At 69.2% G+C, this 56214-nt stretch carries 56 protein-coding genes, 1 tRNA gene and 1 pseudogene; 29 read left to right on the top strand and 29 right to left on the bottom strand.

Translation table 11 applies throughout. The features are described 5' to 3' along the window. Positions 1 to 184 precede the first annotated feature (184 nt). Positions 185 to 1630: an amino acid permease gene (locus tag WU80_RS06565; RefSeq protein WP_055400487.1), complete on the top strand. Its 1446-nt coding sequence runs from the start codon at positions 185 to 187 to the stop codon at positions 1628 to 1630. Here WU80_RS06565 and WU80_RS06560 read toward each other — a convergent pair. Further along, positions 1627 to 2175 carry an NTP transferase domain-containing protein gene (locus WU80_RS06560; RefSeq protein ID WP_055400489.1) on the bottom strand — a complete coding sequence of 183 codons (549 nt, stop codon included), beginning with the start codon at positions 2173 to 2175 and terminating at the stop codon, positions 1627 to 1629. The genes WU80_RS06565 and WU80_RS06560 overlap by 4 nt on opposite strands. Before the next feature lie 52 nt (positions 2176 to 2227). Between WU80_RS06560 and WU80_RS06555 the strand changes: the two genes are divergently transcribed. The 4 genes from WU80_RS06555 (at position 2228) to WU80_RS06540 (ending at position 6618) form a co-directional block, all read left to right on the top strand. Beyond that, entirely contained in the window at positions 2228 to 4570 is a 2343-nt protein-coding gene (locus WU80_RS06555; protein ID WP_055400491.1) for a xanthine dehydrogenase family protein molybdopterin-binding subunit, read from the top strand. Then, positions 4567 to 5448 (top strand): xanthine dehydrogenase family protein subunit M, encoded by an 882-nt coding sequence (locus WU80_RS06550; RefSeq protein WP_055400494.1) that lies wholly within the window; start codon positions 4567 to 4569, stop codon positions 5446 to 5448. Before WU80_RS06555 ends, WU80_RS06550 begins: the two co-directional genes overlap by 4 nt. Then, the gene (locus WU80_RS06545; protein WP_055400496.1) at positions 5441 to 5926 is read left to right on the top strand and encodes a (2Fe-2S)-binding protein; all 486 of its coding nucleotides are present in this window, start codon (positions 5441 to 5443) and stop codon (positions 5924 to 5926) included. The genes WU80_RS06550 and WU80_RS06545 overlap by 8 nt, the downstream gene beginning before the upstream one ends. 179 nt (positions 5927 to 6105) lie before the next feature. After that, the gene (locus WU80_RS06540; RefSeq protein ID WP_369808499.1) at positions 6106 to 6618 is read left to right on the top strand and encodes a hypothetical protein; all 513 of its coding nucleotides are present in this window, start codon (positions 6106 to 6108) and stop codon (positions 6616 to 6618) included. A gap of 19 nt (positions 6619 to 6637) precedes the next feature. On the opposite strand, the gene WU80_RS06535 is transcribed toward WU80_RS06540, so the two are convergent. Together WU80_RS06535 and WU80_RS06530 are read right to left on the bottom strand one after the other, a co-directional pair. Beyond that, positions 6638 to 7462, bottom strand: coding sequence for a nickel-binding protein (locus WU80_RS06535; RefSeq protein WP_197281116.1), 825 nt, complete (start codon positions 7460 to 7462; stop codon positions 6638 to 6640). A 76-nt stretch (positions 7463 to 7538) separates the two neighbouring features. Then, a complete protein-coding gene (locus WU80_RS06530; RefSeq protein ID WP_055400501.1) occupies positions 7539 to 8069 on the bottom strand; it encodes a DUF488 family protein in 531 nt (176 codons plus the stop codon). A gap of 24 nt (positions 8070 to 8093) precedes the next feature. Between WU80_RS06530 and WU80_RS26630 the strand changes: the two are divergent. From WU80_RS26630 to WU80_RS06500, 7 genes and pseudogenes are all read left to right on the top strand, one after another. Continuing rightward, positions 8094 to 8819: pseudogene (locus tag WU80_RS26630) on the top strand (BadF/BadG/BcrA/BcrD ATPase family protein); the annotation flags it as partial. A gap of 84 nt (positions 8820 to 8903) precedes the next feature. Next, positions 8904 to 9812: an N-acetylmuramic acid 6-phosphate etherase gene (locus tag WU80_RS26625; RefSeq protein ID WP_055400577.1), complete on the top strand. Its 909-nt coding sequence runs from the start codon at positions 8904 to 8906 to the stop codon at positions 9810 to 9812. A gap of 59 nt (positions 9813 to 9871) precedes the next feature. Further along, complete coding sequence (locus tag WU80_RS06520; protein ID WP_055400503.1) at positions 9872 to 10387, top strand: hypothetical protein; 516 nt, start codon at positions 9872 to 9874, stop codon at positions 10385 to 10387. A 48-nt stretch (positions 10388 to 10435) separates the two neighbouring features. Continuing rightward, positions 10436 to 12145, top strand: coding sequence for an Hsp70 family protein (locus WU80_RS06515; protein WP_055400505.1), 1710 nt, complete (start codon positions 10436 to 10438; stop codon positions 12143 to 12145). A 138-nt stretch (positions 12146 to 12283) separates the two neighbouring features. After that, positions 12284 to 15154, top strand: a complete 2871-nt coding sequence (locus WU80_RS06510; RefSeq protein WP_197281118.1) for a heterodisulfide reductase-related iron-sulfur binding cluster — start codon at positions 12284 to 12286, stop codon at positions 15152 to 15154. 32 nt (positions 15155 to 15186) lie between these two features. Beyond that, the gene (locus WU80_RS06505) at positions 15187 to 16476 is read left to right on the top strand and encodes a pyridoxal phosphate-dependent aminotransferase (RefSeq protein ID WP_055400509.1); all 1290 of its coding nucleotides are present in this window, start codon (positions 15187 to 15189) and stop codon (positions 16474 to 16476) included. A 35-nt stretch (positions 16477 to 16511) separates the two neighbouring features. Further along, positions 16512 to 17780 carry a YibE/F family protein gene (locus WU80_RS06500; RefSeq protein ID WP_055400579.1) on the top strand — a complete coding sequence of 423 codons (1269 nt, stop codon included), beginning with the start codon at positions 16512 to 16514 and terminating at the stop codon, positions 17778 to 17780. On the opposite strand, the gene rfbA is transcribed toward WU80_RS06500, so the two are convergent. From rfbA to WU80_RS06460, 8 genes are all read right to left on the bottom strand, one after another. Continuing rightward, positions 17722 to 18597: a glucose-1-phosphate thymidylyltransferase RfbA gene (rfbA, locus tag WU80_RS06495; protein WP_055400511.1), complete on the bottom strand. Its 876-nt coding sequence runs from the start codon at positions 18595 to 18597 to the stop codon at positions 17722 to 17724. The two genes, WU80_RS06500 and rfbA, sit on opposite strands and share 59 nt — an antisense overlap. Before the next feature lie 22 nt (positions 18598 to 18619). Continuing rightward, on the bottom strand, positions 18620 to 18988 hold the full coding sequence (locus WU80_RS06490; RefSeq protein WP_055400513.1) for a nuclear transport factor 2 family protein: 369 nt from the start codon (positions 18986 to 18988) through the stop codon (positions 18620 to 18622). 36 nt (positions 18989 to 19024) lie between these two features. After that, positions 19025 to 19780, bottom strand: coding sequence for a maleylpyruvate isomerase family mycothiol-dependent enzyme (locus WU80_RS06485; RefSeq protein ID WP_055400515.1), 756 nt, complete (start codon positions 19778 to 19780; stop codon positions 19025 to 19027). A gap of 97 nt (positions 19781 to 19877) precedes the next feature. Continuing rightward, entirely contained in the window at positions 19878 to 21203 is a 1326-nt protein-coding gene (locus tag WU80_RS06480; protein ID WP_055400517.1) for a UDP-glucose/GDP-mannose dehydrogenase family protein, read from the bottom strand. Positions 21204 to 21304: 101 nt separating this feature from the next. Continuing rightward, on the bottom strand, positions 21305 to 22735 hold the full coding sequence (locus WU80_RS06475) for a hypothetical protein (RefSeq protein ID WP_197281122.1): 1431 nt from the start codon (positions 22733 to 22735) through the stop codon (positions 21305 to 21307). A 219-nt stretch (positions 22736 to 22954) separates the two neighbouring features. Next, entirely contained in the window at positions 22955 to 24991 is a 2037-nt protein-coding gene (locus WU80_RS06470) for a hypothetical protein (protein ID WP_055400522.1), read from the bottom strand. A gap of 108 nt (positions 24992 to 25099) precedes the next feature. Beyond that, entirely contained in the window at positions 25100 to 25672 is a 573-nt protein-coding gene (dcd, locus tag WU80_RS06465) for a dCTP deaminase (RefSeq protein ID WP_055400524.1), read from the bottom strand. Between the two features lie 23 nt (positions 25673 to 25695). Next, positions 25696 to 26352, bottom strand: coding sequence for a hypothetical protein (locus tag WU80_RS06460; protein ID WP_082459743.1), 657 nt, complete (start codon positions 26350 to 26352; stop codon positions 25696 to 25698). A gap of 184 nt (positions 26353 to 26536) precedes the next feature. On the opposite strand from WU80_RS06460, the gene WU80_RS06455 reads away from it, so the two are divergent. Both WU80_RS06455 and WU80_RS06450 read left to right on the top strand, forming a co-directional pair. After that, a tRNA-Gly gene (locus tag WU80_RS06455) sits at positions 26537 to 26610 on the top strand. A gap of 177 nt (positions 26611 to 26787) precedes the next feature. Beyond that, positions 26788 to 27570 carry a hypothetical protein gene (locus WU80_RS06450; protein WP_156349441.1) on the top strand — a complete coding sequence of 261 codons (783 nt, stop codon included), beginning with the start codon at positions 26788 to 26790 and terminating at the stop codon, positions 27568 to 27570. Here WU80_RS06450 and WU80_RS06445 read toward each other — a convergent pair. The 6 genes from WU80_RS06445 to WU80_RS25275 all read right to left on the bottom strand — a co-directional run bounded on the left by WU80_RS06445 (position 27567) and on the right by WU80_RS25275 (position 31442). Continuing rightward, entirely contained in the window at positions 27567 to 28412 is an 846-nt protein-coding gene (locus tag WU80_RS06445; RefSeq protein WP_082459744.1) for a DNA adenine methylase, read from the bottom strand. The genes WU80_RS06450 and WU80_RS06445 overlap by 4 nt on opposite strands. Positions 28413 to 28590: 178 nt before the next feature. Continuing rightward, positions 28591 to 29040 carry a hypothetical protein gene (locus tag WU80_RS06440; protein ID WP_055400529.1) on the bottom strand — a complete coding sequence of 150 codons (450 nt, stop codon included), beginning with the start codon at positions 29038 to 29040 and terminating at the stop codon, positions 28591 to 28593. An 11-nt stretch (positions 29041 to 29051) separates the two neighbouring features. Next, the gene (locus tag WU80_RS26620; protein WP_082459747.1) at positions 29052 to 29951 is read right to left on the bottom strand and encodes a tyrosine-type recombinase/integrase; all 900 of its coding nucleotides are present in this window, start codon (positions 29949 to 29951) and stop codon (positions 29052 to 29054) included. Between the two features lie 14 nt (positions 29952 to 29965). Next, positions 29966 to 30514 carry a hypothetical protein gene (locus tag WU80_RS26615; RefSeq protein ID WP_082459745.1) on the bottom strand — a complete coding sequence of 183 codons (549 nt, stop codon included), beginning with the start codon at positions 30512 to 30514 and terminating at the stop codon, positions 29966 to 29968. Positions 30515 to 30517: 3 nt separating this feature from the next. Further along, a complete protein-coding gene (locus tag WU80_RS26540) occupies positions 30518 to 30646 on the bottom strand; it encodes a hypothetical protein (RefSeq protein WP_255353597.1) in 129 nt (42 codons plus the stop codon). A 550-nt stretch (positions 30647 to 31196) separates the two neighbouring features. Continuing rightward, on the bottom strand, positions 31197 to 31442 hold the full coding sequence (locus WU80_RS25275) for a hypothetical protein (protein WP_082459746.1): 246 nt from the start codon (positions 31440 to 31442) through the stop codon (positions 31197 to 31199). Between the two features lie 161 nt (positions 31443 to 31603). Between WU80_RS25275 and WU80_RS06430 the strand changes: the two genes are divergently transcribed. After that, positions 31604 to 32770: a hypothetical protein gene (locus WU80_RS06430; protein ID WP_055400531.1), complete on the top strand. Its 1167-nt coding sequence runs from the start codon at positions 31604 to 31606 to the stop codon at positions 32768 to 32770. A gap of 310 nt (positions 32771 to 33080) precedes the next feature. Further along, a complete protein-coding gene (locus WU80_RS26325) occupies positions 33081 to 33233 on the top strand; it encodes a hypothetical protein (protein ID WP_156371779.1) in 153 nt (50 codons plus the stop codon). A gap of 33 nt (positions 33234 to 33266) precedes the next feature. On the opposite strand, the gene WU80_RS06425 is transcribed toward WU80_RS26325, so the two are convergent. Continuing rightward, positions 33267 to 33911, bottom strand: a complete 645-nt coding sequence (locus WU80_RS06425; RefSeq protein ID WP_055400533.1) for a hypothetical protein — start codon at positions 33909 to 33911, stop codon at positions 33267 to 33269. A 616-nt stretch (positions 33912 to 34527) separates the two neighbouring features. On the opposite strand from WU80_RS06425, the gene WU80_RS06420 reads away from it, so the two are divergent. Both WU80_RS06420 and WU80_RS06415 read left to right on the top strand, forming a co-directional pair. Further along, on the top strand, positions 34528 to 35364 hold the full coding sequence (locus WU80_RS06420) for a carotenoid biosynthesis protein (RefSeq protein ID WP_055400535.1): 837 nt from the start codon (positions 34528 to 34530) through the stop codon (positions 35362 to 35364). A gap of 212 nt (positions 35365 to 35576) precedes the next feature. After that, positions 35577 to 36914 carry a lipase family protein gene (locus tag WU80_RS06415; protein WP_055400537.1) on the top strand — a complete coding sequence of 446 codons (1338 nt, stop codon included), beginning with the start codon at positions 35577 to 35579 and terminating at the stop codon, positions 36912 to 36914. Between the two features lie 4 nt (positions 36915 to 36918). Here the strand turns inward: WU80_RS06415 and mtnA are convergent, their stop codons facing one another. Next, the gene (gene mtnA, locus WU80_RS06410; RefSeq protein ID WP_055400539.1) at positions 36919 to 37884 is read right to left on the bottom strand and encodes an S-methyl-5-thioribose-1-phosphate isomerase; all 966 of its coding nucleotides are present in this window, start codon (positions 37882 to 37884) and stop codon (positions 36919 to 36921) included. 21 nt (positions 37885 to 37905) lie between these two features. Then, on the bottom strand, positions 37906 to 38511 hold the full coding sequence (locus WU80_RS06405) for a cutinase family protein (protein WP_055400541.1): 606 nt from the start codon (positions 38509 to 38511) through the stop codon (positions 37906 to 37908). Positions 38512 to 38653: 142 nt separating this feature from the next. Here WU80_RS06405 and WU80_RS06400 point away from each other — a divergent pair, with 142 nt between their 5' ends. Both WU80_RS06400 and WU80_RS06395 read left to right on the top strand, forming a co-directional pair. Further along, entirely contained in the window at positions 38654 to 40057 is a 1404-nt protein-coding gene (locus WU80_RS06400; RefSeq protein WP_231633760.1) for an MFS transporter, read from the top strand. Between the two features lie 20 nt (positions 40058 to 40077). After that, positions 40078 to 41538 carry an MFS transporter gene (locus WU80_RS06395; protein WP_231633759.1) on the top strand — a complete coding sequence of 487 codons (1461 nt, stop codon included), beginning with the start codon at positions 40078 to 40080 and terminating at the stop codon, positions 41536 to 41538. Here WU80_RS06395 and WU80_RS06390 read toward each other — a convergent pair. Continuing rightward, complete coding sequence (locus WU80_RS06390) at positions 41525 to 41755, bottom strand: DUF4926 domain-containing protein (RefSeq protein ID WP_055400545.1); 231 nt, start codon at positions 41753 to 41755, stop codon at positions 41525 to 41527. The two genes, WU80_RS06395 and WU80_RS06390, sit on opposite strands and share 14 nt — an antisense overlap. A gap of 175 nt (positions 41756 to 41930) precedes the next feature. Between WU80_RS06390 and WU80_RS06385 the strand changes: the two genes are divergently transcribed. After that, positions 41931 to 42752, top strand: a complete 822-nt coding sequence (locus WU80_RS06385; RefSeq protein ID WP_055400547.1) for a L,D-transpeptidase — start codon at positions 41931 to 41933, stop codon at positions 42750 to 42752. A gap of 88 nt (positions 42753 to 42840) precedes the next feature. Here WU80_RS06385 and WU80_RS06380 read toward each other — a convergent pair whose 3' ends face one another. Then, entirely contained in the window at positions 42841 to 43383 is a 543-nt protein-coding gene (locus tag WU80_RS06380; RefSeq protein WP_055400549.1) for a hypothetical protein, read from the bottom strand. A 280-nt stretch (positions 43384 to 43663) separates the two neighbouring features. Between WU80_RS06380 and WU80_RS06375 the strand changes: the two genes are divergently transcribed. The 4 genes from WU80_RS06375 to WU80_RS06360 all read left to right on the top strand — a co-directional run bounded on the left by WU80_RS06375 (position 43664) and on the right by WU80_RS06360 (position 47268). Further along, a complete protein-coding gene (locus WU80_RS06375) occupies positions 43664 to 43996 on the top strand; it encodes a DUF732 domain-containing protein (RefSeq protein ID WP_055400551.1) in 333 nt (110 codons plus the stop codon). Between the two features lie 148 nt (positions 43997 to 44144). Beyond that, positions 44145 to 44459 carry a DUF732 domain-containing protein gene (locus WU80_RS06370; RefSeq protein WP_197281124.1) on the top strand — a complete coding sequence of 105 codons (315 nt, stop codon included), beginning with the start codon at positions 44145 to 44147 and terminating at the stop codon, positions 44457 to 44459. Positions 44460 to 44479: 20 nt separating this feature from the next. Continuing rightward, positions 44480 to 45880: a mannitol dehydrogenase family protein gene (locus WU80_RS06365; protein WP_055400555.1), complete on the top strand. Its 1401-nt coding sequence runs from the start codon at positions 44480 to 44482 to the stop codon at positions 45878 to 45880. Continuing rightward, entirely contained in the window at positions 45877 to 47268 is a 1392-nt protein-coding gene (locus WU80_RS06360) for an FGGY family carbohydrate kinase (RefSeq protein ID WP_055400557.1), read from the top strand. The genes WU80_RS06365 and WU80_RS06360 overlap by 4 nt, the downstream gene beginning before the upstream one ends. On the opposite strand, the gene WU80_RS06355 is transcribed toward WU80_RS06360, so the two are convergent. After that, positions 47265 to 48755 (bottom strand): bifunctional phosphatase PAP2/diacylglycerol kinase family protein, encoded by a 1491-nt coding sequence (locus tag WU80_RS06355; RefSeq protein ID WP_055400559.1) that lies wholly within the window; start codon positions 48753 to 48755, stop codon positions 47265 to 47267. The two genes, WU80_RS06360 and WU80_RS06355, sit on opposite strands and share 4 nt — an antisense overlap. A 28-nt stretch (positions 48756 to 48783) precedes the next feature. Between WU80_RS06355 and WU80_RS06350 the strand changes: the two genes are divergently transcribed. Then, positions 48784 to 49530, top strand: coding sequence for a hypothetical protein (locus WU80_RS06350; RefSeq protein ID WP_055400587.1), 747 nt, complete (start codon positions 48784 to 48786; stop codon positions 49528 to 49530). Here the strand turns inward: WU80_RS06350 and WU80_RS06345 are convergent. The 3 genes from WU80_RS06345 to WU80_RS06335 form a co-directional block, all read right to left on the bottom strand. Continuing rightward, positions 49509 to 50180 carry a GAP family protein gene (locus WU80_RS06345; protein ID WP_055400590.1) on the bottom strand — a complete coding sequence of 224 codons (672 nt, stop codon included), beginning with the start codon at positions 50178 to 50180 and terminating at the stop codon, positions 49509 to 49511. The genes WU80_RS06350 and WU80_RS06345 overlap by 22 nt on opposite strands. A 10-nt stretch (positions 50181 to 50190) precedes the next feature. Then, on the bottom strand, positions 50191 to 50862 hold the full coding sequence (locus tag WU80_RS06340) for a GAP family protein (protein ID WP_055400561.1): 672 nt from the start codon (positions 50860 to 50862) through the stop codon (positions 50191 to 50193). Positions 50863 to 50933: 71 nt separating this feature from the next. Next, positions 50934 to 51239 carry a hypothetical protein gene (locus WU80_RS06335; RefSeq protein WP_055400563.1) on the bottom strand — a complete coding sequence of 102 codons (306 nt, stop codon included), beginning with the start codon at positions 51237 to 51239 and terminating at the stop codon, positions 50934 to 50936. A 106-nt stretch (positions 51240 to 51345) separates the two neighbouring features. Here WU80_RS06335 and WU80_RS06330 point away from each other — a divergent pair, with 106 nt between their 5' ends. Together WU80_RS06330 and WU80_RS06325 are read left to right on the top strand one after the other, a co-directional pair. Next, positions 51346 to 51573, top strand: a complete 228-nt coding sequence (locus tag WU80_RS06330) for a hypothetical protein (RefSeq protein ID WP_055400565.1) — start codon at positions 51346 to 51348, stop codon at positions 51571 to 51573. Positions 51574 to 51625: 52 nt separating this feature from the next. After that, positions 51626 to 53134, top strand: a complete 1509-nt coding sequence (locus WU80_RS06325; RefSeq protein ID WP_055400567.1) for a glycosyltransferase family 39 protein — start codon at positions 51626 to 51628, stop codon at positions 53132 to 53134. On the opposite strand, the gene WU80_RS06320 is transcribed toward WU80_RS06325, so the two are convergent. Next, a complete protein-coding gene (locus WU80_RS06320) occupies positions 53135 to 53959 on the bottom strand; it encodes a family 16 glycosylhydrolase (RefSeq protein WP_055400569.1) in 825 nt (274 codons plus the stop codon). A gap of 153 nt (positions 53960 to 54112) precedes the next feature. Next, positions 54113 to 55165 (bottom strand): NADP-dependent oxidoreductase, encoded by a 1053-nt coding sequence (locus tag WU80_RS06315; protein WP_055400571.1) that lies wholly within the window; start codon positions 55163 to 55165, stop codon positions 54113 to 54115. 20 nt (positions 55166 to 55185) lie between these two features. Between WU80_RS06315 and WU80_RS06310 the strand changes: the two genes are divergently transcribed. Then, on the top strand, positions 55186 to 55902 hold the full coding sequence (locus tag WU80_RS06310; protein WP_055400573.1) for a DUF3060 domain-containing protein: 717 nt from the start codon (positions 55186 to 55188) through the stop codon (positions 55900 to 55902). A 5-nt stretch (positions 55903 to 55907) separates the two neighbouring features. On the opposite strand, the gene WU80_RS06305 is transcribed toward WU80_RS06310, so the two are convergent. Beyond that, the coding region (locus WU80_RS06305; protein ID WP_055400575.1) for a hypothetical protein at positions 55908 to 56214 on the bottom strand (307 nt) is incomplete at its 5' end.

Genomic DNA, 56214 nt, shown 5'->3' with positions numbered 1-56214 from the left:
TCAACCCAGCATTGAGTCTGGTTCGCTCAACTTGTCGATCATGCTAACGGCGGGCGCGTCCGTCTTGTTCCCGGGGCCCCAAACCGATGTGCACCGACGGCTTCCGCCGTGCACACTCGGCGAGCGCCGCGCCGCATCGGTGAGTTAGCCTGAGCCTTTCCCCGAGCCGACACGGCAGGACTCAATGTCACACGACAGCGCCGACCAGCGGCTCACCCGCGAGGACGACGGCTATCAGAAGGCCCTCAACAACCGCCAGCTGCAGATGATCGGCCTGGGTGGGGCCATCGGGACCGGGCTTTTTCTCGGCGCCGGCGGCCGGCTGGCCTCGGCGGGGCCGGGGCTGTTCCTGGTCTACGCGCTGTGCGGCGTGTTCGTCTTCCTGATCCTGCGAGCGCTCGGCGAACTCGTGCTGCACCGCCCGTCATCGGGCTCCTTCGTGTCGTATGCCCGCGAATTCTTCGGCGAGAAGTTCGCCTTCGTCGCGGGCTGGATGTACTGCCTGAACTGGGCGATGACCGGCATCGTGGACACCACCGCGATCGCGCACTACTGCCACTACTGGCGGACGCTGGCCACCATCCCGCAGTGGACGCTGGCGCTGATCGCGCTGCTGGTGGTGCTGTCGATGAACCTCATCTCGGTCAAACTCTTCGGTGAGCTGGAGTTCTGGGCCTCGCTGATCAAGGTGCTGGCGCTGGTGACGTTCCTGGTGGTCGGCACGGTCTTTCTGGTCGGGCGCTTCAAGGTCGACGGCCACGACACCGGCGTATCGCTGTGGGACACCCACGGCGGCCTGCTGCCGAGCGGGCTGGTGCCCCTGGTCCTGGTCACCTCGGGCGTGGTGTTCGCCTACGCGGCGGTCGAGCTGGTCGGCATCGCGGCCGGGGAAACCGCGGATCCGCACCGGATCATGCCGCGCGCGATCAACTCGGTGGTGCTGCGCATCGCCGTCTTCTACATCGGCTCGACCGTGCTGCTGGCTTTGTTGCTGCCGCACACCGCCTACGAGAAACACGTCAGCCCGTTCGTGACGTTTTTTTCCAAGGCCGGCTTCGGCGGCGCGGGCACGATCATGAACCTGGTGGTGCTCACCGCCGCGCTGTCCAGCCTCAACGCCGGCCTGTATTCCACCGGCCGGATCCTGCGCTCCATGGCGATCAACGGCAGCGGCCCGAAGTTCACCGCGCCGATGTCGAAGAACGGCGTGCCCTACGGCGGGATCCTGCTCACCGCCGCCGTCGGCCTGCTGGGCATCGTGCTCAACGCCGTCAAGCCGAGCCAGGCGTTCGAGATCGTGCTGCACATCGCCGCGGTGGGGGTCGTGGTGGCCTGGGGGACGATCGTGGCGTGCCAGCTGCGGTTCTACTACCTGGCCCGCCGGGGCGCGGTGGAACGCCCGGGGTTCCGGATGCCGCTGGCGCCCTATAGCGGGTACCTGACGCTGGTCTTCCTGGCCGGCGTGCTGGTGGAGATGATGTTGGACAAGGTGCAGGGCCCGTGGATGATCGGCGCGGTCATCGTCGGTGTCCCCGCGTTCGTCGTCGGCTGGTTCGTGGTGCGCCATCGCGTGCGGGACCTCGCCAACAGACCCGACGGCCCGGCCGCCGATCCCCCGCTGGCCGCCTAGGGCTCGTCGACGTCGCGACCGCCGGCCAGATCCGCGCAGTCGACGGCCTCGACGTCGTGCCGGGTGCGCAGGTAGGCGCCGGCGCCGTGATCGCCGGAGATCCCCGCGAGCACCTCGGGCCAGTGCCGGCGCGCGATCACCACGGGGTGCCCCGGGCGGCTGTTGAAGTGGGCGCGCGCGAGGCCGCTGGGGGACGCGAGCGCGCGGTCGACGACCCGCGCCACCACCGCGGGACCGATGTCGGGCGTGTCGACGACGTGCAGCACCGCGTAGTCCGCGCGCATGCGGTCGGCCTGCCGTAGGCCCGTGCGCACCGATGCGCTCAGCCCGTCGCGCCAATGCGCCGCGGTGACCGCGATGACCCCGGGCGGGACGGCGACCTGGGCGGCGCCCAGCACCACGACCACGTCGGCACAGCCCCCGCCCCGCAGCGCGTCGACCGCGATGTCGAGCCAGCCGTCGACCAGCACCTTCGGCTTTCCGTAGCGGCGCCCGGCGCCGGCGGCGAGCAGCACGCCGACGGCTATCGACTGCGATAACGGCACTCTCCTATGATGGCATCGTGGTTCTCGTCAGGCGACAACCGGATGGAGCGCGATGACCGAACACGCGCAGGGGGCGACGACCACCGCCCCGGCCCCTCGTTACGCCGGCACCCGCGTTCAGCGGGTGGAGGACGGCCGGCTGCTGACCGGCCGCGGCAGCTTCGTCGACGACATCTCGCGGCCCGGCATGTTGCACGCCTGCTTCGTGCGCAGCCCGTTTGCCCGGGCGCGCATCAACGGCATCGACGCCTCGGCCGCGCTGGCGCTGCCCGGCGTGCGCGCGGTGTTCACCGCCGCCGACCTCAACCCGGAGGTGCGGGAGGCCTGGCACGCCGTCGCCGGCAAGGACGTCCCCGACACCCCGCGGCCGCCGCTGGCCGAGGGCGAGGCCAAGTTCGTCGGTGACCCGGTCGCGCTCGTCGTCGCCGAGAGCCGGTATGTCGCCGAGGACGCGCTGGAGCTCATCGACGTGGACTACGAGCCGCTGCCCGCGGTCACCGACTTCACCCGCGCGCAGACCTCCGAGGTGCTGGTCCACGACGCCTACCCGAACAACGTCGCGGGCGGCATGGGCGGGGCCCCACCGGACGAGGAGCTTTTCGCCAACGCGCCGTGCGTCGTCGCGGAGAACATCTACCAACAGATCTACGCCCCGGTGCCGATCGAGACCCGCGGCTTGGTCGTCGAATGGACCGCCGCCACCGGGGAATTCACGATGTGGGCGTCCACCCAGACCCCGCACGAGCTGCGGGCGTTCTGCGCCCGGCTGTTGGGCATTGCGGCGCAACGGGTTCGGGTGATCATGCGCGACACCGGCGGCGGCTTCGGCCAGAAGGTCGTCCCGATGCGCGAGGACATGTGCATCATGCTGGCCGCCCGCAAGGTGCCGGCGGCGCTGAAGTGGATCGAGGACCGGCGCGAGAACCTGATGTCGGCCGGGCAGGCGCGGCACGTCGACGGCACGGCGCGAATGGCTTTCGACGACGAGGGCAACATCGCGGCCGCCGACATCGACTTCGTCCAGGACATCGGCGCCTACCCGACGCCCTACCCGGTGCTGACGACGGCCGCCATCGGGATGTTCTTCCCGGGCCCCTACCGGGTGCCGAAGGCCAGCTTCAACTACAAGACCGTCTTCTCCAACACCAGCGGGCTGGCCGCCTACCGCGGCCCCTGGCAATACGAAACGCTGGCCCGCGAGATCCTGCTCGACGTCGCCGCCCGCAAGATGAACCTCGACCCCGTCGAGTTGCGCCGCCGCAACCTGTTGCGCCGCGACGAGATGCCGTACGTCAACCCCAACGGCATGCCGTACGACCACGTCGCCCCGATCGACACCTTCGAGCAGGCGGTGAAAATCCTTGACCACGAAGGCTTTCGGAAAGAGCAGGCCGAGGCGCTGGCGCAGGGCCGCTACCTGGGCCTGGGGTTCTCGGCCTACGTCGAGCCGACGGGCGCGGCGACGGGCCACCTGGCCACCGAAGGCGCCACCATCCGCATGGAGCCGACCGGGAAGATCAACGTCTACGTCAACGGCGGCTCCAGCGGTAACAGCATCGAGACCACGGTCGTGCAGCTGACCGCCGACGCGCTGGGGGCCGACATCGACGACGTGGCCACCATCCAGGGCGACACCGCGATCACCCCGTACGGCGCCGGGACCCAGGGCAGCCGCAGCGCGCCGATGACCGCGGGGGCGGTCAACGAGGCGGGGGCCATCCTGCGCGCGAAGATCGTGGCGCTGGCCGCGCACCACCTCAAGGTCGCCGAATCCGAAGTGGACCTGGCGTTTTCGGTGGCCAGCGTGCGCGGCGACCCGGACCGGTCGGTGTCGTTCGGCGAGCTGGCCTACGTGGCGTACTACTCGCCGCAGCAGCTGCCGCCGGGCATGTCGGCCAACCTGGAGGCGACCGCCCGGTTCAATTCCCCCAATCCCATCCACTGGTCCAACGCGACGCACGCCTGCACCTGCGAGGTGGACGTGGCGACCGGCAAGGTGACGCTGCTGCGCTACATCGTCAGCGAGGACGTCGGGCCCATGATCAACCCGGCGGTCGTGGAGGGGCAGATCGCCGGCGGCACGGTGCAGGGCATCGGCGGGGCGCTGATGGAGGACATGGTCTACGACGACGACGGCAACCCGCTCGCAACGACTTTCGTCGACTACCTGCTGCCGACCGCCACCGAGGTGCCGCCGATCGAATTCGGCCATGTCGAGATCCCCGGACCGGGCCCCGGCGGCTACAAGGGCGCCGGGGAGGGCGGGGCCATCGGCTCGACGCCGGCCGTCATCAACGCCGTCAACGACGCGCTCGCGCCGCTGGGCGTGACGGTCACCCGGCTGCCTGCCAGCCCGGCGTCGATCGCCGCCCTACTGGAAGCGGTGCAACGGTGAAGCCGGCCGCGTTCGAATACCACCGCCCCGACACCATCGAGGACGCCGTCGGCCTGCTGGCCGAATTGGGCGACGACGCAAAGATTTTGGCGGGCGGACAGAGCCTGGTGCCGATGCTGGCGATGCGGCTGGCATACTTCGACCACCTCATCGACATCTCCCGGCTGGCCGAGCTGCAGGGCATCGAGCGCAGGGGTGAAGAACTGTGGATCGGCGCGGGCACCACCGAGACCACCGTGGGCGCCGATGCGCAAGTGCGTCAAGACGTTCCGCTGCTGACCCGGGCGACGCCGTTCGTCGGGCACTTCCAGATCCGCAACCGCGGCACGCTCGGCGGGTCGATCGCCCACGCCGACGCCGCCGGTGAATACCCGGCGGTCGCGCTGACCCTGGATGCGGTGATGGAGGTCGCCTCGCCAGGCGGGCGGCGCGAGATCGCGGCCGCGGACTTCTTCGCCGGCGTATGGGAAACCACAATGAATGCCGACGAGATGCTGACAGGCGTGCGGTTCCCCGTGTGGACCGGCAGATGCGGGTTCGCCATCGAGGAATTCGCGCGCCGGCACGGCGATTTCGCGATCGCGGGCGCCCTGGTCGCCGCCCAGCTCGACGACGACGACCGGGTGTCACGCTGCGGGATCGGGCTGCTGGGCCTGGGATCCACGGTCCGGCGCGCGACCGCGGCCGAGGTCGCGGCCGTGGGCAGGCCGGCCGACGAGCTGGTCGACGACGAGATCGGCCAAGCCGCGATGAGCGGGCTCGACGACATCCCCAACGACCTGCAAGGGTCGGCGTCGTACCGGTCGAAGGTGGGCGCCACCATGGCCACACGCGCCTGGACACGCGCGATAGCCGAAGCGAGGGCAAGCGATGCCTGAACACCCAATCCAGTTGTCGGTCAACGGAACCGAGATCACCGCCGCGGTCGAGCCGCGGATGACGCTGGCCGACTTCCTGCGCGAGCGGTGCGGGCTGACCGGCACCCACCTGGGCTGCGAGCACGGGGCCTGCGGGGCGTGCACCGTGCTACTGGACGGCGCGGCCGTGCGCTCGTGCCTGATGTTCGCGGTGCAGGCCGACGGGACCGAGGTGACCACGGTCGAGGGCGTCGCGGCGCCGGACGGCACCTTGTCACCCGTGCAGTCGGCACTGCGGGAGTGCCACGGCCTGCAATGCGGCTTCTGCACGCCCGGTTTTGTCATGTCGCTGACCGCGCTCCTGCGCGACAATCCCGATCCCAGCGAGCATGAGATCCGCGAGGGGCTGTCCGGAAACTTCTGCCGGTGCACCGGTTACCAGGGCATCGTCGCCGCCGCCCGCCGGGCCGCCGAGACGCAAACGATCACGCGGCGGTAAAGCTTCACCATCGGGGTCGCATCGATAGGTGCGCGGTTGCACGGGATTTCGTCACGTCGCGCGTAATCTGGTTTCGCAATATTGCTGATAATCGGGAGTGGCGCGTGCGTTTCTCGCAAAGGGCACGGTGGAGTCTTGCCGGTGGGTCCCTGTTGGTCGCGCCGGTGCTGGTCAGTCCCATGCTGATCGACGCGTGTTCCTCCACGATCGCCGGCAGGCCGGTCGCAGCGCCGGGCGCCGGGCCGGTCGAACCGACCTACCCCACGCCACGGCCCACCGCGGCGCCGCCGACCGCGAGCCCGGCCCCCGGCCTCCCGACCACGCCGGCCAACCCGACCACACCGGCCGGCGCCATCCCGCTTCCGCCCGATCAGAACGGCTACGTGTTCATCGAAACCAAGTCGGGCACCACACGCTGCCAGATCAACAAGGAGACCGTCGGCTGCGAGGCGCCGTTCACCAACTCCCCCCTGCAGGACGGCGAGCACGCCAACGGCGTCAGCGTGAACTCCGCCGGCAAGGTGCAGTGGGTGCTGGGGAACCTGGGCGCCATCCCGACCGTCCAGATCGACTACAAGACCTACAACGCCGCGGGCTGGACCATCAGCGCCACCACCGACGGCACCCGGTTCACCAACGACCACACCGGCCACGGCATGTTCGTCAGCGTCGACAAGGTCAACACGTTCTGAATCCGCCGCTGCGGCGTTCCTAATTCGTCCACGCCACCGCGTGTGTCCGGACGGGCTGTTCGAATCCTTTGAGACTGACTTCGCCGAGATTTTGGAACGGGAGCATTTTGCCTTCGCAGAGTTCAGCGACGACATTGGAAACCAGGATTTCTTCGGGGCGCGCGTGGGCGCACAACCGGGCGGCGAGCTGAACGGTGCAACCAAACAGGTCATCATGATGTTCGACCGGTTCTCCGGCCGCAATGCCGACTCGCAATTGGAAAGCGTTCGCCTCGTTGTCTTCGCCATTCTTCTTGACCTGCTGTTGTATCCGAGTCGCGCATTTGACCGCAGCGACGGCGGATACGAATGACGCCATGATGCCGTCGCCCAAATGCTTGATTTCACGGCCGCCCATTTCGTCGAGCCCCCGCCGGACGATGGAATCGTGCACATCCAGCACCTTCATAGCGGCTTCGTCGCCCATTCTCCGCGTGAGTGACGTAGATCCGACAATGTCGGTAAACAGGATTGTTCGAATCGCGGGGTCTCGTGTACCCGCGCCGGCGCCCTGCAGCATGACGGCGCCGCTCGAATCCACTTCGCTGCCGCCCATGAACAGATCCGCAACGCCCGGCTCGACTTGGATGATTTTTTGCGCTGCCAGGCCATGCGCTTCACGATGGACCGCTTCCGCGGCTTCCGCGCTGGGTCCGTGACAAAGGCAAAAGACTTTCCCGGCTTTTTCGTTAACCCAGTACTTGTGATAGCTGACGCCGTACTTCTCCTGGACGACAAGGTCCTGAGCATGGGCCTTGGCCAATTCTTCCCGCGTGATGCCGCCCGCAAGTTCGTGAATGTCCATGTAGTACGGCATAAACAATCTTACGACGCTCTCGCCCCGCTGACCCATCCGCAGAGGCAACGCAGATGGGCGACGCTCAGCCGTCCCAGACCAGATGGCCGTCGGGGCGGCGGCGAGCACCGTCGGCGGGGCGGTGTGGGCGCAGGCGACCGTCCGGCATCAGGTGCCGCACCGGCACTGCGCGACCGAGTTCTGCCACGTCGGCGATCAACCGCCGGTGGCAGCGCCACCAGACGCTCTCGCTGCACATCACCGCGGTGGTGTGCCGGGCGGCGTCGGCCAGGACCTCGTCAAGCGCCGCGTCGAACTCCGGCGTGCGGGTGTACGCGGCGTACGCCCGGAATGCGGCCACCGTCCACCAGGTGTCCGGCTCCGGTTCTCCGGCCGCGACGTGGCGCCGCCCGCCCAGGCGGGGCTCCCACCGGTAGTCGATGCCGCGTTCGGGCAGCCAGCTTTCCAGGGCCTCCCGCCGCACGTCCGGATTCGTCCGACTGGCCGGATATCGCCGCACATCCACCACCAGCGCAACGCCGGCGCCGGTTAGCAACTCCGCCAGCCGCTCGCGGTCGGCCGTCCCGTGCCCCACGGTCAGCAACGCCCGCCCCACCAGACCAGTTTGCGCTCGGCAAGGATGGGTCCGGTGATCCTCGCCGTCGACTTGGGTAAAACCTCGTGCCGGGCTTCCCTCGGCCACCGGAGGGCCGAGGGGCCGGGCGCGCCGGGTCTCGCGGCGCCCGGCGGCGTGCGGGCGGCCCACGCGGCGATCCTGCGCGTGGCGCGCGAGCTTGGCCCGGCTGACGAGGTGATCGTGGGTGCCGCCGGGGCGCTGGCGGCGCCGGACGCGGCGCGCGCGCTGGGCGAGGCGCTGCTGGCCTCGCTGCGGCCGGAGCGCGTCGCGGTGACCAGCGACGCCGTGATCGCGCATGCGGGCGCACTGGCCGGCGAGCCGGGCGTCGTGCTGGTCGCGGGCACCGGCGTCGCCGCACTCGCGATCGACGCGGACGGCGCGCTGCGGACCGCCGACGGCTGGGGCCCCTGGCTGGGCGACGAGGGCGGCGGAGCGTGGATCGGCGCCGCCGGGTTGCGCGCGGCGCTGCGCGCCCACGACGGCCGCGGCGCCTCCACCGCGCTGCTCGACGCCGCCCGCGCCCGCTTCGGTCCGCCGGAGGGCTGGCCCGCGCAGTTCACCAGCGCCGCCGCGCTCGCCTCCTTCGCAGCCGACGTCCTCGCCGCCCACGGCGACGCCGCCGCGCGGGGGATCGTCGGCGCGGCGGCCGAGGCGCTAGCGACGACCGCTCGCGCGGCCGGGGCTGGCCCCGTCGCGATGGTCGGCGGCCTGGCCGGGTTCGAGACCCTGACCGAGCGGCTCGACCTCGTCCCGGCCGCCGGTGACCCGCTCGACGGGGCGCTGCGACTGTCGGCGATCCACGAGCCGCACCTGATCCGGTTACGGGCCGCACCGAAAACCGTTGCCGCGCAAGGACTCGACGCGCTCGCCACCGAAGCAGAGCGACCAGGCCTCGACGATCTCGACGCGCGCCCCGTCGCGGAGGTCGTCGCGCTGCTGGTGGCCGCCGAAGGCGAGGCGCACGCCGCGGTGGCGGCGGCGGTCCCGCGGATCGCCGCGGCGGCCGAGGCGATCGCCACGCGACTCGAACGCGGCGGCCGCCTGATCTACGCCGGCGCCGGGACGCCCGGGCGCCTCGGCGTGCTCGACGCGGCCGAGTGCGCGCCCACCTTCGGCACCGACCTCGTGCGCGGCGTGATCGCCGGCGGGCCGGCGGCCCTCACCGAGGCGATCGAGGGCGCGGAAGACGCCTTCACCCCCGCCGATCTCGCCGACCTGACGGCCGCCGACGCGCTCGTCGGGATCACCGCGTCGGGCCGCACGCCGTACGTGCTCGGGGCGCTCGCGCACGCGCGCGCCGCGGGCGCGCTGACGGTCGCGGTCGTCAACAACCCCGGCGGCGAGGCGTCGGCCGACGTGGTGATCGAACTGTTGACCGGCCCCGAGGTGTTGGCCGGCTCGACGCGGCTGACCGCGGGAACGGCTCAGAAGGTCACGCTCAACGCGCTCTCGACCAGCGTGATGATCGCGCTCGGCAAGGCCTACGGACCGCGGATGGTCGACGTGCGCCCGATCAGCGCGAAGCTGCGCCGCCGCGCGGTGCGCATCGTCCGCGACGCGGCCGGCGTCGACGAAGACAGCGCGGCCGAAGCGCTCGACGCCGCGGGAGGTCACGCCAAGACGGCGATCGTCGCGTTGCTCGCGGGCGTCGACGCGGCCGAGGCCGCCGCCCGGCTCGACCGGGCGCGGGGACGTGTGCGGGCCGCGCTCCAAGGCAACTGAGGCGCCGACGCGCGAGCAGCCTGAGGGGGTCCGCAGGTGGTGTCAGTACCATCGGTGCCGTGGCACGCAAAGGCCCACCCGACGACTTCCACGAACAAGCGACCCAGCATGCCGGCTACGGCATGGCTGAGCAGCCGACTTCCGGCGAACCCCCGGCCAACCCGCCCGACGGGTTCGAGCAACCGGAGGCTTTCGACGACGCCGAACCCACTCCGTGGTACCGCCGGCCACCGCTGCTCATCGCCTGGCTGGTGTTCGTCGCGATCCTGCTCGGCCTGATCGTCTACGGCATCAGCGAGCTGCTGAGCGGGGGTCAGGGCACCAGCCCCACCCCGAGCACCAGCCGCAGCAGCACGACGACCACCACCACCACCACGACCACGCCGACCACGACCGCCACGACGACCCCCAGCACCAGCAGCGCGGTCGAGGCGCCGGCGCAGCAGCCGACGCAACCGCCGGCGCAGCAACCCACGCAGGAGCCGACGCACCGGCATCATCTGCCCCCGCTGCCGCCGTCGATCACGATTCCGGGGGTGCCGACGGTCATCACGGTCCCGCCCGGCCTGCGCTGACCCCGCTATGTTGGGGAACACCGGGCGATCGGAAATGGGGTGCGGGGCATGAGCGAGTCGCTCGGGCTGTCGATCGGGGCGGCCAACCTGGTGGCGGCCCGCGCGGGGAACGCCCCGGTGGTGCGCAGCGCCGTGCTGACGCTTTTCGAGCACCGGCCGACCGAAGTCGGCCTGCCGGAAGAAAACCCGAACCTGACCGGAACCGGCATGGTGCTGCGCGGATTCGTCGAGCGCGTCGGGGACCGATCCCCCCTGGTGGCGCCCGACGGGACGAAGTACCTGGGCGAGGTGCTGACGGTCGAGGCGATCGAGGCCATGGCCCGCACCGCCGGCTACGGCACGCCGATCACCATCGCCGTCCCCGCGTATTGGTCCGACGCCCAGTTCACCGCGCTGCGCGAGGAGTTCTTCGCCCAGCCGGACCTGGCCCGCGGCGGGGTGGCCCCGGTGTTGGTGCCCGACGCCACCGCCGCGCTCGCTTCGTTGCGGGGCAGACCGGGATTCCCGACGGCCGGCGTCGTCGCCGTGTGCGATTTCGGCGCCAGCGGCACCAGCATCAGCCTGATGGACGCGGGCTCGAATTTCGCCCGCGTCGGCCCCACGGTGCGCTACACCGATTTCTCCGGGGACGCGATCGATCGGCTCGTTCTCGGCGGCCTGCAGGCTTCCGACGCCACCATGGCCGACCTGGGCAGCACCATGCGGATGGGGTCGCAGACGCGACTGCTCGGTGAGTGCCGGCGTGCCAAGGAGCAACTGTCGACGGCCGCGACGGCCGGCGTCGGCAGTGCGCAGCTGTCCCGCGCCGAACTGGAGCAACTGATCTCCGAGCCGCTGGACAGGTTCCTGGGCGCCCTCGACGAAGCGTTGCGCCGCAACGGGATTCCGCGGCCCCGGCTGGCCGCCGTGGCCAGCGTCGGCGGCGGGGCGAGCATCCCGCTGATCACCGCGCGGCTGTCGGAGCGCTTCGCGGTGCCGGTCCACACCGCACCGCACCCCGCGGTCAGCGCCGCCGTCGGGGCGGCGGCGCTCGGTGAGCAGCAGGGGCCGGCGGGCGCCCCGACCGCCGCGGGGGCCGTGGTGGAATCGCCGACGGAGATGGTCGGCACCGGCGGCATCGACATGACCCAGGCCGCGTGGGCCGCCCGGGCCACCGACGTCGACGGCGCCCTGGCCTGGTCCCAGGACGCCGACGGCGCGGACGAGCCGGTGCCCTACACCGGGCGCGACGCGACCGGCGAATACACCAATGCCGCAAGGGAGTTCGACGGTCCCGCCGGCGACCGCTACCCCGCCGAGCCGGGCGGCCTGCCGTGGTACAAGCGCACGGCGCTGGTGTTGACCGTCGCCGGCGCCGCGGCGGCGGTGCTGGTGGCCGTCCTGTTGGCGATCAACCTCGGGCTCACGAAGTACAGCCCGGCCAAGACCACCCCGCCGGGCGCACCGGCGCCCCCGCAAACGTCGCAAACCGTGACCATCACCGAGCCGAACGGCAGCACCACCGAGACGGTGCTCCCGCCGCCCCCGCCGCCGCCGCCGTCGTCGTCCGAGCCGCCGCCCGCCACCACGTCGACCACCACGACGACGACCCAGGCGCCGACCACCACCACCACGCAGGCGCCGACCACCACCACCGCCGCGCCGACCACCACGACCGCGGCGCCCACCACCACGCAGGCGCCGACCACCACCGCCGCGCCCCCGACGACGACCCGCTTCCGGCCGCTGCCGCCGATCTTCCAGCCGCCCCAGCCCTGACGGGGTGGCGCCGGTCACGGCGGGGCCGAGTTAGGGCAGCCTTTCTCGCGGCGAAAGCTGCGGAGATGCAACTATGAGCAGGGCTGAGCAGGCAAACAAAACGCAGGCTGAATCACTAATGCATTGGGGAGACCTTCTGTGACAACGCAGATGCTCATCAGACTGGTCGTGGGCATGGGCATGACGCTGGTCGTGGCCGCGCTCGCCGCACGGCGGGTCCTGTGGCTGTTCAAGCTGGTTACGTCCGGCAAGCCGGCTCCCGGCCACACCGACGACCCCGGCAGGCGAGTCTGGACGGAGATCGCCGAGGTCTTCGGGCAGCGCCGGCTGCTCAAATGGTCGATCCCCGGCCTGGCCCACTTCTTCACCATGTGGGGCTTCTTCATCCTGCTGACCGTCTACATCGAGGCCTACGGCCTGCTGTTCCAGGACAACTTCCACATCCCGATCATCGGGCGCTGGGACGCGCTGGGTTTCCTGCAGGACTTCTTCGCCACCGCCGTCTTCCTCGGCATCACCACCTTCGCCATCATCCGGCTGCTGCGCAGCCCGAAGGAGATCGGCCGCTCGTCGCGGTTCTACGGCTCCCACACCGGCGGCGCCTGGCTGGTGCTGTTCATGATCTTCAACGTCATCTGGACCTACGTGCTGGTCCGCGGGTCGGCGGTGAACAACGGCACCCTGCCCTATGGCAAGGGCGCCTTCCTGTCGCAACTGTTCGGCGCGATCCTGCGCCCGCTGGGTCAGCCCGCCAACGAGATCATCGAGACGACCGCGCTGCTGCTGCACATCGCGGTGATGCTGGCGTTCCTGATCATCGTGCTGCACTCCAAGCACCTGCACATCTTCACGGCGCCCATCAACGTCATCTTCAAGCGGCTGCCCGACGCGCTGGGCCCGCTGCTGCCGATCGAGGCCGACGGCAAGCCGATCGACTTCGAAAACCCGCCGGATGACGCCGAATTCGGCCGCGGCAAGGTCGAGGACTTCAGCTGGAAGGCGATGCTGGACTTCGCCACCTGCACCGAGTGCGGGCGCTGCCAGTCGCAGTGTCCGGCCTGGAACACCGGCAAGCCCCTGTCGCCCAAGCTCGTCATCATGGACCTGCGCGACCACTGGATGGCCAAGGCGCCCTACATCCTCGGTGACAAGGAGTCGCCCGCCGAGAACACCCCGGAGGGTGGGCTCGGCGAGGAGCTGGCGGGCGAGAAGCACGCCGAGGCGCACCACGTCCCCGAGTCCGGCTTCGGTCGCGTGATGGGCTCCGGCCCGGAGCAGGCCACCCGCCCGCTGGTCGGCACCGAGGAGCAGGGGGGCGTCATCGACCCCGACGTGCTGTGGTCCTGCGTGACCTGCGGCGCGTGCGTCGAGCAGTGCCCGGTGGACATCGAGCACGTCGACCACATCGTCGACATGCGCCGCTACCAGGTGATGATGGAGTCGGAGTTCCCGTCCGAGCTGTCGGTGCTGTTCAAGAACCTGGAGACCAAGGCCAACCCGTGGGGGCAGAACGCCTCCGACCGGACCAACTGGATCGACGAGGTGGACTTCGACGTCCCCGTCTACGGCGAGGACGTCGACAGCTTCGACGGCTTCGAGTACCTGTTCTGGGTGGGCTGCGCCGGCGCCTACGACGACAAGGCGAAGAAGACCACCAAGGCCGTCGCCGAGCTGCTGGCCATCGCCGGCGTGAAGTACCTGGTGCTGGGCACCGGCGAGACCTGCAACGGCGACTCCGCGCGCCGCTCCGGCAACGAGTTCCTCTTCCAGCAGCTGGCCCAGCAGGCCGTCGAGACGCTGGACGGGGTGTTCGAGGGCGTGGAGACCGTCGACCGCAAGATCGTCGTCACCTGCCCGCACTGCTTCAACACCCTGGGCCGCGAATACCGGCAGCTGGGCGCGAACTACTCCGTGCTGCACCACACCCAGCTGCTCAACCGGCTGATCCGGGACAACAAGCTGGTCCCGGTGTCCCCGGTCTCGCAGGACATCACCTACCACGACCCGTGCTACCTGGGCCGGCACAACAAGGTGTACGAGGCGCCGCGTGAGCTGATCGGCGCCGCCGGAGCCACGCTCACCGAGATGCCGCGGCACGCCGAGCGCAGCTTCTGCTGCGGCGCGGGCGGCGCGCGGATGTGGATGGAAGAGCACATCGGCAAGCGCATCAACCACGAGCGCGTGGACGAGGCGCTGGCCACCGGCGCGTCGACGATCGCCACCGGCTGCCCGTTCTGCCGGGTAATGGTCACCGACGGCGTGAACGACCGCTCCGAAGAGGCCGGCCGGACCGGGGTCGAGGTGCTCGACGTCGCCCAGGTGCTGCTCGGGTCGCTCGAGTACGACAAGGCGACGCTGCCGGAGAAGGGCACCGCCGCCAAGGAAGCCGAAAAGCGCGCGGCCGCGGCGCCCAAGGCGACCGCGACCGTGGAGGCACCGGCGAAGGAAGCCGAGGAAGCGCCCGCCGAGGCGGCCCCGAAGTCCGAGGCGGCGGCAGCGCCGGCCGCGCCCGTCAAGGGGCTCGGCATCGCCGGCGGCGCCAAGAGGCCGGGCGCCAAGAAGGCCGCACCCGCCCAGGCCGAGGCCAAGGCGGAGGCGCCCGCGGGGGCGTCCGCGCCGGCCGCGCCCGTCAAGGGGTTGGGCATCGCCGGCGGCGCCAAGCGCCCCGGCGCGAAGAAGGCCGCACCGGCCGCCGAGACACCCAAGGCCGAGGCTCCGCAGGCCGAGGAAGCCAAGGCCGAAAAGGCGCCCGCGGCGCCGGTCAAGGGCCTGGGCATCGCCGCCGGCGCCAAGCGCCCCGGCGCCAAGAAGGCCGCACCGGCCGCCGAGGCACCCAAGGCCGAAGCACCCAAAGCCGAGGCACCCAAGGCCGAGGCTCCCAAGGCCGAGCCCGAGGAGGCACCCAAGGCCGAGCCGGCACAGCAGACCGACGGTGACGACGCGCCGTCGGGCCCGCCGGTGAAGGGGCTGGGTATCGCCCGGGGTGCGCGGCCGCCCGGCAAGCGCTGACCTGGGATTTTGCCGCTTGACCGCAAATTTCGGTGGACAGTGGTGGCACCATTAAAGACGTGACCACCCACCAGCTGCCCCTGCACGCCTCCGCTCATCACCGGCAGCGGGTCTTCGCGCAGTCGTCCAAGCTGCAGGACGTCCTGTACGAGATCCGCGGCCCGGTGCACGCGCAGGCCGCGCGGCTGGAGGCCGAAGGCCACCGCATCCTCAAGCTCAACATCGGCAACCCGGCGCCGTTCGGCTTCGAGGCGCCCGACGTGATCATGCGGGACATGATCCAGGCGCTGCCCTACGCGCAGGGCTACTCCGATTCGCAGGGCATCCTGCCGGCGCGCCGCGCGGTGGTCACCCGCTACGAATTGGTCGAGGACTTCCCCCGGTTCGACGTCGACGACGTGTACCTCGGCAACGGGTGCTCCGAGCTGATCACGATGACGCTGCAGGCCCTGCTCGACAACGGCGACGAGGTGTTGATCCCGTCGCCCGACTACCCGCTGTGGACGGCGTCGACGTCGCTGGCCGGCGGCACGCCCGTGCACTACCTGTGCGACGAGACGCAGGCGTGGCAGCCCGACATCGCCGACCTGGAATCCAAGATCACCGACCGCACCAAGGCGCTGGTCATCATCAACCCCAACAACCCGACCGGCGCCGTGTACAGCCGCGAGGTCCTCACCCAGATGGTGGAACTGGCGCGCAAGCACGAACTGCTGCTGCTCGCCGACGAGATCTACGACAAGATCCTCTACGACGACGCCCAGCACATCAACGTGGCCTCGCTCGCGCACGACCTGCTGTGTCTCACCTTCAACGGCCTGTCCAAGGCTTACCGGGTCGCGGGCTACCGCGCCGGCTGGCTGGCGATCACCGGGCCCAAGGACCACGCCGAGAGCTTCATCGAGGGCATCAACCTGCTGGCCAACATGCGGCTGTGCCCCAATGTGCCGGCCCAGCACGGAATCCAGGTCGCCCTCGGCGGCCATCAGAGCATCGAGGACCTGGTGCTGCCGGGCGGCCGGCTGCTCGAGCAGCGCGACGTCGCGTGGCAGAAGCTGAACGAGATTCCCGGGGTGTCGTGCGTCAAGCCCGAGGGTGCGCTGTACGCCTTCCCGCGGCTCGACCCCGAGGTCTACGACATCGCCGACGACGAACAGCTCGTCCTCGACCTGCTGCTGCAGGAGAAGATCCTGGTCACCCAGGGCACCGGATTCAATTGGCCGGCACCGGATCACCTGCGCATCGTGACGTTGCCGTGGGCGCGTGACCTGGCCGCGGCGATCGAGCGGCTGGGCAACTTCCTGGTGAGCTATCGCCAGTAAGCGTCTTGGCAGCCGGCGCCTCTACGGTGGACCGGGTGACCCATTCGCACTCCCACTCGCACCACCCGTCCGGCCCTGCCCCGGTCGATCCGCTGCCCGCGAGGATCGTCGTCGGGCTGCTGGTGGCCATCGGCGTCGCCGTGCTGGCCGGGGCGATCCTGCTGTGGCCCAGCCGGCAGCATGTCGACATCCCGATGCCGTTCCAGAACGCGGCCGGCGGCGCCGTGAGCACACAGGCCGGGCACGTGCTCTCCAGCGGCGGGGGTGACTGCGGCAGCCCGTCGGTCGGTCAGGTGCTCACCACCGCGCCGCAGCCGGCGCCCCCGGGGGCGGGCCGCTGCGTGCTGACCCAGGTGGCGATCGATTCCGGCCCCAACGCCGGGGCGAACACGCTGCTGGAGTCCTCCCCCGGTCCGGGTCAGCCGAAATTCGCTGTGGGAGATCACGTTCGGCTGGTGCGGCAGGTCGACGATCAGGGTGCCACCAGCTACGCGTTCTACGACTTCGAACGCGGCTGGTCCCTGGTCGCCCTGGCCGTCGCGTTCGCGGTGGTGGTGGTCGCCGTGGCGCGCCGGCGGGGGCTGCTCGCGCTGGTGGGCATCGTGGTCGCGTTCGTGGTGCTGGTCGCGTTCCTGCTGCCGGCCCTGCGCGACGGCGCGCCCGCGGTTCCGGTCGCCCTGGTGGCCGCGGCGGCGATCCTCTACGCCGTCATCTACCTGGCCCACGGCGTCAGCCTGCGGACCAGCGCCGCACTGCTGGGAACCCTGACGTCGCTGCTGCTGGCTGCTGGATTATCTTGGGCGGCAATACAACTGGCCCACTTGACCGGCCTGTCCGACGACCAGAACGCCACCGTCAGCGCCTACCTGGGCAACGTGTCGATCAGCGGGCTGCTGCTCGCCGGTTTCATCATCGGGTCATTGGGCGTGCTCAACGACGTGACCGTGACGCAGGCGTCCACGGTCTTCGAGCTCGCCCACCTCGGCGGCTCGCGGCGCGCGATCTTCTTGGGCGCCATTCGAGTTGGCCGCGATCACATCGCCAGCACGGTCTACACGCTGGTGCTGGCCTACGCCGGCAGCTCCCTGCCGCTGCTGCTGCTGTTCAGCGTGGCCAACCGCTCGCTGACCGACGTGTTGACCAGCGAGAGCGTGGCCATCGAGATCGCCCGCTCGGCGGTGGGCGGCATCGCGCTGGCGCTGTCGGTTCCGCTGACGACGGCGATCGCCGCGGCGCTGGCCAAACCTACTGAAATCGGCTCCGCTCCAACAACTCCAGCAGGTAGCCACCGTAGCCGGACTTGAGCAGCGTCTGCGCGCGCTCGGCCAGCTGATCGTCGGTGATCCAGCCGCGGCGCCACGCCACCTCCTCGGGGACGCTGACCTTCAGCCCCTGCCGTCGTTCCAGCGTGCGGACGAAGTCGCTGGCGTCCAACAGCGAGTCGAACGTTCCGGTGTCCAGCCAGGCCGTGCCGCGGGCCATCACCTCGACCGAGAGCCGGCCGCGGCTGAGATAGATCTGGTTCACCTCGGTGATCTCGTATTCACCGCGCGCCGATTTCTTCAGACCCTTGGCGATCTCGATCACGTCGTTGTCGTAGAAATACAGTCCCGGCACCGCGTAATTCGATTTCGGCGTCTGGGGTTTCTCCTCCAGCGACAGCGCGGTGCCGTCGTCGCTGAATTCGACGACGCCGTACGCCGAGGGGTTGGCCACCCAATAGGCGAAAACCGCTCCGCCGCTGATGGATTGGAACCGGCTCAGGCTGGTTCCCAATCTCGGCCCGTAGAAGATGTTGTCCCCCAACACCAACGCCACCGAGTCGTTGCCGATGTGGTCGGACCCCAGCACGAAGGCCTGGGCCAGGCCGTCGGGCCGTTCCTGCGTCACGTAGGTGATGTTGATGCCGAATTGCGAGCCGTCGCCCAGCAGCCGCTGGAAGCCCGCCGCGTCGTGCGGGGTGGTGATCACCAGGATGTCTTGGATCCCGGCCATCATCAGCGTGGACAGCGGGTAGTAGACCATCGGCTTGTCGTACACCGGCAGCAACTGCTTGCTGATGCCCACGGTGATCGGGTGCAGCCGGGTGCCCGAGCCGCCGGCCAAGATGATCCCGCGCATGAGTCGCTCCCCTGGTTCGCGCCTAGTTGACGAGGTCGGATTCGGTGAGTTCGGTGGCCGCCAGCGCCGACGCCAAATCCTGGTGCCGGAACACGGACGTGACGTGGTCGTGCACCACCCGGAACGCCAACGCGGCGGCGGTGGCCGCGGCGGGGTCGGCGGGTTTTTGCTCGGCGACCACGACACCGTCGTGCACGTACATCCGGCCGAGTTCCGTGGCCGCCACCCGCTGCGAGGCGGCCCATTTGCGCAGCGCCTCGTGGCCCTGCGCGGCGCCGTGCGGGTCGGCCAGGTCGATGTCGTCGCTGGACAGCGCCGCCAGGGTTTCCAGGTCGGAAGCGTTCAGCGCGTCGTGCCACGCCAGGACGGTGGCGATCTCCGAAGTGGTCATGGACTGCAAGTTACCGTGTGCGCTCGGCCGCCGTGGTCAGAGCGGGGTGCGGTCCAGCCAGTCCTGCCAGACGGCCTCGTCGCCGAACAGCGCAATGCCGGTGTCGGCGAGCGGGACCCGGCGCAGGATGGCCAGCAGCAGCTCGGTCGCCCCGCCCCGCAGCGCCGCCGTCCCCTTGCCGTGCTCGTGTGACCAGGTGATCCGGCCCGCGTCGACGCCGATCGTCCATTCACCGGCCTCGCCGAGGCCGGGGTCGGTGGCGTGCAGGTGCAGGGTGTTGCCGCCCTCGAGCGGCAGGGGCGAACCGTCGGACCCGGCCCGGATCGCGACCCGCTCGAGCCATTCGGTGATCCCGTCGGCGGCCACCTCGGCGGCCAGCGTGAATTCGGCTCCCGTCGCGATCGCCGCGTCGGCACGGTGCACGGCGACCTCGTGGAGGCGCCGGCGGACCCACCAGTTCGCCGGGCGCGCCCCGAGAAACGTCCACACCGGTGTTTCCGCACCGGTCAGCTCGACGGCATCGACCAGCCGCTGCGCGCCGCCGTGCAGCCAGGAGATCGCGTCGGCCGGGTCGGGTGGCGGCTTGCCGCCCTCGACGGAGCGCGGGTCGAGGAACTCTTCGAGCCGGTCGCGCACGATCTGCGCCGCCCAGCGGTCGCCGCGGCCGACGTGCCGCAGGAGCTGGTCGAGGCTCCAGCCCGGGCAGGTCGGCACGGGCGTCGATCGGTCGACATCGCGGAAAAGCTCCGAGAATGCGCGGTTCTCGTCCAGGAATACACCGGCGTAGTCCACGCGGGTCAGGCTACGCCCCCGTCTCGCGCCGACCGTCACGCTGGCGTGGCGTTCGCGGCCCGGGGTCACGCTGGCGTGACGCTCGGGGCACGGGGGCTCAGGGCCGTGGCGCGCCCAGCCGGAACACCCGCCAGCCCGCCTGCGTCCAGCGGGCGGCGTCGAGGCAGTTGCGCCCGTCGACGATCACCCGGGCCCGCACGCGGTCGGCCAGGTCGTCGGGGTCGAGGTCGACGAATTGCCGCCACTCGGTGAGCACCAGCACCGCGTCGGCGCGCTCGCAGGCCTCCTCGACCGAGACCGCGTAGTTCAGCGTCGGGAACAGCCGCTGTGCGTTGTCCAGCGCCTTGGGGTCGTAGACGTTGACCGCGGCGCCGTTGAGCTGGAGCTGGCCCGCCACGTTGAGCGCGGGCGAGTCGCGGACGTCGTCGGATTCGGGCTTGAACGCCGCGCCGAGCACGGCGATGTTGGCGCCCAGCAGCGAACCGCCGCACGCGGCGCTGGCGAGCTCCACCATGCGGGTGCGCCGGCGCATGTTGATGCTGTCGACCTCGCGCAGGAAGGTCAGCGCCTGATTGGCCCCCAGTTCGCCGGCGCGGGCCATGAAGGCGCGGATGTCCTTGGGCAGGCAGCCGCCGCCGAAACCCAAACCGGCGTTGAGGAATTGGCGGCCGATCCGTGGGTCGTAGCCGAGCGCGTCGGCCAGTACGCTGACGTCGGCGCCGGCGGCCTCGCACACCTCGGAGATGGCGTTTATGAACGAGATCTTGGTCGCCAGAAATGCATTGGCGGAAACCTTGACCAGCTCCGCGGTCTGCAGGTCGGTCACCAGGAAGGGCACGCCCTCGGCCAGCAGCGGGCCGTACAGTTCACGGATCGCCGCCTCGGCCCGGGTCGAATCCTGTTGCACGCCAAGGACTATGCGATCCGGGTGCAGGGTGTCGTGCACCGCGTAGCCCTCGCGCAAGAACTCAGGGTTCCAGGCGATCTCGACGTCGACGTCGCGCGGCGCCAGGGCCGCCGCCCGCTGGTTCAACTCGGTCGCGGTGCCCACCGGAACCGTCGACTTGCCCACCAGCACAGCCGATTTCGTCAGTCGGGGCACCAGCGCGTCGATCACGGCGTAGACGTGCCGCAGGTCGGCGCCGTACTCGCCCTTCTTCTGCGGCGTGCCGACCCCGAGGAAGTGCACGTCGGCGAAATCGGCGGCGACGTCGTAGTCGGTGGTGAACCGCAGCCGCCCCGCGGCCAGGTTCTCCTGCAGCAGCTTGCGCAGGCCGGGCTCGTAGAAGGGAATATCACCGCCGGCGAGCTTGGCGACCTTCCCGGGGTCGATATCGACCCCGACGACCTCGTGTCCCAGTTCCGCCATTCCGACGGCGTGGGTGGCACCCAGGTAGCCGGTGCCGAATACGGTGCAGCGCATACATCCGGTGTAGGTCGCCGCGATGAGCTAACTGCATCGCCCCGCTAAGCGGGAGGCAAACGGCAGATGACAGGTGTAATTGCGCCGCTGGCGCCGCCGGGCTAGTGGCGGCCGAAGCCGCCGTGACCTCCGCCGAATCCGCCGTGGCCGCCGCCCAAGCCCGGGAGGCCGGGGATTCCGCCGCCGCCACCGCCACCGTGCGGCCCGTCCTCACCGCCGCCGTGCGGCCCGTAGCCGCCTCCGGGGGGCCCGCCGATGACCGGTCCGCCGATGCCGGGTATCGGCAGCGGGATCGGCACCGGAATGGGCGCCACCGGTGCCGGTGCGGGCGCCGGGGCCACCGGAATCGGGGCGGGCGCCGGCGCCGCGGGAACCGGAACGGGGGCGGGCGCCGGGACCGCGACCGGGGCGGGCGCTTCGGGCGCGGGTGCGGGGGCAGGGGCAGGGGCCGCCGGAGCGGGGACCTGAGCCTCCGGTGCCGGTGCGGGCGCCGCCGGTGCCGGGGCCTCGGCCGGCGCCGGAGCCGCCGGGGCGGGCCGGCTGGGAGCGACGACGACGTTCTGGTTCGGGTTGGGCTGGACGTTGGCCGTGGGCCGGATGGCGATGGCCAGCGAGACGACCAGCGCCACCAGGCCGACGACGAAGACGCCGGCCACGATGCTTCCCACCAGCCGGAACGAGCTGCGCTGGGGGTCGCCGGCGTCGACGAGCGCGGTCGCGCCGGTGTGCGCGCCGGTGTAGAGGTCGTCGGCGTCGTCGGGCACCGCGCTGTAGGCGAGCGCGTCCCTGCTCAACGTCCCCGGGGTGTCGAAGTAGCCGGGCGTGATCCCGAATGGGGCGATGGCGCCGGTGCCCGGGTCCTGGGCGTAGGCCAGCGCCGCGGTGGACGACGAGAAGAGCGGCGCGTTCGCGGAGGCGAGCGCAGCGCCCCGCGCCAGCGCGGTCTCGGGCTCTTCGGGCGCCGACAACGGCAGCGATGTCGCCGCCTCCAGCGCGGGCTTGATCAGCGGGATGTCGATGCCCGAGCCGACGACGAACACACCGTCCGGCCGCGTCTCCAGCGTCTCGGCGTGCGAAACCATCGTGGCCAGCTGGGCCACCGCGGCCTCGTCGTCCGCCGGGAGGGGCTGCCGCTGAACGTCGACGATCGACCCGTCGGCGCTGTTGACGACGGCCAGCGTCGCGGTGTCGGGCTCGATGTAGAGCAGCGCCGTCTGCGCGTAGTTCGTCTGGCTGCCGACGGCCTGCGCCAGGGCGGCCGCGGCCAGGAAGGCCGAGACCAACATCACGTTCTCGACCTTGTGCGCCGCCAGCGCATCCCGCAGGGCGGCGGCCTCGATCGGGTCGGTGAAGGTGACCCCGGTCGAGGCGAGTTGGTAGCCGCCCTCGGCTGCGCCCTCCCGCGTGCCCAGGATCGCCGAAACTACCTGATTCGCCGCGCTGAGCGTTGCGGCGTCGTCCTCGGGCGGGACGTCGAAGTTGTCTTCGTCGACGGTGGCGCCTTCGCCATTCTGGCCTTCGACCAGCACCATTCGGACGGCCGTCGGCGCCATCGACACGCCAAGTACCGTGTCCAAAGCTCCTCCATGGTTCGCTTGCTAGTCCTGATGATGAGGACGTGGCCCGCCGCACCCCGCGAAATCGCCAGAGGTCACTGGGTCCCCACCGTGTTTTTCCCCTAGTAATCCGATTTTACGCGTGTTCGCGACCTTGTGCGCCGCGCGGCGACCGGCCGGGGTAGCCCTCACCGGCTATTTGTGGCTGCCACCGCCTCCGCCACTGTGACCGCCGCCACCACCGCCGCCACCGAAGCTGCCGCCGCCACCACCGCCGCCGCCGAAGCCGCCGCCGCTGTGGCCGCCGCCGAGCCCGCCGCCACCGCCGAGGCCGCCCCCGCCGGGCAAACCGCCGCCCCCAGGCAAACCGCCGCCGCTGTGGCCGCCGCCGGGGATGCCGAAGCCGCCGCCGCCCGGAGCGCCGATGCCGCCGCCCGGTCCGCCGCCGAACAGACCGCCGGCGCCACCGGGCGCACCGCCGCCGGAACCGGGTGACGGGACGTGCCCGCCGCCCAGCCCACCGGGGCCGGAGCCAGGCGGAGGGACGTGCCCACCGCCGAGGCCGCCGTCGCCGGAAGTGGGAGGCGGGATGTGCCCACCGCTCGACCCGCCGGTGCCCGAACCGGGCGCCGGGACGTGCCCGCCGCCCAGCCCACCGGGGCCAGAGCCAGGAGGCGGGACGTGCCCGCCGCCGAGGCCGCCGCCGTCGCCGGAGCCGGGCGCCGGCACATGCCCACCACTCGACCCGCCCGTACCCGAACCGGGCGCCGGCACATGCCCACCGCCCGGGCCGCCCGTGCCCGAATCGGGCGGGGGTTGGTGCGGCGGCGACTGCGGGCCCGTGCCGCCGGACTGCGGCGGCTCCGGGACATGCACGGGCGGTTGGGGCACCACCACCACCGGCGGGGGCGACACGTGCGGCGGCGCCTGGATCACCGGCGGAGTCAGCACGGGGTTGGGAACGGGCACGCGGACCGGGGGCAGGATCACCGGCGCTATCGGCGGAACGACCACCGGAACCGGCACCACCGGCGCCGCCGGCACCGGCGCGGGAATCGGAGGCGCCGCGGGCGGCGGCGGGGCCGCCGGCATGGGCGCGGCGAACTGCGGGGTCATCGGCTTGGGCGCCGCCACCGGCTCCGGCAGGTGGATCTTGGCCGCCGGGGCCGACGCGTCGACGGGCGCCGGCGCCTCCTGCGCCGGAACGATGAGGTGCTGTCCCGGCGTGGGCTGCAACGCGACGGTCCCCGTCGAGCGGATGCCGATGGCGAGCGCGATCTCCAGCGCCAACACCGCGCTGATCCCGGCGACCGCCAACCCGCTACCGATCAGCAGGGCCGGCCGGCGCCGCGGCTGGCTCTCTTCTTGCACGAACAGCTTCTCGATGACCACGGTCGGCGAATCGGCGTCCTCGTCGGGCACCGCGCTGTAGGCGAGCTCGTCGTCGATTCCGAAGGGCGCGTAGAGGTATTCGGGCAGCGAGTGCTGGTCGACGACGCCGGTGCCGGGGTCCTGCGCGTAGGCCAGCGCGGCGGTCGAGGAGGCGAACAGGGGCGCGTTGGCCGCCGCCAGCGCGGCGCCGCGGGCCAGCGCGGTCTCCGGCTCCTCGGGGACGCTCACCGCGAGCGAGGTCGCCGTCTGCAGCGCCGGCTTCAGCGGGGCGATGTCGACGCCCGACCCCACCACCAGCACGCCGTCCGGCGCGGCCGCCAGCTTCTCCAGGCCGCCGATCATGCCGCCGAGCTGCGTGGCGGCCTGGTCGTAGGAGTCGGCGTACAGGGGCTGCTTGTAGACGTCGGGGATGGACCCGTCCGAGGTCTCGACCACCGCCAGCGTCGCGGTGTCGGGCTCCACGAATATCACCGCGGTGCGCTCGTAACCCATTGCGGCGCCGACGTTTTGGGCGAGGGCCGTGGCGGCGAGAAACGCCGACACCAACATGACGTTCTCGATGCGATGGGCGGCCAGCGCGTCGTGCAACGCCGCCGCCTCGAGCTGGTCGGTCCACGTCACGCCGATCGAAGACACCTCCAGCCCGGCGTCGGCCGCGCCCTCCTGGGTGCCCAGGATGGCGGCGAGCACCTGATCCGACGCGCTCGCGGTGGCCGCCTCGTCGGCGGCGGCGACGTCGAACACGTCCTCTTCTACGGTGGCGCCGTCGGCGTATTCGCCTTCGAGGACGACCATTTGGATCGATGCCGGTGCCATCGACACCCCGAGCACGATATCCAAGACAAACCCCTCCAAAGGTATTGCGCGTTGAACCACGGCCTGGCGGAGGAAAAAAACCGTGGCTAACTAAGTATCGCGCAGAACGGGGGCGAGGGCTCCCCGCGGAAGCTATGTAGACCTTATGAAGTTCTGATAGGACCGCGACGGCGTGGGTCCGCGCTGGCCCTGGTACTTGGAACCAACTTGCGAACTGCCGTAAGGGTGTTCGGCCGGGCTGGTCAACCGCAGGATGCACAGCTGACCGATCTTCATCCCCGGCCACAGCGTGATCGGCAGGTTCGCGACGTTGGACAGCTCCAGCGTGATGTGGCCGCTGAAGCCCGGGTCGATGAAGCCGGCCGTGGAGTGGGTCAGCAGGCCCAACCGGCCCAGGGACGACTTGCCTTCCAGCCGGCCCGCCAGGTCCTCGGGCAGGGTGAACAGCTCCAGCGTGGAGCCGAGCACGAACTCGCCGGGGTGCAACACGAACGGCTCACCCTCGACGGGTTCGACCAGCGTGGTCAACTCGTCCTGCTGCTTGGCCGGATCGATGTGGGTGTAGCGGGTGTTGTTGAAGACGCGGAACATGCAGTCCAGGCGGACGTCGATGCTCGATGGCTGCACCAGGGTGGCGTCGTAGGGGTCGATGCCCAACCGGCCGGCGGTGATTTCGGCCCTGAGGTCACGATCGGAGAGCAGCACGCGACGAGCCTAGCCGCTGGCCGTCAGTCAGCCAGATACATCTCCCCACCCTTGGGGTAGCCCCCGCCGGTGGTCGTGACGTGGACGTGGTCGTAGTGGCCGAGCCGGCTCGGCTGCGCTCCGCCCGGCGTGTAGTAGACGCCGCGCCAGATCGCGTCCTGGATCCCGAAGCGCCGCGCGTTCTGCATCACGTACGCGACGATCTCGTCGCCCAGGGCGATGCCGTCGGCGCTCTGCGGGTTGGGGATCATCACGTCGATCGCCAATCCCAGCGGGTGCCAGGGCAGCGGATCCGGTCGCACGCCGCCCATTTCGTGGATCTGGGGGAACTTTGCGGTGATGGCGCGCGAGACCAGGATCGTCCGCACCTGCAGGCCCTGTTCGGGGGTAAGCCCGGCGGGCAGGAAGCGCGATCGGGTGTGATACCTGGACGCCGCGGGCGGCGGAGCCATCCCGTCGCCACGGGACACATCCGACGCGAGCGTGATCGCCATCGGCTTCGCCGAGACGATTTCTAAGCAGCACGCTGAATTGTCTCCAATAACGGGCGCCGCGATGTGTTGGGGGACGAAAGGGCCGACGTCTCCGGCCGCCGCGAAGAACACCGCGGCGGGCCCCAGCGCCGCTGCCAGGACAAGCGGGGACTTCCGCCGCTTCTTGGCTAATCTGTGCCGACCCACCCCAGGCACATTACGACACGATCACGGAATAATAAACACGCGTCTTCGAATTTGCAGGACAGCGGCCATTTCCGCGGCGGCGGGCATTTGCGCGGCGGGGCCGACGGCCGCGGTCGGGTCGTTGGCGGCCGCCCTACTCGCCCAACGGATCCGCCGCCGGATGCTAGCCTTCCTTGTCGACAGCGCCGATGTAGTTCAATGGCAGAACATCAGCTTCCCAAGCTGAATACGCGGGTTCGATTCCCGTCATCGGCTCCACGGCTACCTCGGGTTTTACCCCGATCTGCGCGCCCGGTCGGGGAAGCGGTCCCTTATCGGTCCCTTGTACCGCGTCCTCGGCGCGCCTGCCACGATGGCGATTGCTATGAATGGCCTGGCATACTCGCCATGCCGCGACGCCGCCTCTCCGACGCCGGGCGGACAGGGGTTTACCAGATGCCAGACGACGGTCTGCCGCTTCGTGATCGTGGGCTCAACGCCGACGAGATGACGGCGCTGAGACTCATCCTCAGCACCTATAGAGACGGCAGCGGCCAGGTTGTCCTGAAGAGCACCGGGGAAACCATGCCTGGCTTTCGCGACTTCGAGCGCGCGCTGGCTGCTGTTACCAACGGCGTCACGACGGAGAACAAGGGCATTTTCGACGTAATCGTGCGGGCATCGCCGCTGCCGTACGGGCTGTCCGCCAAGATGTCGAAGATCCAGCCGGAACGCAACAAGTGCAGCTTCATGGAGCTTGCTAACTCAGCTGCAAAATTTCGGCAGAACCTACTCGATAAGCAGATCAACTGGGTCACAGAACCGATGTTGGCCGGCCCCGAGATCGTGGATCAGGTGACGGGTTGGCACCTCGCCGAGTCAGAAGGCATCGACGTACCGCACAGCAAATACGTCATTCTCGCGCATAACAATCCGTGGACGCAGTTCCAGCTGATTTCCTTCCCACTGACCCTTAAGGTGGCGAATCCCAAGGGCGAGGTCGAATGGCTCATCGAAGGCGCGTCGCTCAACGGCTACATCGACGACAACGGCCGACGCCATCGCCTGTGGCAGTGCTATATGAACTCGGGCGGCCAGCTGAAGTACTACCCACCACTTCACTGGGCTGATTGGATGTCAGCGGCTTTTGCCTTGGAGAAGCCGCCTGTCGGATCGCCCTCCCAGCGCGCACAGGAGTACTTCCCAGAGCTCTGGCCCGAAGGCTTCGGCGATACTTAGGCGGGTTTCACCCACAACACTTCTGTGCGTGCGGCACCCTTCTCGACTTTGGGCGGCTTCAATTCGTAAGTAGCCCAATCGGACAGCATGCCTGCGTAAAGGTCTGTCGCGTAGGCACTTAGGACGACCGGCCCGGGATGCGCGCGGAGTGTGTCGAGCAACTCAACGTGCTCGTCGTCCGTCATTTCGAACCCATACATCGTCTGCGTCCGCGAGCTGTGGACGTAAGGCGGGTCCGCGTATATCAGGCAGTCTGCGCCCGCGTGCCGTTTGATGACTTCGATTGCTGGGCGGTGATCAATTTCCGCGTCGCTGAGCCGCCAGGCAAGTACTCGTAGTTGGTCTGGAACCTTCTGCCAGCGGTGGCTCATCCCGCCCGCCCGCTGCTTGACTCCGCGACTTTTCCAACCGGTTTTCTTCGCAAGATCACTCGCATGGGCTTGCCAGCACCGCACCACGAATCTTCGCGCGTCCTCCACCGAGTCGCCGGTCAGAACGTCCGAGTCGACGTATTCGTCACGTGACCACGGTGTTGCTTCCAGTGCCCAGCAGAGGTCTTCAGTGTGGTCACGAAGCGCACGGAAGAGATTGACGACCGAGCCGTTCGTGTCGTTGATGACCTCATGCGGTGATGGATCCTTCGAGAAGAACACCGCACCACTCCCGAAGAACGGCTCGACATAGTGATAGTGCGGGCCAAAGTGCTGGATGATCGCCCCCGCAAGCGACCACTTGGATCCTGGATAGCGCAACACTGCCGGGGAAGGCCGCGCAGGTGCAGCCTCCACTTCGAGCAGCGAGAGCGTCTCTGCAAGAGCCCCGTTCACTCCGACCTTCGCCACCGATGCACGATCCTCTCGTTGGTCTGCCGCGCCGACTCGCTGGCACCACGTGCTAGGAACCTACCGCTGCCGGTAGGTCGCGCGCTGTGTACGACTCGCCGTTTCCGGCAGAGTTAGTTGCAGCCAGAGTATTCGAACATGTGTTCGAAAGCAAGGGCGCTCGCCAAACCCGCTCCGGCTAAGGCTGAGAACTTTGAATCGCGCGCTCATCGACGCTGCGTGACCGGAGACGTTCGGCGATCATCTCGGCTGGCTCGTCAGGGACCGGGGCGAAGCCGCGCTGGAACTTGTCCAAGGTGAAGTCGGTCTCATGCTGGCGGCTTCGTTCGAATCCGATGAAGAGGGGCTGCTTGACCTCTAGATCGATGCGAATCGGTATGAGGTAAGACCACCTCGCGAGTCCGCCCGCCCACGGTATTTCATTCCTTGTCTTGGGTACTCGAAGCTCGGCAGTAACGGCACCCACCCCGGCGTATCCGCGGCCGCCCAACCAGAAGAGAAGGCGGTCACCGGCTTTGGCTGTGAAACCGAGCTTCGACTTGCCAGGAACTCCCCACAGCTGGGTTGACTTGCAGATGTCCCAATTCTCGGGTTCACCCTTCGAGATAGTGCAGACGAACCATGTCATGCAGTGAGACCTTACGCCCGCGACCTCTGCTTTAACGCCAATGCTTGCCTGCTTAGCGCTACAACGTTTCCGGTGTACGTCGGCTTCGGCGCGGCCAAAGCACCGAGCGCGGCCATGTTCCCCGTGTGGTCGTCGGTATTGATCAGGTGCGCGTAGACGGTCAGAGTCGTCTTGACGTCCCGGTGCCCCATGAGCTCCGCGATGTCGATGGGCCGGATGCCCGCCGCGAGACACAAGCTGGCATAGGTGTGGCGTAAAGCGTGAAATTTCGAGCAATTTGGGAGCTTCGCGGTCGGCGTTAGCCTGTTGGCGCGCAACACCGCTGGCCGGTACACGGCTTTGTAGAAGGTCGCGTGGCGTAGTGGCTGGGTCCAGTCGAGCACGAGTCGCATTCCGGCGTCCTCCACCGACAATTCGGCCAAGGCTTCGGCCTGCCGCCTCGCGCGGGCCTTCGCGGTGGTGCTCGGTGGAGCACCTTCCACACCCGTAGTGGCCGCTCCTGTGTGAGCGGGTGTCGCCCGCACTCCGCTAGGCCGGGGCCGCGTCAGCGACACACCCGGCCACAGCGGCGCGTCGGGTTCGTCGCGGCGGGGGTGCTGGGCGAGGTAGTCCCGCAGCAACGCGGTCGTCTCGGCAGTCAGCGGCACACGACGGTAGCTCTGTTTGGTCTTGAGCGGCCCGTACTCGATGGCTGAACCCTTCGCCCGCGCGGCCTGCTGGACGCGCAGCACGCCTGGCTTCGCCGGGGCGTTCGGGTTCAGCGGCAGGTCCGGGAGTTCGACGTTGGCTATGGTGAGCCCGCCGAGTTCCGCCGCGCGCAACCCCGCCCAGGCCGCGACATGCACCAGGACGCTGTACGGCCAGGGAGTGGCGTTCACGAGCGCGGAAACCTGTGCGGGAGTGAGGAACATGGCCCGATCCACGACTACCCCGACCTGCCGCCGTTGGTGCCGGTCTCGGTGGGGAGCTTGATGTGCTCGGCGGGGCTCTTGGCCAGCCGGCCATCGACCACGGCCTGCTCCAACACCATGCGGACGGTCCAGAAGGCGTGCCGCACGGTGGACGGCTTTTTGCCCGCGTCGGTGAGCCGGTTGACCCACGCCTGGATGTACTCGCGGGTGATCTTGTTGAGCGGGTAGCCACCGAACACCGCGTCAATGCCGAGGGTCTTGCCGTCGCCGCGTCGGGTTGCGGCCGGGGCGAGTGCGTAGCGATGGTTCTCGGCGTTGTTGCGGGTGTCTGCCTTACGGGATTCCAGCCAGATCGCCGCCGCGTCGCGGAACAGCATCTTACCCTTGCCAGGGTCGAAGTCCATGCCCGTGAACATCTCGGCATCGGCTTTAGCGGCGAACGCCTTGGCGTCCTTCCGGGTGCGGAACCCACCCTTGGTGCGCTGAGTACCGTCCGGGGTGTACCAGCGCACCACGTACGCTGTTGTGCCGCTGGCGCGTTTGCGCTTCTGAACGCTTGCCATCGGTCAACCCCTTCGCTGTCGGTTGTTAGCCTGCGCCGCGCGCAGCTCCTCGGCGTAGTACCAACTGCTGTTGCCGTCGTCGAACCGCACGCGGTGCACCATTTCTCCACCGTCGTTGGCCGTCCAGTCCACGGTGCCCACCCAGCCCCGGAATGGCGGCAGTTGTGGCAGACCGGGAACAGCAACACGAACCGGCCGCATTGGTACGGCCAGTACTGCAGCGGCCCCGCCCCGCCACAGGCTGGCGTGATACGCACCCGACAATGCTCGGCCCGCCCGGTAGTCAGCTTCGCTACCCACTCAGTTCGGAACACATGCGCGAACCGGTCATGGTCCTCTGGCCGCACAGCTACGACTGTCGCCGTGCCGACAAAGTGCACGAATGTCGCGGTGTCGTCGTCGTTGAGGTCCATGGTGTTACCGTTGCGATCTACCACATCAACGTCGCCACCCCGTCTGATGGCCAGCCGCAGCTCCCTATGAGTAGTTGCCGCCAGCTTATGTAGCGTGTCCCCGCGCGCGGGGTCGAACAGTTCGGCACTTGGGTCCTGCCTGCCCCAGTTGAACATCTTGGCCACCAAGTCCTGGCCGGCCAATGCCGCACAGGCGATTTCGTTGTTGGGGTCTGACGGTTGGCCAATGCCATGCTTGGCAATAAGCTGTGCGCGGCGTTGGTCGTCCATCACGCGGTCCTATCAGTAGTAAGCGACATTGCCCAATCGAACAGGTCTTGTGTTGAGAACATCAGCGCCCCGCCGACTTCGCGGCTGGGTATCTGGCGCTTGGTCGCGGCGGTTCGAACAAAGTTCAGCGTGACCGGTACGCCGAGCACGGTTGTAAGCCACTCATGCGCGCCCTTCCGCCCGCGTACCGTCAGCAACCGCGACAGCTCTACTCCGTTTGGCGGAGCTTGTTGTGTTTTCGCCATTAGACGTGAACCTCCCTGTGTCGCTTCGACTTTACTCCGGTTATCCCGGCACCGCCCCGGCTAGCCGCTGTTCACCATCGTTGTGTGTTAGGCACGGCTGCAACGCATTTCGCGGCGTAGGCTCTCGCCTAACGCACTAACAACTGCTTAGGACCAACGACATGACACAGGACACTCTGACCAACAGTCGCTTGCATATTTGGGGCGGTTCCGGCGTCGGCGACACTAAGGGTGTTGCGACGCGTGGCGACGTGCTCGTCAACATGACCGCTGACGGCGTTGACCTCAACCAAATCTGGGCGGAGGTACAGGAAGTCAACGCGCTCTGGAACGCCGAACGCAAAAGCATCACCGACATCTTGTCCTTCCAGACCGTCAACGTTGCCGACGCGATCGCACAGTCGATCACGTCTGCAAGTTTTGAAGAGGCCACGGAATTTGGCATCCCTGCAGCGATTCGGCCTCCGAGCGATGTGCTGAAGCTCGGCTACAACTTCAAGGACTGGGACTTGCGGACTTCGTTCACTTGGAAGTTTCTGCGCGAAGCGACCGCCGAGCAAGTCACCGCTCACGTACAGCGCGTGTATGAGGCCGACAACAAGCTGACCACGGGCACCGTGTTCAACCGGTTGCTCAATCCGGCAACGGTGTTGAACGAATGGCAGCACACCTGCTACGGCTTGTGGAATGCGGACGGCATGGTGCCTCCGCCATTCCTTGGCAAAAAGTTCGACGGCTCTCACTCGCACTACTTGACGACGGCCTCAACGGTTCTCGACCCCGCCGACGTGGAGAACATGATTCAGCACGTGTTTGAGCACGGCTACGGCTACCACCCCGCAACACAATTCGTGCTGCTGCTCAACCCGGTGGACTTTGAGACAAGCCAGATTTCGGCGTGGAAGGCGGGCATCGAGATTCGCCCCGGCCAGACGCCGCAATTTGACTTCATCCCAAGCGCGCTGATGCCCGCGTGGATCAGCAACGAGACCATCCACGGCCCCATCCCCAACGCGGAATACAACGGCCTGCGCGTGTGGGGAAGCTACAAGAACGCCTTGGTGATTCAGTCCTACTACCTGCCGCAGGGGTACGCGATCGTCGCCGCGACGGGCGGGCCGAACAGCGACGCCAACCCCGTTGGCTTCCGCCAGCACGTGAACGCGGCATACCAGGGGCTCAGGCACATTCCTGGCCAAGGGCCGTACCCGCTTGTGGATTCGTTCTTCGTGCGGGGCTTCGGCACGGGCACCCGACACCGGGGCGCGGCGGTCGTCGCGCAGATCACCACCAACGCCACCTACACCGCGCCGACGATTGCGACCTAGCCATGGGCCATTACGTACACAACCCAGACCCACAGCCTGACCCGCCCCCGAGCTATGGGCGGTCTGGTGGCGCCTGTGATCCGCTACGGCTACACCGCGACCACGTGGGCGACCAGAGCACCGAATTCTCATGGGGGCCAGGGCCGGTTGCGCCGCACCTCAATGGCCGGCCACCCAGCGAGGGTGGGGTTTACATGCCCCGCAGCCCGCGTGTTGACCCGCCACGGAACGCGGAGCGCGTGGGACGGCCCAGGTGGCACCCCAGGCCGCTGGACGAGGCGCGAGGTCACCCCGGTGAGCAGGTGGCCCCATGAGTCGTGGCCGGGGCGGGTTTTCGGACCCGGTGCCCGCCCTGGCCGCCCCCCACACCAGTGCCGCCGAGCTGCCGGTGCCCCGCGCACACGGCTACGGCCACGCTAGGCCCCGAAGCGGCACACCCAAGTCGGTCGCCGGGGCGGGTTGAGAGGTTGTCGGCCAGACTCCCCGCCCCGGCTGCCTAATCTTTGCGAGGGTCACTCATGTATCGCCAGATCGAATGGTCGAGCGCGGTAGCTGGCATATCCAGCCGGTTGGCGGCTTCAGTGACCAATCGTGCGCACTCTTCTGATCCAACTTTGCGCCCTATCGCAAGCTCGACAAAGCGGGTCACCAGCGTGTCGGCCTTAACGCCGTCATGCCCAAGGAGCATCGTGAAGTAGGCCCAGGTGACCGGCCCTAGTCCCTTGGTGCCGCAATAGGCGCCACGCTGGTCCGTTGAGTTCCGATCGATGTCAGCCGCGTGGCGGGCTCCGACCGAAAGCAACCGCTCCGCCGCAGAGCGAATTACTTCAGGCTTTGTGACGCCGCCGGTCTTTTGTTTGTTAGCAAGCACCTCTTGAAGCCAAGTCGGATCAGCCTCCGCAAGGGTCTTGAGGTCGTCCCACGAGTCCCGTCCCGACGCAACCTCGTATCGCTTCACCGCCCCGCGAACGCCGGTAGTCGATGAGGTGCCGTAACGCGCTCGAATTGAGAGCACCGCGTCGATGAGCGCAAGTTCGACGTTGCCCGGCCAAAGGCCCGGTACGCCGAACATCTCTGGAATGTGCTCATCGATGTACTTCAGCAGCCGCTCAACGTCGCTATCCGCCGTCGTTGTCGCCACGCTTCAACTCCTCCCCTCAGTTGACCGGACACTATCGCGCACATCCGACACGACGCGCCGCATTGCTTCGCACACGTAGGCGGCACGGCCCGTTGGTCCCCTAACGGTCCCTTATACGTAGGCGAATTGTAGACGGACCGGCCCCGACCCCTAGACGTAGCCAGAACCCACTGGTTCGCTGGTAGCGACAGGTTTTGGAGTTGCTAAACGACACTCCTACCAGCGGCTCTCGCTCACCTGTTCGGGCGTAGAAAATACTTCCCAAGCTGAATACGCGGGTTCGATTCCCGTCATCGGCTCCACTTTGACCAGGGCATATAGCCCGGTTCCCGCCCCAGCGAGGCCGGTTGTCCCCCAACGGGTTCCCTTAGTTCGTCACTGAAATACCGCGAGCATCGGCACTGCCTCATGCCGCCGAATAGCTGAGATCCGCAACTCCGGGCGATAGCGTGAGCAAACAAGAATCGGCGTGCGTCGGGCGCCGAACAGCACGGCTAGGAGGGTGCGCAAGGTGACCAGTGAAGAGACCACCCAGCGAGCGCCAGCCGTTACGCAGACGCGATCGTCTCGCCGAACGGGGGCACGGTTGCAGATTCTCTGGGCATCGTGTTGGGTCTTGTTGTTCCTCACGCTGGTCGCCGCGCTGGTTATGGCGGTGCGTCCGTCGCTGGCTGCGCAAGCCGGGGCCGCCCAATTGGGCTTTCTCGTTCTGTTTGTCGTCGTCCATGCGTGGCTGGGCTACTTCGCACGAGGCGTGGCCGCATTCGTCGCCATCGCCGGCGTTGTTGCGTTCGCAATGGAGGCAATCGGTGTCGCGACCGGTTTCCCGTTCGGCTCCTACACCCATCACCTGCCCGGTCCGAAGCCCCTGGGCGTTCCCCCAGTGGCCATCGTCAGCTGGATCATTTTCGGCTGGCTGGCCTGGGCACTGGCCCGGGTGATCATGCGACCCGCTCCCGATGTGGCCGTGGGTAACGCCGAACGCTTTACGACGCCCATCGTGGCGACGTTCATTCTTGGGGGTTATGACCTGGTAAACGACCCCATCGGTGCGACGGCGCACGACTGGTACTCCTATCACCACCCGACCGGCGCGCTGGGAGTCCCGCTGACCAACTATCTCGGCTGGCTGCTGACGGGCTGGCTGATCTTTCAGCTCGTAGCGCTCGTCGAGGCGCGATTCCCCGGGAGCCCCGCCACCCGAACCCGCCCCTATTGGCTGCTGCCGTGCCTGTTCTGGCTTTCCACCGCCACTCAGGTCTTCGCCGCCCTGACCCACCCGCCGGACGGCGTTGCGGTCCGCGGCGGCAAAACCATCCAGATTGCCGACGTGTACGAGTCAGGCGCATCGGCAGCGTTATTCACCATTCTTCTCACGGGAATCATGGCGCTGGTACGCCTCTACAGTCGCCAACCGTCAAAGATCCCTCATTCCCGTACAGAGGAGGCCTGATCGTCGGTGGGTGGGGCCGCAACCGCCCGACTGGTGCGAGTCGTTCCGCGCCAGCGCGTTTCTCGGAAACTGGATGCGCACCGAGCCCACGCCGTAATTCGGCGGGAATTTCGGATGGCCGGTGGTTGACAAACCGGTACCGCGGGTAATGGCTAACTCGGGGCCGCGTGAATGCGTGCCATCAGCGATACGCCGAGGGAGTCGCCACGCCAATGGACAGCTCTTCCGCCACACCAGTGCGCGTCAGCAGCAGCGCGCCGCACGACGCGCTGCGCCGCGGCGAACGGCCGATCTCACCCGACGATGACCCGTTCTACCGGGCGCCACTGGGATACGAGCACGAAGAGCCGGGGACGGTGTTGCGCTCGCGCGACGTGGAGATCGGATTCCTGGGTCTCATCAGTCAACGAGTGAAAGCCACTCAGTTGCTGTACCGCACCACGAATCTGCACGAAGAACCGGAAGTCGCCGTGACGACAGTGCTGGTCCCGGCGCAGCGCGAGTCAGACGTCGCTTATCCGGTGCTCTCCTATCAATGCGCGATCGACGCTGTGGCGTCGCGCTGTTTTCCCTCGTTCGCCATGCGGCGCGGCGCGGGACCGATCGGTGCGTTCGTCCAAGCCGAGTATTTGTTGGTGACGGCCGCGCTGGCCGAAGGCTGGGCGGTTTGCGTACCGGACCACGAAGGCTGCCATGGCATGTGGGGCGCTCCCGTCGAGCCCGGCTACCGGATTCTGGACGGGTTGCGTGCCGCTATGCGGTGCGAGCGATTGGAATTGTCGCCGTCTGCCCCGGTGGGTCTGTGGGGATATTCAGGGGGAGGACTGGCGTCGGCGTGGGCGGCCGAATTATGTGAGCGATATGCACCGGAGCTCAATATCGTTGGCGCCGTTCTCGGTTCGCCCGTCGGCGACCCGGGCAGTGTGGCGCGCCGCCTCAATGGCAGCTTCTTCGCCGGTCTCGCCGCACTGATGATTTCCGCATTGACGCAAGTCTTTCCCGGCGCGCAAAGGGTCGTCGATGAGCACGCGACCGACGAGGGCAAGGCGTTGCTCGACGAGTTGCAGACGATGACGACTGCCCAGGCGGTATGGCAGTTTCGCAACGTCGACATCGGGTCCTACGTCGACATGACGGCCGACGAGCTGTGGGACTTGCCCGAAGTGCGCCACATCTTCGACGAGACCAGGCTCGGCAAGTCGGGGCCCAAGCCTCCGGTGCTGGTCGTACAGGCAGTGCACGACGGAATCATCAGCGTCGACGATGTCGACGCACTGGTGGCTCAGTATGAACGCAACGGCGTGTCGGTCACCTACCACCGCGACCGGTTCTGTGGGCATCTGCTGTTGCATCCACTGTCGGCGCCCATGACGCTGAGGTGGCTGCGCGACCGATTCACGGACCGGCCGATCAACGAGCACAGAACCCGCACGGTGTGGCCGACGCTGTTCAACCCGTCGACGTACTTGGGCATGGTCAAGTTGGGCGTCATCACGGCGAAGGTGGTCCTCGGGCGCAGCGTCGAACGCCAACCGCTGTCGACGACGTGAGGGGTTACGGCGCGTAACGCCCGTGCTCGGTGACGACGGCGGTGATCAGTTCGGCCGGGGTCACGTCGAACGCGGGGTTGTAAACGTCGGCGTCCGGCGGCGTTACGACGGCGCCGCCGAACGTCCGGACCTCGTCGGGCGCGCGTTCCTCGATGACGATGTCGGCGCCGGTGGCGAGCGAACTGTCGACCGTGGACGACGGCGCGACGACGACGAACGGCACGTCGTGATGGCGCGCCGCGATGGCCAGGCCGTAGGTGCCGATCTTGTTGGCGACGTCCCCGTTGGCCGCGATCCGGTCCGCGCCGACGAGCACGCAGTCGACGAGGCCCCGCCCCATCGCCGCCGCCGCGGCGCCGTCGGTCTGCACCCGGTATGGCACGCCCGCCCGCGCCAGCTCCCACGCCGTGAGCCGGGCGCCCTGCAACAGCGGCCGCGTCTCGTCGACGAGCACCGACTCGACCAGTCCGCGTTCGTGCAGGTGCCAGACGACGCCGAGCGCGCTGCCCCACGCGACGGTCGCGAGGTGGCCGGCGTTGCAGTGGCTGAGCAGGCGCAGCGGACGGCGATCACACACGGCGAGAACGACTTCGGCGGCATGTGCCGAGGCGACGCGGTTGAGGCGTTCGTCCTCGTCGAGAATCTCCAGCGCTTCGGCGAGCACGGGTTCGGCGCCGGCGTCGAGCTTCTCGAGCGCGCGCGCCACCCCCCAGCTGAGGTTGACGGCGGTCGGCCGCGCCTTCGCGATCCGTTCGGCCGAGGCGCGCACGTCGCCGCCCTCGCGGGCCGCGAGCACCACGCCGAGGGCGCCCGCGGCGCCCAGCGCCGGCGCCCCGCGCACGGCCAGTCGGCGGATCGCGTCGATCAGCTCGTCGACGGTGCGCAGCGTCAGGACGCGATAGTCGGCCGGCAGCGCCGTCTGGTCGATGATCGTGACCGCGTCGCCGTCCCAGTCGATGGTCCTGCGCACACAGGTGACCCTAGCCGGGGTCTACAGCCTGCCCGCCACGAAGCCCGCGGCCTGATCCACCAGACCGGAGCCGATGTAGGAGGGTTGCAGGTGCGCCGGCCAGTTCGTTCCCCTGCCACAGATGGGGTCACCGGCCGCGCACTGGTCGATTGTCTTGCCCGCGAACGCCGGTCCGACGCCGTGGGTGCCGTTGCCGAACAACGCGACCGCCGCGACGTGCTGGTCGGTCCCCGGTGGCAGCCCGCCCCACAGCGCGCGGTCCACCACCTCGGCGCCCAGCGAATAGCCGCCGAGCACGATCCGGGTGTTGGGGCAATCCCTGGCCATGGATTGCACGTGGGCGCTGATGTCGTTGGCGCCGCCGCCGGTGGTGATGTTGGCGGGATAGTTCACCCCGTACACCCCGATCGACTTATTCGTCTTGGCGCGCAGCGAATTGACGAGCGCGTCGCCGACCGCGCCGACGCCGGGTGGTTCCTCCCGGCCGCGGGCGAAGACCACCTCCGCGTCGGGGCACGCCGCCGACGCCAGGGGCACCGACGAGATGGGGAGGGGCGCGGCCGCCGGCCCAAGCGCCATCGCGCCGGCGACGATGACAACGGACGGCACGCTCGCGACGAGCCTCATAACGCGATATTACGGAGTTTGTCGAGGCGTCGCCGATGCTATGTGTGCGCTGTGACCGCGCCGAGCGACACGGCCTCGCGGCGACCCGGCAGTCCGCCGAATTGTGGGATAGACAGGAGTCACCGCCCGTATCGTCAAGCCCGTGAATCTCCGCGCGCACGGGCGGCACCCGCGCTGGATCATCGCGGCGATCTCGATGGCACTGTTCTGCGTGCAGATCGATTACTTCGCAATGAACCTCGCGTTGCCCCGCATGGCGTCGGACCTGCACAGCACCACGACCGATCTGCAGTGGGTCATCAGCGTCTACATGCTGACCCTGGGCGCGTTCATGGCGCCCGCCGGCCGCATCGGCGATATCTTCGGACGCCGCCGCACGCTGCTCGCCGGGATCGGGTTGTTCGCAATCGCGTCGGTGTTCTGCGCGGTCGCGCCATCGGCGCCGGTGGTTATCGCGTTCCGGGCCGTGCAAGGCCTCGGCGCCGCTCTGATCTTTCCGGTGTCCGTGAGCGTCCTGACCAATACGTTGCCCGCCGAAAGGTCTGGTCGCGCAATCGGACTGGCGTATGGCATCGCCGGCCTGGGAAACGCCGCCGGCCCCCTGGTGGGCGGGTTGCTGACCCAGACGCTCGGGTGGCGCTCGGTGTTCTGGATGCTGGTGCCGCTGTCGGCGATCTCGATCGCCATCGGCGCGAGAACCATCCCGGAGACCTCCGACACCAGCGTGCCGCGACGGGTGGATCTGGCCGGCCTGGCGCTGATCACGACTGGGATAGGGCTGTTCACCCTCGCCTTCGACCGAGCGCCGAACTGGGGGTGGTTGTCGCCGCCAGTGATCGGCGTATTCCTTGGCTCCGTTGCCTTGTTGGTCGGGTTCGTCGCGGTCGAGACGCGCGTGCGCTTCCCCCTGATCGACCTGTCGCTGCTGCGCAAGCCCCGCTTCACGGTCTTGGTCGTCGCCGGTACGGTCGCCAACATCGCGTACGTGGTGACCGTCTTTCTCGCCACGCTGAACCTCCAACAGGTGCGAGGCCTCGACCCGCTGATGGCCGGCTTGGCTTTCCTCGGCCCATCGGTCGGCGCGGCGCTCGGTGGTCCGGTGTCCGGACGCCTGGCGTCGCGCAACGCGCCCTTCGCCGTCATGGGCATCGGTTGCACCGGGGCGGCGGTGTCACTCGGCGTCCTGGCGTCCGCTGACAGCTTCGCGGTGTATCTCGCCGCGCTCAGCGCGTGCGGTTTCACCATGGGCCTGGTCTACGCGTTCACCACGGTGGCGACTCAGGCCGTCGTCGCGCCCGAGCGGGCCGGCGAAGCCGCGGGCGTCACGCTGACGTCCCTGGTCACTCTCGCGGGCGTGGGCGTTGCGGTGTCCAGCAGCGCGCTGGAGATGTTGCAGCACCACGGCGTCAGCACGGGTCACGGCATCCAAGTCATCCTCGCGGTCAGCGCCGCACTGCTGCTGCCGGCGGGCCTGGCCGTGCTGAGCGTCGCCCGCGTCAAGACGCCCGCGCCGGATTCCACGATGGCTGCGGGACAACACAATTAACCGATGTGTCGACTAGGGGCATGGCGAGCGAAGGGGGGCCGACGATGGTCGGTGAAAGCCCGGCGGTGACAACTGCTGACGGCGACGGCGGCAAGGAGCTTTCGTCCTCGCGAACCGCCGTCATGGTGGCCGCGTTGGCGTTGGCGGTGATGTCGTTCATGCTCAACGCGACCATGCTCGGCCCCGCGATCCGGGACATCAACACCCATCTCGGTCCCCACGCATACGCGTCCATGTCCGCCTACTTCTATCTCGCCGGCGCGATCGCCAACGTGGTCTTGATCCGATGGAGCGACTTCATCGGCCGCAGGCGTGTCCTGGTCGGCATCCTCACCCTCGTCTGCATCGGCACGTTGTTGTGCATCCTGGGCACCTCACTACCGGTGGTGGTCGCGGGCCGGGTGTTGCAGGGATGCGCGAACATCACGTACGGCCTCGCCTTCCTCATCATGCGAGAACACCTGAGCGATAAAGCCTTCGGCGTCTGCTGCGGTGTCATCTCGGCGATCAACGCGGGGGTGGCCGGGGTCGACGCGCTGCTCGCCGGTGTCCTGGTCGACCGCTTCGGCTATCGCTCCATCTTCGTCCTGACGTTGGTGGTCGGCATCGCCGCCGTCGCGCTGTGCCGGCTGGCCGTCCCCGCAGACGAACGCGGCCGCAAGAACACGGGCCGAATGGACTGGGCGGGCGCCGTCCTGATCGCGCTGACGGTCGCCGGGCTGAATCTGTATGTGTCCAACGGCGAACACTTGGGCTGGTCCGCGCCGCTCATGCTCGGCTGCCTTGCCGCGGCCGTCGCCGCCTGCGTCGGGCTCGTGGTGGTCGAGAAACGAGTCGCGACACCGTTGATCCACATCGACCAGATGCGGTCGCGATACGCGTGGCCGTTGATCGTCGTGACCATTCTCGTCTTCGGGTCATTCATGGTGGTGCTCAGCTACATCGTGCCGTCCCTCGCCGAGAACGACCGCGTCGGCTTCGCCGCCAGCGGGCAGCTCACGGCCCTGCTGTTCATCACTCCCGGCGCGCTGGCCCAACTTCTCACCGCCCCTTTGGTCGGGCGGCTCGCCGCCCAGATCGGCTTCGTGACGGTGTTGCGCACGGGCCTGGTCGGTTCCGTGGCCGTCACCGCCGCGCTTGCGGTGTTCACGCTCGACAAGATGGTGGTCGTCGCCCTCATGGCGGTGTTCGGCGTGGCGTTGGCGGTCGCGCTCACCCCGATGAGCGCGCTCGGCGTCCTTCAAGCTCCCCCGGACGAGCCGGGGTCGCTGCCGGGGATCGCCAACGCCTCCTACGGCATCGGCGGGTCACTCGGGTTCGCTTGGGCGGGAACGGTTGTCGGAGCCGGCACCCAAGCGGGTTACCAGTCCGCGTTGTGGGTTTGCGTCGGCATCGGCGCCGTCGCGGTCCTGGCGAGCCTCGTGCTGAAACCGCGGTCCGTGGCCTCGCCCGCCGACACACGAACTGCTAGCCACCCTTAGCCGGCCGCCACACCACTTCCAGGTCATCTTCGGCGAGGGTGACCAAGGCTCGGGTAATGCCGTCGCCGTCGCAAAACTCCACTTCGTAGGCGCGCCGGGCACCTTCTGAACCGGTCGTGTAGTCCATGACGACGGTCCCTCGTGAACCGGCCGGCAGGTCGTGCTCCGGCACCGCCCGGCGCAAGCGGACCACGTCGTATTCCTGAGGTCTCAACATCCTCCCCTCTCGGGGCCATCGAACCCCCGCCCACCTGCATATTGCCGGGCTAAACCCCCGTGGCCAAACCGTGACCGAGGCTTGACCAAATGCGAACGCGCCCTTGCGCTTCCGCTGGTCATCGCCCGTTTACGATCCCTATTGCAACTATGTCAGTTAAAAGGAAACGGAAGCCATGCGGACGGTCGTTCGGTGTGTTCTTGCGGGGGTCGGGGTAGCGGCGAGTGTGGTCGCGGGACCAACCGGTGCCAGCATGGCGGCGGCGACCCAGCCGCATCACTTGGCCATCGCGTCGGTGCTTCCGACTCGCGGCGCGACGGTGGGTGTGGCGCACCCGGTTGTGGTGACGTTCGACGCGCCCGTCGCGAACCGGCAGGCCGCCGAGCGCGCGATCGCGGTCACGTCGTCGCCCCCGATGACCGGCAAGTTTGACTGGCTGGACAACAAGGTGGTGCAGTGGGTTCCGGACCACTACTGGCCGGCGCACAGCACCATCGCGCTGGCGGTGGACGGCCGGGAGACGGAATTCAAAACGGGCCCAAAGGTCGTCGGCGTCGCCAACATCACCGACCACACCTTCAAGGTGACCATCGACGGAGTAGACGCGGCTCCGCTGCCGGCCCCGCACCATCGGCCGCACTTCGGCGAAGAGGGCGTGATGCCGGCTTCGATGGGTAGGCCGGAGTTCCCGACGCCCGTCGGCAACTACACTGTGTTGGCCAAAGACCGTTCGGTGCTTATGGATTCGAGCAGCGTCGGCATCCCGGTCGACGACCCCAACGGTTACATGCTCAACGTCGACTACGCCGTCCGGATCACCAACCGCGGCCTGTTCGTGCACTCCGCCCCGTGGGCGGTCCGCTCCCTCGGGCTGGAGAACGTCAGCCACGGCTGCATCAGCCTGAGCCCCGAAGACGCCGAGTGGTACTACAACACGGTCAACGTCGGCGACCCGGTGATCGTCCAGCAGGACCTGTGGGAGCGCCCACCTTCCTGAGCGGGCCGACGCTCGAAAGCCGCAACACCGAACCGCATACGAAAGGACCCGCTGGCCGAAGCCAGCGGGTCCTTTCGTATCGGAGGGCTCAGTGCGAGGGGCCGGGCGCCACCGGCTGACCGGGCTGGGGTCCGCCCGACGGCGCGGGACCGGTCGGTGCGTCCTTGACGCCCGACATGTCGATGAGCGGGGCGCCTTCGAGGGGGGCACCGGCCGCCAGTGGCCCACCGAGGGCAACCAGCGGAGCGCCCGCCGGCACCACCGGGGCGATGGGCAACGGCGCGCCCAGGGGCAACGGCAGCGGCGCGCCCAGCGGCAGCGGCACCGGCGCACCCAGCGGCACCGGCCCGGGCACCGCCAGGGGGACACCCGCCATGTCGGTGAGCGGCGCGCTCGCCGCGCAGATCGGCGCCGTCGGCGCGCCCGCGGCCGCCGCTCCGCCCGCGGCACCGGCACCGGCACCTCCCGGTCCGGCCAGCGGCGCACCGGCCTCGCCGGCCTGGCCCTCGATGCAGGCGTAGCCGCCCGTCTTCAGGGGCGCGGCCGCCGCATCCGGGCTCAACGCAAGCGCGGCCCCGCACAACCCAAGGCTGGCAAGTACTTTCACGTTCAACCGATCGACGATCGCCATCAGCGTCGACTCTCCTTTTAATTCGCGCTCACATATCTGATGCAGCAGATAACGAGCCAATTGTCGGCAGTCGACGCGAAACGCCGGAGGCGCCGCACCGCGTCGTTTCCAAATGGTGACGTCACAAGGGCGTCACGGTCGGCGGCGACTGCGGACCAGATGAATTCAATTTCGCGCAGCGTATTCACAGCGAATTTTAGGCTGACGCGATATCTCCCGGCGGTTCCATGGAAGGTGAACCGCAGGCAATCGGACGGTTACGAAGAAGGGAGCGCAAGCCATGACTGCACGCCGATTCGTGAACGCGGCGCTGGTGGGAGGCCCGCTCCTGGTCGCCGGGGTGCTCTGGGCCAGCCCGGCGCAGGCCGACGCGACCACATTCGTCAATGACCTGCACAAGAACGGGATCGGCGCGGTCAGCGGCGGGGACGAGGCGCTGGTGCAGATGGGCTTGGCCGTGTGCCAGCAGCTGTCGTGGGGCGCGCCGCCATCCCAACTCGAGGGCCTGGCGCTGCAACGCTCCGACAGCCGGCAGGGGGCCAGGGGCCTCACCCCCCAAGAGGCCGACGACGTCGTGATCGACGCCGTGCGCGACCTCTGCCCGAACGCTTAACCCACGGGTCTTTGCCGACTATTCATCATCGGGATTTATCTTCCACAGCGTGTTCCTTGGCGCTTTCGTGTAAAAGTGCATCATCCGAATCGGGCACGGGACGAAGGAGAAGATTTCGATGGCAGCACAACGGCCGTATGGCCGGTTCATGGGGGCGGCCCTGGTAGGGGGCCCACTTCTGGCCGCGGCGATCGCGTGGGCCGGCCCGGCGCGGGCCGACGGCGCTGCCTTCATCAACGACCTGCACAGCGCCGGCATCCACGCGGTCAACGGCGGCGACGAGGCGCTGTTGCAGATGGGCGCGGACCTGTGCCAACAACTTTCGTGGGGCGCCTCACCCCAACAGCTGGAGGGCCTGGCGATCCAGCGCTCGGACGCCGACCAGGGCACGGGCGGCATCAACGGCCGGCAGGCCGCGGACGTGGTGATCTTCGCCTTGCGCGATCTGTGCCCCAACGCTTGACGGTGAGCTAAGTTCCGGGAATGGAGCTGAGCGCGCGCAACCTGAGCGCTCTCGGCATCCCCGTCCCGACCTACGACCGCAGCCAGATCGGCGTCGGCATCGTGCATTTCGGCGTCGGCGGCTTTCACCGCTCCCATCAGGCCATGTACCTCGACAGGCTGCACAACGACGGGCTGGCCCGGGACTGGGGGATCTGCGGCGTCGGGGTGCTGCCGGGTGACCGCCGCATGCGCGACGCGCTCAGGGCCCAGGACTACCTGTACACGCTGATCCTCGAGCACCCCGACGGGACCCGGCAGCCGCGGGTCATCGGCTCGATCGTCGACTTCCTTTACGCGCCTGAGGATCCCGAGGCCGTCATCGAGCGGCTCGCGGCGCCTGCCACCCGGATCGTCTCGCTCACCATCACCGAGGGCGGCTACCAACCCCCGCTGAGCGACGTCTTCCCGCTGGTGGCCGAGGGGCTGAACCGGCGGCGGGAACGCGGGCTGCCCTCCCCCACGATCGTGTCGTGCGACAACATCGTGGAAAACGGGGAAGTGGCCCGCCGCGCATTCACGTCCCACGCCGAGCAGCTCAATCCCGAACTGGCGCAATGGATGGCCGAACACACCGCCTTCCCGAATTCGATGGTCGATCGCATCACGCCGGTCACCCCCGCCGAGGCCATCGCGCGGCTGGACGCCGAATTCGGTGTCCGCGACGCGTGGCCCGTGGTCGCCGAGCCGTTCGCCATGTGGGTGCTGCAGGACCGCTTCGCCGACGGCCGGCCCCCGCTGGAGCAAGCCGGCGTCCAACTGGTCGACGACGTGTCGCCGTACGAGGCGATGAAGCTGCGGCTGCTCAACGCCAGCCACCAGGGCCTGTGCTACTTCGCCTACCTGGCCGGATATCGACTGGTCCACGAAGCCGCACAGGATCCGGTGATCGCCGGATTCTTAAGCCGGTATCTGGAATCCGAGGCGATGCCGACCCTGGTGCGGGTCCCGGGGCTGACCGAGTTCAAGGACGGGCTCCTCCCCCGCTTCGCCAACGCCTACGTGCGCGACACCGTCGCCAGGCTGTGCGCCGACTCGTCCAACCGCATCCCCAAGTGGCTGCTGCCGGTGGTCGCCGACAACCTGCGTGACGGCGGGCCGGTGCGGCTGTCCGCGGCCATCGTCGCCAGCTGGGCCCGCTACGCCGAGGGCGTCGACGAAGGCGGCCGACCGATCGACGTGGTGGACGCGCTCGCCGACACGCTCACCCCGATCGCCCGGTCCCAGCGTGACCAGCCCACCGCCTTCCTCGCCAACCGCGCGGTGTTCGGTGACCTCGTCGACCAGCCCCGCTTCCGCGAGCCCTACCTGTGGGCGCTGGATTCCCTGCACCGGCACGGCGCGCGCGCCACATTGCGGGCGCTCATCGGGGCCGACGCATGACCCTGGTCGCCGGCATCGATTCGTCGACACAGTCCTGCAAGGTGCTGATCTGCGACGGCGCGACCGGCGAAGTGCTCCGCGAGGGCCGGGCCGACTACCCGCAGGGCACCGAAATCGACCCGGCGGCATGGGAATCCGCGACCCAACAGGCGATCGCGGCTGCCGGCGGGCTGGAGGGCGTCGAGGCGGTCGCGGTCGGCGCGCAGCAACACGGCATGGTGTGCCTGGACGCGGCCGGCCAGGTGGTTCGGCCCGCGCTGCTGTGGAACGACGTGCGGTCGGCCGACGCGGCGCGCGCGCTCGTCGACGAGCTGGGCGGGCCGGGGGCGTGGGCGCGGGCCGTCGGCGTCGTGCCGCTGGCCGCGATCACGGTGGCCAAGCTGCGTTGGCTCGCCGACCACGAGCCGGGGCACGCCGACCGCACGGCGGGCGTCTGCCTCCCGCACGACTGGCTGACGTGGCGGCTGCGCGGTGACGCCGACATCGCGGCCCTGACCACCGACCGCAGCGACGCCAGCGGCACCGGCTACTACGACGCCGCCCGCGGCGACTATCGGGTCGACCTCCTCGAGCTGGCCCTGCGCGGTCGCCGGCCACGACTGCCGACCGTGCTGGACCCGTCAGCCGGAACACAGAGCGGCACAACATTATTCGGGGCCGGTCTCGGGGACAACGCCGCAGCGGTGCTGGGCCTGGGCGCCGACCAGGGCGACGTGGTGGTCTCGGTCGGCACCTCGGGGGTGGTCGCCGCCGTCAGCGCCGACCCGGTCCGCGACGACGCCGGCTTCGTCGCCGGATTCGCCGACGGCACCGGGCGTTACCTGCCGCTGGTGTGCACCCTCAACGGGGCGCGGGTGCTGGACGCGGCCGCCGCCATGCTGCGCGTCGACCACGATGAGCTGTCGGAGCTCGCGCTGTCCGCGCCGCCGGGCAGCGCGGGGCTGGTGCTGGTGCCCTATCTGGAGGGTGAGCGAACCCCCAACCGCCCCAACGCCTCCGGTGCCCTGCACGGCCTGCGGGTCGCCAACGCGACGCCGGCCAACCTGGCCCGCGCCGCGGTGGAGGGGTTGCTGTGCGCGCTGGCCGACGGCCTGGCCCACCTGGCCGCGCACGGCGTCACCCCCCGCCGCGTCCTACTCATCGGCGGCGGCGCGGGGTCGCGGGCCCTGCGCGAGATCGCCCCGGCGGTGTTCGGCGTGCCCGTGCTGGCGCCGGCCCCGGCGCAGTACGTCGCGTTGGGCGCGGCGCGGCAGGCGGCGTGGGCGCTCAGCGGGTCACCGACACCGCCCGCCTGGACGCCGCCGCGGACCGACGAATACACCGCCGCCCCCACGCCCGACGTGCTCGCGCGCTATGCCCGACTGCGCGACCTCACCGAGGGCGCCTAGTCGCAGGGCCGAAAGACCGGCAGGACACGGTATTTGGCGGTGAAGCTGGCCTTCTCGTATTCGTCGCCGACCTCACCGTCATACGCGATGACCGTCGGCCCGTCCACGGCGGAGAACGCGAATTCCGGCACCTGCAGCTCGTGATAGAGCGGGCTTCTCTCCAGCCGACCCAATGCGAGCGCGGTCAGGATCCTGGTGCGCGACAGGCGGCGTCCCGCTTCGAGCATCCGGACGTCGATCAGGCCGTCGTCCATCCGGGTCCGTCGCGACGGGGCGAACCCGGTGGGCAGATACAGCGAGTTGCCGAGGAAGAACAGCGACGTCAGCAGCGTCTTGTTGTCATACGAGATCCGGACGGGCTGGTCGTTGCGCAAGGTGTGCAGCATCGCGTACAGACCGGCCAGCGGCTTGCCGATGCGCTTCTGAAGTTTCTCGCGCTGCCGGACGAAGGCCGGGTAGGCGCCGATGCTGGCCGTGTTGAGGACCATCTGACTTTCGTTGAGGCACACCAGGTCCACGCACGCCACGCTGCCGCGCCGGATCGCGTCGACCGTCTTGGCCACGGTGTCGCAGCCGATGTCCTTGGCGAAGTGGTTGAACGTTCCGGCGGGGAACACGGCCAGCGGCAGCCCGGTCTCGATGGCGACGCCGGCGGCGGCCGCCACGGTGCCGTCGCCGCCGCCGACGGCCAGCACCTCGGCGCGCTCGGCGGCCTCACGCAGGACGTCGGCCGGCTCGTCGTCGGGGCCCAGCTCCCGGATGTCGACCTTCGGCAGCGCCTTGCGCACCTCGTCGACGACACGGGCGCCGGTGCCGCTGCCGGATTCGGGGTTGATGACAAGCACCACCCCGGACCCGTCGGGCCGCTCGGGCGTCTCGACCCGCAGCGGTTCCGTCTTGGGCAGGGCCGTTTCGACGATCGGCGGGACCAGGCGGCCGCCCAGTACCGCCACGCCCGCCCCAATGCCGAACCCGGCGACGACGTCGCCCGGGTAGTGCGCGCCGGTGGCCACCCGCGACAGTCCGACCAGCCCGGCCAGCAGCGCCAGCCCGAATCCCACCATCGGGTTCTCCAGACCGACGCCGACGGCGAACGCGGCCGCGCTGGCCGAATGCCCCGACGGGAAGGAGTTGGACGTCGGCCGGCGACGGACCTGCCGGACCAGCGGCACCAGCTCGTACCCGGGCCGCGGGCGGCGCCGGATGCGTTTGGCGACCTGGTTGGTGACCAGGCTGGTGAGCGCCAGCGTCACGACGCCGCGCGTTGCGCCGCGCTGCGCGCTCTTGTTGCCCGAAGCCATCAGGGCGGCGGCGATGGCGAACCACAGCTTGGAGTTGTCGGCCGCCCGGGTCAGCGGCGGCATGACCGCATCCAGCAGCGGGGTGTCGGTCTCGGCGATCGCCTCGAAGATCTCCCGGTCCAGGGTGCCCAGCCCCCGGGTGATCTGGTTGATGCCGCGCGCGCGTTGCCAGGGCCGCCTGTTCATTCGCTACACCCTAAATTGGTTGGCGGACATGGACGCACCGGGCTACTACCAGAGATGGCGGGAAAACGCCGCGCGGCGGGGCGTGGCCCCGGACGTCCTCGCCGAGATCACCCGGCGGCACGCCGTCACCGCGGACAGCTTCCGTCCGCTCGCGAAGACCGTCGAGATCCGCGACCCGGACGGCAAGTCGTTCTTTCTGCTGCCCCGCGGCGTCAGTGGCGGCGACGCCCGCGCGGCGGTGCTGGGCACCTACGTCCTGAACGCCGGCACCGGCTACGGCGGCGGGGGCGGGCGGCGCACCGATTTCCCCCCGACGCCCTACGGCGCCGCCGAGATCACTCGAATCATGCGGCGGCAGAACGCGAACCACTGGAGCTACGCGCGCGACGTCGGCTTCGTCGACCGCAACGGCGGGCGTCTGGTCACGACGCCGAACGGCATCCTGATGGGTCTGGGCGGCAACTGGATCCAGCGGCAATTCTGCCGGCGGGGCGGCACCACCTGGGGCGACATCTTCATGGTCAACATGGGCGCCGTCACCGACCCGGCCGAGCGGCTGCGCCGGATCATCGAGTCCGGGCGCGCCTGGCACGACCTGGATCGGGTGCTGCACCACGAGGAGCGGCACTGCCGGCAGTGGGCGGCGAAGGGCTACGCGGGCATGCTGCGCGATTACGGCTGGGAGCTCATCCGCGAATACGCCTTCGGTGCGGTCAACCGGCTCGAGGCGGACGCCGGCCTGGCCGACGGCGGCTACAGCGCGTCGATCCCGTGATAGAGCACCATCGCACCGATCAGCACCAGGACCGCCGCCAGCAGGGCGGCGTTGTTGCGGTCCATCCAGTCCTTGAGCCTGGCCAGCGTGTCGTCGAGGCGGCTGCCGGCGGCCGCATAGGCCAGGATCGGGATCGCCACGCTTGACGCCGCGATCGCGACGAAGAAGGCGGCGGCCAGCCAGTCACCGGCGAGGCCGAGTCCGGCGGTGCCGATGCCCAGCCCGGCCGGAACGCAGATCAGCAGCACGTCCGGCCGCACCACCGCCAGGACGGCCCCCATGATCCCGGCCCGGGCCGGGGTGATGGTGGCGAACGAGCGCATCCAGGCCGGGGACTCGGCGTGGCCGTGCCGGTTCAGCCACTTGTAGATGCCGTACACGATCAGCCCCGAACCCAGCACCACACGCAGCCACGACGACCATCGCGGCGGCGACTTGTCGAGGCCGCCGAGCAGGTGGGAGGCGGTGACCGAGAGCGCCGTCAGCGCGGCAAGGGTCAGCGCCCAGCCGGCGAGGAAGGCGAGGCCCGTCGGCCGCGGCCGCGGCGCCTGCAGCACGAGCACGGCCGGGATGACCGTGAGCGGCGAGAGCGAGATGACCAGTCCGAGCGGAACGAGCCCGGTGAGCACGGTGCCCCAGCTGCCTGCCATGGGCAGCAATCTACAGGGCGTGAATCCCGTTGTAGAGCACCATCAAACCGATCAAAACCAGGATGACCGCCAGCAGCGTGGCGTGGTTTTCCTCCATCCAGACTTTGAGGCGTTCCAGCGCATCGTCGAGGCGGTCGCCCGCGCCGGCGTACGCCAGGATCGGGATGGCGACCGTCGACGCGGCGATCACGAGAAACACCGTGGCGGCCACCAGCTGGCGGGCCGCGCCCAGGCCGCTGCTGCCGACGGCCAACCCGGCCGCCGCGCACAGGATCAGCACCTCGGGCCGCAGCACCACCAGCACCGCCCCGGTCACCCCCGCGCGCGCCGGGGTCAGCGTCGAGAACGAGCGCATCCAGCGCGGCATGGCTGCGTGCCGATGCCGGGTCAGCCAGTGGTATCCGCCCAACGCGATCAGCGCCGACCCGAGCACCACGCGCAGCCACGACGCCCACGTCGGCGGCGCCTTGTGCAGGCCTTCCAGCAGGCCCGAGCCGCCGACGAACGCGGCGGTCAGGGCGACCAGACCCAGCACCCACCCGGCGAGGAAGGCCAGGCCGGTCGGCCGCGGTCGCGGGGAGTGCAAGACGAGCACCGCCGGGATGACCGTGATCGGCGACAGCGCGATGACCGCCGCCAGCGCGACCAGCTTGGTCAATACCGAGCCCCAACTTGCGTCCACGGGCAGCAATCATCGCATCGGCTTGGCGCGCCCGCACGGCTCCGGCGTAAGCGCCGCCGCCGGAACGGCTTTCAGCGTCTCCGGCGCAGCGTCCAGGCGGGCACCCAGTGCGTCACGGTTTTGCGCTCGGAACCATACGCGATCGGGTAGGTCACCAGCCCCCACCAGTCGCCCTGCTCGCACAGGCCCCAGCAGCTCAGCAGGCCCTCGACCACCTTGTGCAGTTGCAGTCCGTTGGGCTGGTACCGGCCGGAGCGGTGCGGCTCGCGCGGGAACAGGACCGTCAGGTCCACCAGCACCGCGATCGGCGGGCGCACCACCCGAAACGGGCTGCGGACCGGCTGGCCGTTGTACCCGATGGACGCGAACTGCCCCATCGATCGATCATACGTTCGAACAGTGCCGGTTCGTCGAGTTCCCTGTTTTCGATCCCACGCCCTCGCCGATCGATATAGTCGGCTCAACCATCAAGGGGAGGTCCACATGAAGATCGCTTGCGCCGCTGGCCTATTCGCGCTGGCCGGGCTGCTCACCGCCGGGGTGGGCGTGGCCGCCGCCGACCAGGTCGAGGTCGAGGGCAACTACTCGAGTCTGGCCGGTTGCGAGGCCGACGCCCCGAACGTCGAGATCACCCATAACGACCACCTCTACACCCACTGGGACTGCCGCCAGGGCTCCGACGGCTTCTGGCACGTCTGGCTGCTGAACTGACCCGGCGCTAGGGCCCGACGGGCCGGGGGCACGCTTCTGGCACCATAGCGACGTGCGGAACCCGCTTCGCCGCCCGCCGGCCGCGCTGGACCCGCTGCTCGTCGGCCTGCTCGCGGTCGCGGTGAGCCTGGGTGGCGCGGGCCGCCCCTCCTTCTGGTACGACGAGGCCGCCACCATTTCGGCCGCATACAGTCGTTCGCTTGCCCAGCTGTGGCGGATGCTGGGCAACGTCGACGCCGTGCACGGCCTGTACTACCTGCTGATGCACGCCTGGTTTCAGGTGTTCGGACCGACGGAGTTCTTCTCGCGCGTGCCCAGTGGGCTGGCCGTCGGGGGCGCGGCCGCCGGAATCGTGGTGCTGGGCAAGCAGTTCTCGACGCGCACCGTCGCGGTGGCCTCCGGTGTCTTCTGCGCCGTCTTGCCCCGGGCCACCTGGGCGGGCATCGAGGCCCGCCCCTACGCGCTGTCCATGATGGCCGCGGTGTGGCTGACGGTGTTGTTGGTGTGCGCCGCGCGCCGCGACACGGGTTGGCTATGGGTGGCCTACGGCCTCGCCCTGGCGGCGTCGATCACGCTGGAGGTGTACCTCGCGTTGCTGGTGGCGGTGCACTTGGTCGTCGTATCCGGTTGCGCGCGAAGGGTTGTGTTGCGATTCGGCGTCACCGCGGCCGCCGCGGTCGGCGCCATGGCGCCGTTCCTGCTCACGGTCGCCGGGCAGGCGCACCAGATCAGCTGGATCGCCCCGATCGGTCGCCGGACGCTCGAAGACGTGGTGGTGCAACAGTATTTCGAGCGCAGCCCCCCGTTCGCCGTGCTGTCGGCGCTCGTGATCGCGGCGGCCATCGCCGTGTGGTCGGTCAGGGCGCCCTTGGCGCGGGCCGACCGGCAGCTGCTGACCCTGGCGGCCGCCTGGCTCGCGCTGCCGACTGCCGCCATCGTGATCTACTCGGCGCTGGTGCACCCGATCTACACCCCGCGCTACCTGTCCTTCACGGCACCCGGCATGGCGCTGATCCTGGGCGTCTGCGCGGCCGCGGTGACCGCCCGGCCCTGGCTGACGGCGGCCCTGGTCGCCCTGTTCGGCGTCGCCGCCGCGCCCAATTATGTTCTTGCGCAGCGTAATCCGTACGCCAAGTACGGGATGGATTACAGCCAGGTTGCCGACCTGATCACCGCGAAGGCGGCCCCGGGCGATTGCCTGCTGGTGAACGACACGGTGACATTCATGCCCGCCCCGATGCGCCCGCTCATGGCGGCGCGCCCGGACGCCTACCGCAAGCTGGTCGACCTCACCCTGTGGCAGCGGGCCACCGACCGCAACGACGTCTTCGACACCAACCTCATTCCCGAGGTCGTCGCGACGCCGTTGAGCCACTGCGGCGTCGTGTGGATCATCACCCAGGCCGACCCGTCACAGCCGGCCCACGAGCAGGGCCCGGCCATCCCGCCCGGACCGGTCTACGGCGCGACGCCGTCCTTCGCGGTCCCACACGACCTGGGTTTCCGGCTCGTCGAGCGCTGGCAGTTCAACCTGGTGCAGGTGTTCAAGGCGCAGCGCTAGTCACCAGATGCGGACGTAGTCGACCAGCATCGAGGCCGGGAACGTCCCCGCCGCCGGATCGCCGGCGCCGACCCCGCCCACGGCGAGGGTGAACATCGGCGTCATCCAGTAGCCGGGCTTGTTGAACGGCCACCGGAAGTCGTCGGGGGCGCCGCCGGCCACGTGGATGGGCTTGTTGGGCACCTTGAAGTACTCGGCCCCGTCCCGCGAGAACTCGAATCCCTCTTCGCCCCAATGCATTCGCCAGGTGTGCCAGGCACCGTCGACCAACCCGGGAATGGATTTGCCCTCCCAGGTCTTGCCGTTGGACGCGGCGTGGACCGTAGTGCCCGGGGGCCACGACCCGTTGCCGTACCACTCGAAGACGTCCACCTCCCCGTCGGGCAGCGGGTCCTCGTTGACCCCCCAGAACGACGGCCACAGGCCGGGGTAGAGGCAGTCGAGCTTGATCCGCGCCTCCCAGGTCTGGTTGATCATGCTGCGGAAGTTCCCGCGCAGCTTGCCGCTGTAATAGGTGTTGCTCAGCACGTCATGGGTGGCGCACAGGACCAGGTTGGAGTGCCCGTCGACGAACACGTTCTGGCGGTCGTCGCGGTAGATCCCGTCGACCGGTGGGAAGACGTCGTCCTGCCAGGTCTGGATGGTCCATTTGCCCGGGTCGGGCGCCGAGCCCGCGGGGCCGTCGAACTCGTCGGCGAAGATGTACGGCCCGCCGCCGGCCGTCGGCGCCTGCGGTGCCGGCGGGGTGGCCCAGGCACCCGGCAACCGCATCGCAGCCCCGAACAAGCCGAGCCCCGACATCAACATCATGCTGCGACGATCCATCTACAACCCACCAATCGTGAAAGCCGGCTCCGACCTAGCGCGATACCCCTGAGCAACTTTTGCAAACGGTGTTATGAAACCACGCGCCGGGGTGCCACGCATGCCACACCCGGGCCGTGGCGGCGACTTTTCGCACGCTGACGACGGCGCGGGTCAGCCCGAAGCCGGTTCGCTGAGCTTGACCAGCGTCTTGCCGATGTTGACCCCGGTGAACAAACCGTTCAGGGCGTCGACGCACGACTCGATCCCGTCAAAGATGGTCTCCCGGTGCCGCAGGCGGCCCTCGGCCTCCCACTTGCGCAGGGCGGCGAAGGCCTCGTCGAAGCGGCCCCATTCGTCGAGGGAGTTGAACCCCTGCATCAACGCGGTCTTCGACAGCAGGTTCACGTAGTTGGCCGGGCCGGGATGCTCGCCGGTCAGGTAACTGGAGATCACCCCGCACAGGACGACCCGGGCGTGCTGGGCCAGGCGGCCCAGCACCGCGTTGAGGATGGGCCCGCCGACGTTGTCGAAGTAGACGTCCACGCGCCGCGGGCAGTGCTGCTTGAGCGCGGCCGCGACGTCCTCGTTCTTGTAGTCGATGCACGCGTCGAAACCGAAGTCCTCGACCACCGCCCGACACTTTTCCGGCCCGCCCGCGATGCCCACCACCCGGGCGCCGGCGATCTTGGCGATCTGCCCCGCCACCGATCCGGTGGCGCCGGCGGCCGCGGACACCACGACGGTCTCGCCGGCCTTGGGCCGGCCGATGTCGGTCATTCCGAAATAGGCGGTGGCGCCGGTCGGCCCGTACACCGACATGATCGCCAGCTGGTCGTCCTCGCCCGGGATGGGCGTGCTGAACAGGTCGTCGCGGATGATCGCGTATTCCGAAAATCCGGTCAGCGTGGTGACGACGTCGCCGACGGCGTAGGCGTCGCAGCGCGACGCGACCACCTCGCCGATGCCGGCCGCGCGGATGACCTCGCCCAGCTGCACCGGCGGCAGGTAGCCGGGCTGGTCGTCGAGCCAGGTGCGGGCGGCCGCGTCGATTCCGACATAGGTGGTGCGCAGCAGCGCCTCCCCCTCCGCGGGTTCGGGCGCCGGCACGGTGACCAGCTCCGTGTCACCCGGCTGGACAAGCCCGGTGGGGCGGCGACGCAACAAGACCTGACGGTTCGGCAAGGACACGAAGCAGAAAATACCGAACCAGCCGAAATCACCCATGCGAATGGCATATTCAACCCATGGCAGCAAACGACGACCCGGAGGATCGGATCCGGGAACTCGAGCGCCCGCTCGCCGACGCGGCGCGGGCATCCGAAGCTAGCAGCGCAGCGCCCGCGGCCCCGGCGTACTCGCCCGGGCCGGGGGCCCCGCCGCCACCGCCGCCGTCCTGGAACTACGGCGGCTACGGCGGCCCGTTCGGCGGCCCGCCCCCGCAGGGCCCGTCGGGCAACCGCATGTGGTGGATCCTGGGCACGGTCATCGCCATCGGCGTGCTGGCGCTGGCGGGCGGCATCGCCGCCTTCGCCGCCCACCAGCTTTCCGGTGTCCGATCGATCATCAGCTCCCCGCCGACGATCTCCGGGACGTTCGGTCCGCCGTCGACCTTCACCACCGGCCCCGCGCCTTCGACCACCCGGACCAGGACGACCACGCCGTCGCCGTCGGCGTCGACGTCACCGACCCCGGCGCCGGGCGAAAGGATCAGCGTCTCCGGAATCGGCGAGACCCGGACCATCGCCTGCAACCAGAACACCGTCAGCGTGAGCGGGGTGTCGAACACGGTGGTGATCACCGGGCACTGCGCCAGCCTCACCGTGTCGGGGGTGCAGAACGAGATCACCGTCGACTCCGTCGACAGCATCGAAGCCTCCGGCTTCAGCAACAAGGTCACCTACCATTCGGGCACGCCGAAGGTCGGCAACTCGGGTAGTTCGAACGTCGTCCAGCAGGGCTGAGGGCGTTACGCCGGCTCGCCGGATTCCTCGTCGGGCGAATCGCCGTCGAGCACGCTGACCGCGATCCCATAGGGCAGGAATCGCACTTTGCGCTTGGGGTCGACGTTCTCCTTGTTGGCCCGCAGCGCGTCGAGCTCGGTCGCGTAGACCTGTTCGACGTGCGCGCCGCCGTCGGCGTCCACCGTGTAAATGGCCCAGACGCCGTCGCCCGCCTCGCCGGCGGTCTCCGGCTCCGGGCGCGGGCGGCGCGACAGGTCGTCGAAGAACGATGACCACCCGGGCCGGGCCCCGGGGCTGTCTCTTATACACATC

It is taken from the genome of Mycobacterium sp. UM_11 (genome assembly GCF_001414075.1).
Classification (GTDB): Bacteria; Actinomycetota; Actinomycetes; order Mycobacteriales; family Mycobacteriaceae; genus Mycobacterium.
The sequence above is the reverse complement of the archived record's forward strand: the minus strand, read 5'-3'. Positions and strand labels throughout refer to the sequence as shown.

Coding starts and splice junctions, on each gene's coding strand:
- WU80_RS06565 (WP_055400487.1), top strand. CDS start 185: ATGTCACACGACAGCGCCGACCAGCGGCTCACCCGCGAGGACGACGGC.
- WU80_RS06555 (WP_055400491.1), top strand. CDS start 2,228: ATGACCGAACACGCGCAGGGGGCGACGACCACCGCCCCGGCCCCTCGT.
- WU80_RS06545 (WP_055400496.1), top strand. CDS start 5,441: ATGCCTGAACACCCAATCCAGTTGTCGGTCAACGGAACCGAGATCACC.
- WU80_RS06540 (WP_369808499.1), top strand. CDS start 6,106: ATGCTGATCGACGCGTGTTCCTCCACGATCGCCGGCAGGCCGGTCGCA.
- WU80_RS06535 (WP_197281116.1), bottom strand. CDS start 7,462: ATGGACATTCACGAACTTGCGGGCGGCATCACGCGGGAAGAATTGGCC.
- WU80_RS06515 (WP_055400505.1), top strand. CDS start 10,436: ATGAGCGAGTCGCTCGGGCTGTCGATCGGGGCGGCCAACCTGGTGGCG.
- rfbA (WP_055400511.1), bottom strand. CDS start 18,597: ATGCGCGGGATCATCTTGGCCGGCGGCTCGGGCACCCGGCTGCACCCG.
- WU80_RS06490 (WP_055400513.1), bottom strand. CDS start 18,988: ATGACCACTTCGGAGATCGCCACCGTCCTGGCGTGGCACGACGCGCTG.
- WU80_RS06480 (WP_055400517.1), bottom strand. CDS start 21,203: ATGCGCTGCACCGTATTCGGCACCGGCTACCTGGGTGCCACCCACGCC.
- WU80_RS06475 (WP_197281122.1), bottom strand. CDS start 22,735: ATGGTGCTGGTCGAAGGCCAGAATGGCGAAGGCGCCACCGTCGACGAA.
- WU80_RS06450 (WP_156349441.1), top strand. CDS start 26,788: ATGCCAGACGACGGTCTGCCGCTTCGTGATCGTGGGCTCAACGCCGAC.
- WU80_RS06440 (WP_055400529.1), bottom strand. CDS start 29,040: ATGACATGGTTCGTCTGCACTATCTCGAAGGGTGAACCCGAGAATTGG.
- WU80_RS26620 (WP_082459747.1), bottom strand. CDS start 29,951: ATGTTCCTCACTCCCGCACAGGTTTCCGCGCTCGTGAACGCCACTCCC.
- WU80_RS26615 (WP_082459745.1), bottom strand. CDS start 30,514: ATGGCAAGCGTTCAGAAGCGCAAACGCGCCAGCGGCACAACAGCGTAC.
- WU80_RS25275 (WP_082459746.1), bottom strand. CDS start 31,442: ATGGCGAAAACACAACAAGCTCCGCCAAACGGAGTAGAGCTGTCGCGG.
- WU80_RS06430 (WP_055400531.1), top strand. CDS start 31,604: ATGACACAGGACACTCTGACCAACAGTCGCTTGCATATTTGGGGCGGT.
- WU80_RS26325 (WP_156371779.1), top strand. CDS start 33,081: ATGAGTCGTGGCCGGGGCGGGTTTTCGGACCCGGTGCCCGCCCTGGCC.
- WU80_RS06415 (WP_055400537.1), top strand. CDS start 35,577: ATGGACAGCTCTTCCGCCACACCAGTGCGCGTCAGCAGCAGCGCGCCG.
- WU80_RS06405 (WP_055400541.1), bottom strand. CDS start 38,511: ATGAGGCTCGTCGCGAGCGTGCCGTCCGTTGTCATCGTCGCCGGCGCG.
- WU80_RS06395 (WP_231633759.1), top strand. CDS start 40,078: ATGGCGAGCGAAGGGGGGCCGACGATGGTCGGTGAAAGCCCGGCGGTG.
- WU80_RS06390 (WP_055400545.1), bottom strand. CDS start 41,755: ATGTTGAGACCTCAGGAATACGACGTGGTCCGCTTGCGCCGGGCGGTG.
- WU80_RS06385 (WP_055400547.1), top strand. CDS start 41,931: ATGCGGACGGTCGTTCGGTGTGTTCTTGCGGGGGTCGGGGTAGCGGCG.
- WU80_RS06380 (WP_055400549.1), bottom strand. CDS start 43,383: ATGGCGATCGTCGATCGGTTGAACGTGAAAGTACTTGCCAGCCTTGGG.
- WU80_RS06375 (WP_055400551.1), top strand. CDS start 43,664: ATGACTGCACGCCGATTCGTGAACGCGGCGCTGGTGGGAGGCCCGCTC.
- WU80_RS06370 (WP_197281124.1), top strand. CDS start 44,145: ATGGGGGCGGCCCTGGTAGGGGGCCCACTTCTGGCCGCGGCGATCGCG.
- WU80_RS06365 (WP_055400555.1), top strand. CDS start 44,480: ATGGAGCTGAGCGCGCGCAACCTGAGCGCTCTCGGCATCCCCGTCCCG.
- WU80_RS06360 (WP_055400557.1), top strand. CDS start 45,877: ATGACCCTGGTCGCCGGCATCGATTCGTCGACACAGTCCTGCAAGGTG.
- WU80_RS06355 (WP_055400559.1), bottom strand. CDS start 48,755: ATGAACAGGCGGCCCTGGCAACGCGCGCGCGGCATCAACCAGATCACC.
- WU80_RS06350 (WP_055400587.1), top strand. CDS start 48,784: ATGGACGCACCGGGCTACTACCAGAGATGGCGGGAAAACGCCGCGCGG.
- WU80_RS06345 (WP_055400590.1), bottom strand. CDS start 50,180: ATGGCAGGCAGCTGGGGCACCGTGCTCACCGGGCTCGTTCCGCTCGGA.
- WU80_RS06335 (WP_055400563.1), bottom strand. CDS start 51,239: ATGGGGCAGTTCGCGTCCATCGGGTACAACGGCCAGCCGGTCCGCAGC.
- WU80_RS06330 (WP_055400565.1), top strand. CDS start 51,346: ATGAAGATCGCTTGCGCCGCTGGCCTATTCGCGCTGGCCGGGCTGCTC.
- WU80_RS06320 (WP_055400569.1), bottom strand. CDS start 53,959: ATGGATCGTCGCAGCATGATGTTGATGTCGGGGCTCGGCTTGTTCGGG.
- WU80_RS06315 (WP_055400571.1), bottom strand. CDS start 55,165: ATGGGTGATTTCGGCTGGTTCGGTATTTTCTGCTTCGTGTCCTTGCCG.
- WU80_RS06310 (WP_055400573.1), top strand. CDS start 55,186: ATGGCAGCAAACGACGACCCGGAGGATCGGATCCGGGAACTCGAGCGC.